Source organism: Pseudonocardia thermophila (assembly GCF_900142365.1).
Lineage (GTDB): Bacteria > Actinomycetota > Actinomycetes > Mycobacteriales > Pseudonocardiaceae > Pseudonocardia > Pseudonocardia thermophila.
Window position 1 is genome coordinate 1 of record NZ_FRAP01000014.1, and the last position, 56,521, is coordinate 56,521.

At 73.5% G+C, this 56,521-nt stretch carries 54 protein-coding genes, 2 tRNA genes and 1 other RNA gene (1 of these 57 cut by a window edge); 23 read left to right on the forward strand and 34 right to left on the reverse strand.

What is annotated here, in order from left to right:
- Positions 1–160: 160 nt before the first annotated feature.
- The 4 genes from BUE41_RS17940 (at position 161) to BUE41_RS17955 (ending at position 2,402) form a co-directional block, all read left to right on the forward strand.
- On the forward strand, positions 161–634 hold the full coding sequence (locus BUE41_RS17940) for a MauE/DoxX family redox-associated membrane protein (RefSeq protein WP_073458292.1): 474 nt from the start codon (positions 161–163) through the stop codon (positions 632–634).
- A complete protein-coding gene (locus BUE41_RS17945; RefSeq protein WP_073458293.1) occupies positions 631–1,371 on the forward strand; it encodes a DsbA family protein in 741 nt (246 codons plus the stop codon). The genes BUE41_RS17940 and BUE41_RS17945 overlap by 4 nt, the downstream gene beginning before the upstream one ends.
- Before the next feature lie 85 nt (positions 1,372–1,456).
- Positions 1,457–1,529 (forward strand) — tRNA-Ala (locus BUE41_RS17950).
- Between the two features lie 141 nt (positions 1,530–1,670).
- Positions 1,671–2,402, forward strand: coding sequence for a VIT1/CCC1 transporter family protein (locus tag BUE41_RS17955; RefSeq protein WP_073458294.1), 732 nt, complete (start codon positions 1,671–1,673; stop codon positions 2,400–2,402).
- Here BUE41_RS17955 and BUE41_RS17960 read toward each other — a convergent pair.
- The 4 genes from BUE41_RS17960 to BUE41_RS17975 form a co-directional block, all read right to left on the reverse strand.
- Positions 2,360–3,604, reverse strand: a complete 1,245-nt coding sequence (locus BUE41_RS17960; protein WP_073458295.1) for an MFS transporter — start codon at positions 3,602–3,604, stop codon at positions 2,360–2,362. The two genes, BUE41_RS17955 and BUE41_RS17960, sit on opposite strands and share 43 nt — an antisense overlap.
- 49 nt (positions 3,605–3,653) lie before the next feature.
- Positions 3,654–4,064, reverse strand: coding sequence for a nucleoside-diphosphate kinase (gene ndk, locus BUE41_RS17965; RefSeq protein WP_073458296.1), 411 nt, complete (start codon positions 4,062–4,064; stop codon positions 3,654–3,656).
- Between the two features lie 224 nt (positions 4,065–4,288).
- Positions 4,289–4,660: a transfer-messenger RNA gene (ssrA, locus tag BUE41_RS17970) on the reverse strand.
- A gap of 34 nt (positions 4,661–4,694) precedes the next feature.
- The gene (locus BUE41_RS17975; protein ID WP_073458297.1) at positions 4,695–5,600 is read right to left on the reverse strand and encodes a LysR family transcriptional regulator; all 906 of its coding nucleotides are present in this window, start codon (positions 5,598–5,600) and stop codon (positions 4,695–4,697) included.
- 70 nt (positions 5,601–5,670) lie between these two features.
- On the opposite strand from BUE41_RS17975, the gene BUE41_RS17980 reads away from it, so the two are divergent.
- Complete coding sequence (locus BUE41_RS17980; RefSeq protein WP_073458298.1) at positions 5,671–6,957, forward strand: FAD-binding oxidoreductase; 1,287 nt, start codon at positions 5,671–5,673, stop codon at positions 6,955–6,957.
- 1 nt (position 6,958) lies between these two features.
- Here the strand turns inward: BUE41_RS17980 and BUE41_RS17985 are convergent, their stop codons facing one another.
- The 7 genes from BUE41_RS17985 to BUE41_RS18015 form a co-directional block, all read right to left on the reverse strand.
- Positions 6,959–7,864 carry an amidohydrolase family protein gene (locus BUE41_RS17985; protein WP_073458299.1) on the reverse strand — a complete coding sequence of 302 codons (906 nt, stop codon included), beginning with the start codon at positions 7,862–7,864 and terminating at the stop codon, positions 6,959–6,961.
- A complete protein-coding gene (smpB, locus tag BUE41_RS17990; RefSeq protein ID WP_073458300.1) occupies positions 7,861–8,352 on the reverse strand; it encodes an SsrA-binding protein SmpB in 492 nt (163 codons plus the stop codon). The genes BUE41_RS17985 and smpB overlap by 4 nt, the downstream gene beginning before the upstream one ends.
- A gap of 50 nt (positions 8,353–8,402) precedes the next feature.
- A complete protein-coding gene (gene ftsX / locus BUE41_RS17995; protein ID WP_073458301.1) occupies positions 8,403–9,305 on the reverse strand; it encodes a permease-like cell division protein FtsX in 903 nt (300 codons plus the stop codon).
- The gene (ftsE, locus tag BUE41_RS18000; RefSeq protein ID WP_073458302.1) at positions 9,305–9,994 is read right to left on the reverse strand and encodes a cell division ATP-binding protein FtsE; all 690 of its coding nucleotides are present in this window, start codon (positions 9,992–9,994) and stop codon (positions 9,305–9,307) included. Before ftsE ends, ftsX begins: the two co-directional genes overlap by 1 nt.
- A 51-nt stretch (positions 9,995–10,045) precedes the next feature.
- Complete coding sequence (prfB, locus tag BUE41_RS18005; RefSeq protein WP_073458303.1) at positions 10,046–11,164, reverse strand: peptide chain release factor 2; 1,119 nt, start codon at positions 11,162–11,164, stop codon at positions 10,046–10,048.
- Positions 11,165–11,175: 11 nt separating this feature from the next.
- Complete coding sequence (locus BUE41_RS18010) at positions 11,176–11,700, reverse strand: PadR family transcriptional regulator (RefSeq protein WP_143172225.1); 525 nt, start codon at positions 11,698–11,700, stop codon at positions 11,176–11,178.
- A gap of 107 nt (positions 11,701–11,807) precedes the next feature.
- Positions 11,808–12,332 (reverse strand): DUF2087 domain-containing protein, encoded by a 525-nt coding sequence (locus BUE41_RS18015; protein WP_073458304.1) that lies wholly within the window; start codon positions 12,330–12,332, stop codon positions 11,808–11,810.
- A gap of 316 nt (positions 12,333–12,648) precedes the next feature.
- Here BUE41_RS18015 and BUE41_RS18020 point away from each other — a divergent pair, with 316 nt between their 5' ends.
- Positions 12,649–12,888: a ribbon-helix-helix domain-containing protein gene (locus BUE41_RS18020; protein ID WP_073458305.1), complete on the forward strand. Its 240-nt coding sequence runs from the start codon at positions 12,649–12,651 to the stop codon at positions 12,886–12,888.
- A gap of 12 nt (positions 12,889–12,900) precedes the next feature.
- Complete coding sequence (locus BUE41_RS18025) at positions 12,901–13,293, forward strand: hypothetical protein (protein ID WP_073458306.1); 393 nt, start codon at positions 12,901–12,903, stop codon at positions 13,291–13,293.
- A 6-nt stretch (positions 13,294–13,299) separates the two neighbouring features.
- Here the strand turns inward: BUE41_RS18025 and BUE41_RS18030 are convergent, their stop codons facing one another.
- The 3 genes from BUE41_RS18030 to soxR all read right to left on the reverse strand — a co-directional run bounded on the left by BUE41_RS18030 (position 13,300) and on the right by soxR (position 15,377).
- A complete protein-coding gene (locus BUE41_RS18030) occupies positions 13,300–14,037 on the reverse strand; it encodes a tyrosine-protein phosphatase (protein ID WP_084755311.1) in 738 nt (245 codons plus the stop codon).
- 27 nt (positions 14,038–14,064) lie between these two features.
- Positions 14,065–14,775, reverse strand: a complete 711-nt coding sequence (locus BUE41_RS18035; protein ID WP_143172226.1) for a hypothetical protein — start codon at positions 14,773–14,775, stop codon at positions 14,065–14,067.
- 113 nt (positions 14,776–14,888) lie between these two features.
- Entirely contained in the window at positions 14,889–15,377 is a 489-nt protein-coding gene (gene soxR, locus BUE41_RS18040) for a redox-sensitive transcriptional activator SoxR (protein WP_234997383.1), read from the reverse strand.
- 743 nt (positions 15,378–16,120) lie between these two features.
- Between soxR and BUE41_RS18045 the strand changes: the two genes are divergently transcribed.
- The gene (locus tag BUE41_RS18045; RefSeq protein ID WP_143172227.1) at positions 16,121–16,969 is read left to right on the forward strand and encodes a transglycosylase SLT domain-containing protein; all 849 of its coding nucleotides are present in this window, start codon (positions 16,121–16,123) and stop codon (positions 16,967–16,969) included.
- A gap of 214 nt (positions 16,970–17,183) precedes the next feature.
- Positions 17,184–19,067, forward strand: a complete 1,884-nt coding sequence (locus BUE41_RS18050; RefSeq protein ID WP_234997384.1) for an acyltransferase family protein — start codon at positions 17,184–17,186, stop codon at positions 19,065–19,067.
- Positions 19,068–19,369: 302 nt separating this feature from the next.
- Here the strand turns inward: BUE41_RS18050 and BUE41_RS18055 are convergent, their stop codons facing one another.
- From BUE41_RS18055 to BUE41_RS18065, 3 genes are read right to left on the reverse strand one after another with little or no spacing between them, the layout of a single operon-like run.
- Positions 19,370–20,335 (reverse strand): NAD(P)-dependent alcohol dehydrogenase, encoded by a 966-nt coding sequence (locus tag BUE41_RS18055; protein WP_073458311.1) that lies wholly within the window; start codon positions 20,333–20,335, stop codon positions 19,370–19,372.
- Complete coding sequence (locus tag BUE41_RS18060) at positions 20,332–20,559, reverse strand: helix-turn-helix transcriptional regulator (RefSeq protein WP_073458312.1); 228 nt, start codon at positions 20,557–20,559, stop codon at positions 20,332–20,334. The genes BUE41_RS18055 and BUE41_RS18060 overlap by 4 nt, the downstream gene beginning before the upstream one ends.
- Positions 20,559–20,978, reverse strand: a complete 420-nt coding sequence (locus BUE41_RS18065; protein ID WP_234997385.1) for a hypothetical protein — start codon at positions 20,976–20,978, stop codon at positions 20,559–20,561. The genes BUE41_RS18060 and BUE41_RS18065 overlap by 1 nt, the downstream gene beginning before the upstream one ends.
- A 309-nt stretch (positions 20,979–21,287) precedes the next feature.
- On the opposite strand from BUE41_RS18065, the gene BUE41_RS18070 reads away from it, so the two are divergent.
- Entirely contained in the window at positions 21,288–22,307 is a 1,020-nt protein-coding gene (locus BUE41_RS18070; protein ID WP_073458314.1) for an LLM class flavin-dependent oxidoreductase, read from the forward strand.
- Between the two features lie 95 nt (positions 22,308–22,402).
- Here BUE41_RS18070 and BUE41_RS18075 read toward each other — a convergent pair.
- A tRNA-Met gene (locus BUE41_RS18075) sits at positions 22,403–22,479 on the reverse strand.
- Positions 22,480–22,539: 60 nt separating this feature from the next.
- On the reverse strand, positions 22,540–25,515 hold the full coding sequence (locus BUE41_RS18080; protein ID WP_073458438.1) for a UPF0182 family protein: 2,976 nt from the start codon (positions 25,513–25,515) through the stop codon (positions 22,540–22,542).
- 243 nt (positions 25,516–25,758) lie between these two features.
- On the opposite strand from BUE41_RS18080, the gene BUE41_RS18085 reads away from it, so the two are divergent.
- Positions 25,759–26,787 carry a YlbL family protein gene (locus BUE41_RS18085; protein WP_200803996.1) on the forward strand — a complete coding sequence of 343 codons (1,029 nt, stop codon included), beginning with the start codon at positions 25,759–25,761 and terminating at the stop codon, positions 26,785–26,787.
- A 66-nt stretch (positions 26,788–26,853) separates the two neighbouring features.
- The gene (locus tag BUE41_RS18090) at positions 26,854–28,230 is read left to right on the forward strand and encodes a zinc-dependent metalloprotease (RefSeq protein ID WP_073458316.1); all 1,377 of its coding nucleotides are present in this window, start codon (positions 26,854–26,856) and stop codon (positions 28,228–28,230) included.
- Positions 28,231–28,613: 383 nt separating this feature from the next.
- Here BUE41_RS18090 and BUE41_RS18095 read toward each other — a convergent pair whose 3' ends face one another.
- The gene (locus BUE41_RS18095; RefSeq protein ID WP_073458317.1) at positions 28,614–29,222 is read right to left on the reverse strand and encodes a M48 metallopeptidase family protein; all 609 of its coding nucleotides are present in this window, start codon (positions 29,220–29,222) and stop codon (positions 28,614–28,616) included.
- A gap of 92 nt (positions 29,223–29,314) precedes the next feature.
- On the opposite strand from BUE41_RS18095, the gene BUE41_RS18100 reads away from it, so the two are divergent.
- Positions 29,315–30,325: a TOMM precursor leader peptide-binding protein gene (locus BUE41_RS18100; protein ID WP_143172228.1), complete on the forward strand. Its 1,011-nt coding sequence runs from the start codon at positions 29,315–29,317 to the stop codon at positions 30,323–30,325.
- A complete protein-coding gene (locus tag BUE41_RS18105) occupies positions 30,322–31,650 on the forward strand; it encodes an ABC1 kinase family protein (RefSeq protein ID WP_073458319.1) in 1,329 nt (442 codons plus the stop codon). The genes BUE41_RS18100 and BUE41_RS18105 overlap by 4 nt, the downstream gene beginning before the upstream one ends.
- Positions 31,651–31,734: 84 nt before the next feature.
- On the opposite strand, the gene BUE41_RS29765 is transcribed toward BUE41_RS18105, so the two are convergent.
- The 4 genes from BUE41_RS29765 to BUE41_RS18120 form a co-directional block, all read right to left on the reverse strand.
- Positions 31,735–31,911 (reverse strand): hypothetical protein, encoded by a 177-nt coding sequence (locus BUE41_RS29765; protein ID WP_234997387.1) that lies wholly within the window; start codon positions 31,909–31,911, stop codon positions 31,735–31,737.
- A 135-nt stretch (positions 31,912–32,046) separates the two neighbouring features.
- Entirely contained in the window at positions 32,047–32,412 is a 366-nt protein-coding gene (locus BUE41_RS18110) for a WhiB family transcriptional regulator (RefSeq protein ID WP_407691678.1), read from the reverse strand.
- A gap of 102 nt (positions 32,413–32,514) precedes the next feature.
- Complete coding sequence (locus tag BUE41_RS18115) at positions 32,515–32,697, reverse strand: hypothetical protein (RefSeq protein ID WP_143172229.1); 183 nt, start codon at positions 32,695–32,697, stop codon at positions 32,515–32,517.
- Positions 32,698–32,854: 157 nt separating this feature from the next.
- A complete protein-coding gene (locus BUE41_RS18120; protein ID WP_084755314.1) occupies positions 32,855–34,936 on the reverse strand; it encodes an ATP-dependent DNA helicase UvrD2 in 2,082 nt (693 codons plus the stop codon).
- Between BUE41_RS18120 and BUE41_RS18125 the strand changes: the two genes are divergently transcribed.
- Positions 34,935–35,174: a mycoredoxin gene (locus BUE41_RS18125; protein ID WP_073458440.1), complete on the forward strand. Its 240-nt coding sequence runs from the start codon at positions 34,935–34,937 to the stop codon at positions 35,172–35,174. The genes BUE41_RS18120 and BUE41_RS18125 overlap by 2 nt on opposite strands.
- Before the next feature lie 5 nt (positions 35,175–35,179).
- Here BUE41_RS18125 and nudC read toward each other — a convergent pair whose 3' ends face one another.
- Genes nudC through BUE41_RS18140 form a run of 3 tightly spaced genes read right to left on the reverse strand, consistent with a single transcriptional unit; the run spans position 35,180 to position 38,810 of the window.
- On the reverse strand, positions 35,180–36,166 hold the full coding sequence (gene nudC / locus BUE41_RS18130; protein ID WP_073458322.1) for an NAD(+) diphosphatase: 987 nt from the start codon (positions 36,164–36,166) through the stop codon (positions 35,180–35,182).
- A complete protein-coding gene (locus BUE41_RS18135) occupies positions 36,166–37,530 on the reverse strand; it encodes a M16 family metallopeptidase (RefSeq protein WP_073458323.1) in 1,365 nt (454 codons plus the stop codon). Before BUE41_RS18135 ends, nudC begins: the two co-directional genes overlap by 1 nt.
- Positions 37,527–38,810 carry a M16 family metallopeptidase gene (locus BUE41_RS18140; protein WP_073458441.1) on the reverse strand — a complete coding sequence of 428 codons (1,284 nt, stop codon included), beginning with the start codon at positions 38,808–38,810 and terminating at the stop codon, positions 37,527–37,529. Before BUE41_RS18140 ends, BUE41_RS18135 begins: the two co-directional genes overlap by 4 nt.
- 110 nt (positions 38,811–38,920) lie before the next feature.
- On the opposite strand from BUE41_RS18140, the gene BUE41_RS18145 reads away from it, so the two are divergent.
- Together BUE41_RS18145 and BUE41_RS18150 are read left to right on the forward strand one after the other, a co-directional pair.
- Positions 38,921–40,276, forward strand: coding sequence for an MFS transporter (locus tag BUE41_RS18145; RefSeq protein ID WP_073458324.1), 1,356 nt, complete (start codon positions 38,921–38,923; stop codon positions 40,274–40,276).
- Between the two features lie 11 nt (positions 40,277–40,287).
- Positions 40,288–41,088 (forward strand): alpha/beta hydrolase, encoded by an 801-nt coding sequence (locus tag BUE41_RS18150; protein WP_073458442.1) that lies wholly within the window; start codon positions 40,288–40,290, stop codon positions 41,086–41,088.
- A 32-nt stretch (positions 41,089–41,120) separates the two neighbouring features.
- Here the strand turns inward: BUE41_RS18150 and BUE41_RS18155 are convergent, their stop codons facing one another.
- From BUE41_RS18155 to BUE41_RS18170, 4 genes are all read right to left on the reverse strand, one after another.
- Positions 41,121–42,374: an aldehyde dehydrogenase family protein gene (locus tag BUE41_RS18155; protein WP_073458325.1), complete on the reverse strand. Its 1,254-nt coding sequence runs from the start codon at positions 42,372–42,374 to the stop codon at positions 41,121–41,123.
- Positions 42,371–43,891, reverse strand: coding sequence for a class F sortase (locus BUE41_RS18160; RefSeq protein ID WP_073458326.1), 1,521 nt, complete (start codon positions 43,889–43,891; stop codon positions 42,371–42,373). The genes BUE41_RS18155 and BUE41_RS18160 overlap by 4 nt, the downstream gene beginning before the upstream one ends.
- 208 nt (positions 43,892–44,099) lie before the next feature.
- On the reverse strand, positions 44,100–44,948 hold the full coding sequence (locus BUE41_RS18165; RefSeq protein ID WP_073458443.1) for an exodeoxyribonuclease III: 849 nt from the start codon (positions 44,946–44,948) through the stop codon (positions 44,100–44,102).
- A 10-nt stretch (positions 44,949–44,958) separates the two neighbouring features.
- Positions 44,959–45,939, reverse strand: coding sequence for a hypothetical protein (locus BUE41_RS18170; RefSeq protein WP_073458327.1), 981 nt, complete (start codon positions 45,937–45,939; stop codon positions 44,959–44,961).
- Between the two features lie 112 nt (positions 45,940–46,051).
- Between BUE41_RS18170 and xylA the strand changes: the two genes are divergently transcribed.
- The 3 genes from xylA to BUE41_RS18185 are packed head-to-tail and all read left to right on the forward strand — an operon-like array spanning position 46,052 to position 49,682.
- Complete coding sequence (gene xylA, locus BUE41_RS18175) at positions 46,052–47,212, forward strand: xylose isomerase (RefSeq protein ID WP_073458328.1); 1,161 nt, start codon at positions 46,052–46,054, stop codon at positions 47,210–47,212.
- An 8-nt stretch (positions 47,213–47,220) separates the two neighbouring features.
- Positions 47,221–48,639 (forward strand): xylulokinase, encoded by a 1,419-nt coding sequence (gene xylB, locus BUE41_RS18180; RefSeq protein WP_073458444.1) that lies wholly within the window; start codon positions 47,221–47,223, stop codon positions 48,637–48,639.
- Complete coding sequence (locus BUE41_RS18185) at positions 48,636–49,682, forward strand: ROK family transcriptional regulator (RefSeq protein WP_200803997.1); 1,047 nt, start codon at positions 48,636–48,638, stop codon at positions 49,680–49,682. Before xylB ends, BUE41_RS18185 begins: the two co-directional genes overlap by 4 nt.
- A gap of 112 nt (positions 49,683–49,794) precedes the next feature.
- On the opposite strand, the gene BUE41_RS18190 is transcribed toward BUE41_RS18185, so the two are convergent.
- Positions 49,795–50,538 (reverse strand): hypothetical protein, encoded by a 744-nt coding sequence (locus BUE41_RS18190; RefSeq protein WP_073458329.1) that lies wholly within the window; start codon positions 50,536–50,538, stop codon positions 49,795–49,797.
- A gap of 101 nt (positions 50,539–50,639) precedes the next feature.
- Here BUE41_RS18190 and BUE41_RS18195 point away from each other — a divergent pair, with 101 nt between their 5' ends.
- Both BUE41_RS18195 and BUE41_RS18200 read left to right on the forward strand, forming a co-directional pair.
- Positions 50,640–51,305, forward strand: coding sequence for a response regulator transcription factor (locus tag BUE41_RS18195; RefSeq protein WP_073458330.1), 666 nt, complete (start codon positions 50,640–50,642; stop codon positions 51,303–51,305).
- Between the two features lie 16 nt (positions 51,306–51,321).
- Positions 51,322–52,641, forward strand: a complete 1,320-nt coding sequence (locus tag BUE41_RS18200; protein WP_073458446.1) for a HAMP domain-containing sensor histidine kinase — start codon at positions 51,322–51,324, stop codon at positions 52,639–52,641.
- On the opposite strand, the gene BUE41_RS18205 is transcribed toward BUE41_RS18200, so the two are convergent.
- Complete coding sequence (locus BUE41_RS18205) at positions 52,602–53,603, reverse strand: potassium channel family protein (protein WP_084755317.1); 1,002 nt, start codon at positions 53,601–53,603, stop codon at positions 52,602–52,604. The two genes, BUE41_RS18200 and BUE41_RS18205, sit on opposite strands and share 40 nt — an antisense overlap.
- A gap of 150 nt (positions 53,604–53,753) precedes the next feature.
- Here BUE41_RS18205 and BUE41_RS18210 point away from each other — a divergent pair, with 150 nt between their 5' ends.
- Positions 53,754–54,302 carry a DUF1697 domain-containing protein gene (locus BUE41_RS18210; RefSeq protein ID WP_073458332.1) on the forward strand — a complete coding sequence of 183 codons (549 nt, stop codon included), beginning with the start codon at positions 53,754–53,756 and terminating at the stop codon, positions 54,300–54,302.
- Here the strand turns inward: BUE41_RS18210 and BUE41_RS18215 are convergent, their stop codons facing one another.
- Positions 54,303–56,521: the 3' portion of an ATP-dependent helicase gene (locus tag BUE41_RS18215; protein ID WP_073458333.1), read on the reverse strand. 1,078 nt of this gene lie beyond the right edge of the window; 2,219 of the gene's 3,297 nt are visible here — the last part of the coding sequence; the start codon falls outside the window, past its right edge — the gene reads right to left on this strand; the stop codon is at positions 54,303–54,305.

Sequence of the window (56,521 nt, forward strand, 5' to 3'; positions counted from 1 at the left end):
TGTCTCCCCGGTGCCACGAACATCCCGCGAACCGGCCGCCACCACCGTCGGGCACACGGCCGGTGCGGTGGACGATCCCGCTGTCGATCGATCGGGGGACACCGACGTGGCGCGGCCGGGGCGCGGACCACCGCCGCCCGACCGTCGATACGCTGGCCGGGTGCGCGGCAGGGTTCTCGACGTGCTGGGCACGCTCGCCCGCTTCGGGCTCGCCGCGGTGTGGCTCGTCTCAGGCGCGATCAAGGCGGCCGACGCGGGGCAGACCTACGTCGCCGTCCGCGCCTACGACGTGCTGCCGCTGTCGCTGGTGGGTCCGGTCGCGGCCGTGCTGCCGTGGCTCGAGCTGGCGCTGGGCCTGCTGCTCCTGGCCGGGTTGGGGGTGCGGCTGGCCGCGATCGTCTCGGCCGCCCTGCTGGTCGCGTTCATGGCCGGGATCGTCCAGGCGTGGGCGCGCGGGCTGGCGATCGACTGCGGCTGCTTCGGCGGTGGCGGCCCGGTCGACCCGGACGCCACCGCCTACGGTGCGGAACTGCTCCGTGACACCGGGTTCTTGGTGCTCGCGGGTTGGCTGATCGCGCGGCCCCGGACGGTGGTCGCGCTGGACGGGATCCTCTCGGGAAGGACGGTGACGTGAGCGGCGCGTCGCGCAGCGAGAAGAAGCGCAAGCAGGCGGAGCGGGAGGCCAGGCTGGCCGCGGCCGGTATCCAGGTGCCGAAGCGCAACCCGATGCCGATGATCGCGGCCGGCGTCGTGCTGGCGCTGGTCGTCCTGGCCGCCGGGGGCTGGTACTGGTACACGAACCGGACGGTCACCCCGAACTACACCGCGACCGCCGCCGGCGCCGTCGTCACCGCGGGCACCGGCCCGGTCGTGATCGACGTCTACGAGGACTACCTCTGCCCCGGCTGCTTGGCGCTGGAGAAGCGGGACGGCAACAAGATCACCGAAGCGCTCAACGACGGCAGGCTCACCGTCCGCTACCACCCGCTGGGCCTGCTCGACGACCGGTCGCGCCCGGCCGGCTACTCGACCCGCGCCGCCGACGCCGCGATCTGCGCCGCTCAGGCCGGCATCTTCCCCGCTTACCACCAGAAGCTGTTCGGCGAGCAGCCCGCCGAGGGCAGCGCCGGCCTCACCGACGACCAGCTCGTCGCGTTCGGCACCGAGCTCGGTGCCGGCCCCGACTTCGCCGCGTGCGTGCGCGGCGGCACCCACGACGCCGAGATCAAGAAGGCGACCGACGCCGCCGAGGCCGACCCCGGCCTGAAGAACGAGGCCGGCATGTTCGGCACTCCGACCGTCGCGGTCGACGGCAAGCGCATCGACATCAACAGGTCCAGCTGGCTGGACGATCTGTTGGCCGGCCGCTGATCCGCGGCGCGGGGGTCCCTGCGCGGCAAGAGGGACCCCCGTGCGAGGCCGGGAACGGATTCGTGTAACGTTCATGTCGTCGCAAGGGGCTGTGGCGCAGCTGGTAGCGCACTTGACTGGCAGTCAAGGGGTCACGGGTTCGAGTCCCGTCAGCTCCACCCTTTCTCTTCCCTCGTCCTCTGAGGTTTACCGACCGGGCGATCCCACTCGCCGTCGGCGCAGGTCAGGAATGCCTGGGATGAACTGAGGACAGGCTTTCCAAGATCGAATTCCAGCGCTGATCGGCCTACCCTGCTCCCATGACTGAAGCGCCCGGAGCCGCCGAGTTCGCCGAGCACACGGGAGATCACCACCACGCCGACGTCTCCGGCGGCTGGCTGCGAGCCGCCGTCTTCGGTGCGATGGACGGCCTGGTCACGAACATCGGTCTGGTCGCCGGTGTGGGCGGTGGCGGCGCCGACCGTCACATCATCATCCTCACCGGGATGGCCGGCCTGGTGGCCGGGGCGTTCTCCATGGCGCTCGGCGAGTTCGCGTCGGTGGACACGCAGAACGAGGCCGTCGAGCACGAGGTGGCGGTGGAGCGGGACGAGATCCGCCGGCACCCTGAAGCCGAGCAGGCCGAGCTGGCCAGGATGTACGAGCGAATGGGGCTGTCGCCGGAGACGGCCGCAGCGGTCGCGCGGGACGTCCACAGGAACCCCGATCTCGCGGTGCGCATGCACATCACCCAGGAGCTGGGGGTCGATCCCGAGGACAACCCGTCGCCGTGGGTCGCGGCGATCTCGTCGTTCCTGTGCTTCTCCGTCGGCGGGCTGATCCCGCTGATCCCGTTCCTGTTCGGCGCATCGGCGCTGTGGACGGGGCTTCTGGTCGGCGCGATCGGCCTGTTCGGGCTGGGTGCCCTGACGTCCCGGTTCACGCAGCGCTCGTGGCTGTTCGCCGGGACGCGGCAGCTGCTGTTCGGCGCGCTGGCGGCGGGCGCGACCTACCTGGTCGGCTTGCTGATCGGAGTCGGCGTGTCCGGGTGACCCGGCTCGCCCGCGGTGATCGTCGGCAGGGTCTCGGGTGCGCGCAGCCACACGAGCAGCGCCAGCAGCAGCATGACGCCGGTCAGCGCGAACGCCGCGGGGTAGCCGGCCTGCTCGGCGAGCAGCCCGGCCGCGAGCGGGCCGGCGATCGCACCGAGGTCACCGGCCATCTGGAAGCCGGCGAGCACCGTGCCGCCGCGCCGGCCGCCGAGCACGTCGGCGACGACGGCGTTCAGCGGCGGGTTCATGATGCCCGCGCCCAGACCGGAGACGACGCTCACCGCGAGGAACCACAGCGGGTCGGTGACCAGCCCGATCGTGCCCGTGCCGAGCGCGGTGACGGCCAGGCCGGCGAGCACCGGCGGGCGGCGGCCCCAGTGGTCGGCCGTCCGGCCGGAGAGCACCATCGTCGCCGCGCTGCCCACGGCGAACGCGGCCAGCGCGATCCCGCTCCACGACGCCTGCTGCGCGAGGACCTCCACGACGAAGAGCGGGACGAGCGACATCCGCACGCCGAACACCGCCCATCCGTGCGCGAACGTGCTCATCAGCGCGGCGCGGTAGGCCCGGTGGCGCAGCGCGTCGACGAACCGGGCGGGCGGCGCTGCAGCCCCGGCTGCGTCGGTGTCGTCGGCGGCGCGGCCGCGCAGCAGCGGCCCGCAGATGAGGATCACCAGCGTCAACGACCCCGCGTAGACCCAGAACGGGACCCGCAGGTCGAGATCGGCCAGGCCACCACCCAGCACCGGGCCGGTGATGTTGCCGAGCAGGAAGCCCGTCGCCCACCAGCCGGACGCGCGGCCGCGCAGGCTCGGCGGGGACATCCGCACCAGCAGCGACAAGGAGGAGACGGTGAACATCGTCGACCCGATGCCGCCGACGACCCGCAGGGTGATGAGCTGCCAGTACTGCGCGGCGAACGGCATGGCCGCGTTCGTGATCGCCACCACGGCGACGCCCACCAGGAACCCCGGCAGCTCGCCGAACCGGGCGATCACCCGCCCCGCCGCGGGCGCGAACACCAGCCGGGACAGCGCGAACACGCTGACCACGAACGACGCGGCGGTGATCCCCACGTCGAACGTGCGGACGAAGACCGGCAGGATCGGCGCCACCATCCCGTAGCCGACCGCTACGAGGAACGCTCCTCCGACGAGGACCCAGATGGCTGCGGGGAGGCGTTCGCGGGACTGCTCGGGCACCCGACGACACTACGTCGGGGGTACCGCCCTCCTGCCGGTCAGGTAGCCGTCAGAGGTTGGGGAACCAGAGCTTGATCTCGCGGGCCGCACTCTCCGGCGAGTCGGAGCCGTGGACCAGGTTGAACTGCGTCTCGAGCCCGAAGTCGCCGCGAATGCTGCCGGGCGCGGCCTTCTCCACGGGGTCGGTACCGCCGGCGATCTGCCGCCACGCCGCGATCGCGCGCGGCCCCTCGACGACCGCGGCCACCACCGGGCCCGAGGTGATGAACTCGATCAGCGAGTTGAAGAACGGCTTGCCGTCGTGCTCCGCGTAGTGCTGCGCAGCCAGCTCCTGGCTGACCATGCGCAGATCCATCGCCACGATCTTGAGGCCCTTGCGCTCGATCCGGGAGATCACCTCGCCGATCAGGCCGCGCTCGACGCCGTCGGGCTTGACGAGGACCAGGGTGCGTTCAGTCACGCGGCACAGGGTATCGGTGGCTCGGTCACGGAGCGTGCGGGCCGCGGAGCGGTTTGGCCCCGGGCCAGCAGGGGCAACGAACGGCCCTTTCGTCCACTCTGAGTGGACGAAAGGGCCGTTCGTTGCGTCCCAGGCCTGGTGAACCCGCGCTGCAGAGCCACCTGGACGCGATCTACCCCGAACACACGAAGACCCCTGACCGACACCGGTCAGGGGCCTTCGTGTGGTGGAGGTGCCGGGAATCGAACCCGGGTCCTCCCTCGCTTCGCAAGGGCTTCTCCGTGCGCAGTCCGCTCTGCCTCTGCTCGGATCCCCCGGTCCCGCGGACTGGCCGGGGTGACGATCCCAGTCGCTGTTTGGTGTCCCCTACGGTCCCGCGACCGGACCGGAGGGTGAGTCCCCTAGCTGATGCCGGACACCGGGGCGGGGACGCCCCCGGGCCGACAGACTTCTAGCTCGCTCAGGCGGCGAGGGCGAAGTCAGTGCGCTTATCAGCGGCACTTATTTTTTTGCGACGCATGGTTAACGAGGTCATCGTCGCCTTCCTCGGCACGCTTCCCCTTGCTCTGCTTCAGGAGTCGAAACCGTTCACCCCCTTCGGGCGCCCGGAGGTACCGGACGTCATCGAGTCTAACGCTCGGACAGCAGCGGATCATCCCGGTTCCGCAGTCCCGATCGGAGGTGGGCGAGCAGTGCGCGGGCGGCGGGTGCGACGGACCGGGACGCGGGCCAGGCGAGGTCGACCCGGCCGTGCAGCGGTGGGCGCAGGGCGAGTGCGACCAGGCCGTCGACGGACGGGACGACCGACTCCGGCACGAGTGCCACCCCGAGCCCGCGCACGGCCAGCTCACCCAGGGCGGCCGGGGTGCCCGCCTCGTAGGCGATCCGCGGGGTGACGCCGGCCGCCGCCAGCGCGGCGTCGACGCCCGCCCGTAGCCCGCTGCCCACAGGCATGGCGATGAGCGGGCGGCCGGCCAGCTCGGCGAGCGTCACCTCGCCGCGGTCGGCGAGCGGATCGTGCGGCCCGACAGCTGCGACGACGACCTCGTCGCTCAGCGTCTCGGTGGCGATCCCGGCGGGCGGATCACCGACGATGCCGACGATCGCGAGATCGGTGCGGCCACCGAGGAGCGCGTCGAGCAGCTCCGCACCGCGCCCCTCGGACACCGACACCTCCACGCCGGGGTGGGCGCGGGCGAACGCGGCCAGCAGGTCGGCCAGGTCCGGGGAGAGCCCGTTGCCGATGACGCCGAGCCGGACCCGGCCCTGCAGCAGTCCGCGATGCGCCGCGACGGTGTCGCGGATGCGGGCGACGGCGGCCACCGCTGCCCGCGCCTCGGCGAGCACCGCCTCCCCGACGGCGGTCGGCCGCACCCCGGCCGCCGACCGGTCGAGCAGCACCTCGCCCAGCTCGCGCTCCAGCTTGCGGATCTGCGCGCTCACCGCCGGCTGGGACACGTGCAGGCTCGCAGCGGCGCGCGTGAAGCTGCCTTCGTCGGCGACGGCGACGAGGTACTCGAGCTGGTGCAGCTCCATAAGCACCGATTATGCCGAGTAGAGAGACCATGTCTTGGACTTCTAGCAGCGCAGGCCTGAGCGTTGAGGCATGACCACCTCGACCCTGCAGACCCTCCGCCCCGGCGATCCCGGCTACGACGCCGCCCGGCTCGGCTTCCAGAGGCGGCGCAGCCACCGGCCCGCCGTCGTCGCGCTCGCCCACTCGGCCGACGACGTCACCGCGGCGATCCTGCTGGCCCGCCGCTCCGGCCGCCGCGTCGCCGTGCAGGCTACCGGCCACGGGACCGCCGCCGTCGACGACGAGGCACTGCTGATCACGACCGGCGCGCTGGCCGAGGTGCACATCGATCCCGACGCCCGGATCGCCCGCATCGGCGCCGGCGCTCGCTGGGGTGCGGTGATCACCGCCGCCGCGCGGTACGGGCTCGCGCCGCTCTCGGGCAGCTCCCCCGGCGTCGGCGTCGCGGGGTACCTGGTGCACGGCGGCATCCCGCTGCTCGGCCGCCGCCACGGTTACGCGGCCGAGCACGTCCGCGCCGTCGAGCTGGTCACCGCGGACGGCGAGCAGCACCGGATCACCGGTGGCGACCTGTTCTGGGCGGTCCGCGGCGGAGGCGGCTCGTTCGGCGTCGTGACCGCGGTCGAGATCGGGCTGATCCCGCTGACCACCGTCTACGGCGGCGCGCTCGACCTACCGGCCACCCCGCAGACGCTGCGTGGCTGGCGGGACTGGGCCGAGGACGCGCCGGAGCAGGCGTCGACCTCGGTCGCCGTGGCCCCGTTCCCCGACCCGGCCCAGCCGGTGCTGTCCGTGCGGATCGCCTACGAGGGCCGCCCCGACGACGGGGAACGCCTGGTCGCGCCGCTGCGCGCGCTCGCCGAGCCGATCCGCGACGAGCTGCGCGAGCTGGCCTGGACCGAGAGCCACACGATCCACGACGATCCACCCGGCCCGGTGGCGAGCCGCACCACGACCGTCGCGCTGCGGGCGCTGCCCGACTCCGTCCTCGACGCCGCCATCCCGGCGATCACCGCGGGCGTGCCGCGGATCGTGGAGTTCCGCCGCCTGGGCGGGGCGTTCACCCGGCGGCGAGCGGACGCGCCCCTGCGCCGCGACGCCGAGTGGTCCGCAGGGACGATCTCGATCATGGCGCCGGGCGTCGACGACGCGGTGGTGGACGAGCTGGACGCCCGGTTCCGCGCCACCGCCGCACCGCACACCGTGGGCCGGTTGGGGGCACTGCTGCTCGGCGAGGGTGCCGATCCCGCCGCGGTGGCCGACGCCCACCACCCGGCGGACCTGGCGCGGCTGCGGCGGATCCGCGACGAGGCCGATCCGGAGCGCGTGCTCGCGCCGGCCGCTCCCCTGCCGTGATTCAGCCGAGGTCGAGCAGCGCCTTCGGGTTGTCGTGCAGGACGGCCCGCAGCCACGGCGCCCCCAGCCGCTCGTCGCGCTCGGCCCAACCGGCGACGGCCGCGACCTGCTCCGCGTACTGGTAGGGGATGTTCGGGTAGTCGGAGCCGAACACGATGCGGTCGGGGACGTCGGCGATCCGGGCCGGCCAGTCCGCGGGCAGCGGCGCGAACTCCTCGGAGAACGCGGTGCCGACCATGGTCGTGTCCAGGTACACCCGCGGGAAGCGGCGCACGAGATCGAGCGCCGCCTCGAACTCCGGCATGCCCGCGTGCGCGAGCACCACCGGCAGCTGCGGATGCTCGGCGAGCACCTCGGCGAACACGTCCAGCCCGGTGTGCGGGCCGGGGATCGGGCCGTGCCCGCAGTGCACCATCGCGGGCACCCGGGCCTCGGCGAGCAGCCCCCACGCGGGCCGCAGCAGCTCGTCGCGCGGATCGAACGCGCCGACCTGCACGTGCACCTTCACCAGCCGCGCCCCGGCCTCGACAGCGGCGCACAGGTAGTCGGTGACGTCGGGTTCCGGGAAGAGCGTGGCCGTGGGGACGGCGGGCGGGGTGCGCGCGGCGAATTCGGTGACCCACTCGGTCAGCCAGCGGGCCATGTCCGGCTTGTGCGGGTACACCAGCGGCGCGTAGCCGATCACGCCGAGCTTGGCCAGCACCGCGATCCGCTCGTCCTCGGGCAGCCGGTACGTGATCGGCCAGGCCCGGCCGTAGTGGACGGAGGCCGCGTCGAAGTACGCCCAGACCTTGCGCAGCACGCGTTCGGGCAGGAAGTGGGTGTGGACGTCGACGATCCCCGGCACGTCGAGGTCGGCCAGGAAGCGGGGCAGGTCGGCGTCGGACGTGGGTGGTCGCGGGATCACCGGTGCAGGTCCCTCACCCGTCTCTTGGCGGCGCGGCTGAACGCGCGTTCCATCTCGCGCTGTGCGTCCCGCTTGGCGATGTCGGTGCGCTTGTCGTAGCTCTTCTTGCCTCGGGCCAGCGCCAGCTCGCACTTGACGCGGCCGTCGTTGAAGTACAGCGACAGGGGCACGAGGGTGAGGCTCTGCTCACGCACCTTGCCGATCAGCTTCTCGATCTCCTCGCGGTGCAGCAGGAGCTTGCGGACGCGGCGCGGCTCGTGGTTGGTCCAGGTGCCGAGGTGGTACTCGGGGATGTTCAGCCCGCGCAGCCACACCTCGCCGTCGTCGATGGTCGCGTAGGCGTCGGCGAGCGACGCGCGGCCCTCCCGGAGGCTCTTGACCTCGGTGCCCATGAGCACGATGCCCGCCTCGTAGGTGTCGAGGATCGTGTAGTCGTGCCGCGCCCGCCGGTTCTGCGCGATCACCTTGCGACCCTTCTCCTTCACCACCGGGCCAGCCTACGCCCGGCGGGGAAGCCGGTTTCCCGGCCTTCGGACCATCAGAGCCGGACGTACGCCCGCAGCGTGACGTAGCCGGTGACGGCGGCGACGCCGGCGCCGATCATGACGAGGATCGGCGAGACCCACAGGACGTCGGAGACCTGGACCGCGGGCACGACGTTGTCGGCGACGATGCCCGACAGCAGCGAGTCGATGAACAAGAACTTGCCCACGAGCAGGCCGATGGAGGCGAGGATGGCCCCGATCACGCCGGTCACGACGGCCTCGATCAGGAACGGCAGCTGCGTGTACCAGCGGGTGGCACCGACGAGGCGCATCACGCCGACCTCGTGGCGGCGGGTGTAGGCCGAGACCTGCACGGTGTTGGAGATCAGCAGCAGCGCGGCGATCGCCTGCACGAGCGCGAGCGCGAACGTCACGTTGCGCACGCCGCCGAGGAAGTCGAACAGCTTCGCGACGATCTCCCGCTGGTCGATCACCGTGCGCACGCCGACCTGGCCCTGCATCGCCTGCTTGACGGCATCGCCGCCGGCGTCCTGGTCGGCCAGCTTCACCCGCAGCGCCGCCGGTAGCGACTGCGGCCGCAGCAGGTCGGCCAGCGCCTGCCCGGCGAACAGCCGCTTGTAGTTCTCGTAGGCCTGCTGCTGGTTCTCGAACGTCACCGACGCGACCAGCGGCGAGTTCTCCAGCGTCTGCTTCAGCCCGGCGCAGATCGGCTGCGAGCAGTCGGCGTCGGCGGAGGAGACGTCCTGGGTGAGGGTCACCCGGACCTCGACGCGGCTGGAGTACAGCTCCTCGGTGCGGTCGATCGTGCGCACCGCGAGCAGCCCGGTGCCGACCAGGCCCAGCGAGATCGCGGTGGTCAGGATCATCGCGATCGTCATGGTGACGTTGCGCCGCAGCCCGGTGAGGACCTCGCGGACGACGAAGTCGACGCGCATCAGCGCCCCACGCCGTAGACGCCGCGGGCCTCGTCGCGCACGACCTGGCCGGTGTCGAGCTCCACGACGCGCCGGCGCATCGAGTCGACGATCGAGTGGTCGTGCGTGGCCATGAGCACCGTGGTGCCGGTGCGGTTGATCCGTTCCAGCAGCAGCATGATGTCCTGGCTGGTGTCGGGGTCGAGGTTTCCGGTGGGCTCGTCGGCGAGCAGCACGAGCGGCCGGTTGACGAACGCCCGCGCGATCGCCACGCGCTGCTGCTCACCGCCGGACAGCTCGTTGGGCATGCGGTCGGCCTTGCCGGCGAGCCCGACCAGGTCGAGCACCTCCGGCACGACCTTGCGGATCGTCGACATCGGCTTGCCGATGACCTCGAGGGCGAACGCCACGTTCTCGCCGACCGACTTGTTCGGCAGCAGCCGGAAGTCCTGGAACACGCAGCCGATCCGCTGCCGCAGCTTCGGCACCCGCCGGCGCGGCAGCTTCGCCACGTTCAGGTCGGCGACGTAGATGTTGCCCTTCGTCGGCACGTCCTCACGCAGCAGCAGCCGCAGGAACGTCGACTTCCCGGACCCGGACGGGCCGATCAGGAAGACGAACTCGCCCTTCTCGATGTTCACCGAGACCCTGTCCAGCGCCGGGCGCGTGGACGTCTTGTAGATCTTGGTGACCCGTTCCAGGCGTATCACGGACGGGAACGGTACCGGCGGGGTGATGCCTCTCCGTGACCAGGGCCCCGATCAGGCGGCCTGCTGCTGCTTGCGGCGCCAGCGGATGCCGGCCTCGATGAACCCGTCGATGTTGCCGTCGAGCACCGCGGTCGGGTTGTTGACCTCGTACTCGGTGCGCAGGTCCTTCACCATCTGGTACGGGTGCAGCACGTAGGAGCGCATCTGGTTGCCCCACGAGGCGGAGCCACTGTCCTTCAGCGCGTCCATCTCGGCCCGCTGCTCCGCCTGCCGCAGCGCCAGCAGCTTGGCCTGCAGCACCAGCATCGCCGAGGCCTTGTTCTGGATCTGCGACCGCTCGTTCTGGCAGGACACCACGATCCCGGTGGGGAGGTGGGTGATCCGCACCGCGGAGTCGGTGGTGTTGACGCCCTGCCCACCGGGGCCGGACGAGCGGTAGACGTCGACCCGGATGTCCTTCTCGTCGATCTCGACGTGGTCGTCCTGCTCGACGACCGGCAGGACCTCGACGTCGGCGAACGAGGTCTGTCGGCGGCCCTGGTTGTCGAACGGCGAGATCCGCACCAGCCGGTGGGTGCCCTGCTCCACCGACAGCGTCCCGTACGCGTACGGGGCCTTGACCTGGAAGGTGGCGGACTTGATGCCCGCCTCCTCCGCGTAGGAGGTGTCGTAGACCTCGGTCGGGTAGCCGTGCTGCTCGGCCCAGCGCAGGTACATCCGAAGCAGCATCTCGGCGAAGTCCGCGGCGTCGACGCCGCCCGCGCCGGCCCGGATCGTCACCATGGCCTCGCGCTGGTCGTACTCGCCCGACAGCAGCGTGCGGACCTCCAGCGCGGAGATGTCGGCGCGCAGCTTGGCCCGCTCGGCGTCGGCGTCGGCGAGCGCGGCGTCCGCGTCGGCGCCGGACTCCTCCTCCGCGAGCTCGTAGAGGACGGGCAGGTCCTCCAGCCGACGGCGCAGCTCCTCGATGCGGCGCAGCTCGCCCTGGGCGTGCGAGAGCCGGCTCGTGATCTTCTGCGCGGCCGCCGGATCGTTCCACAGGTCGGGCTGACCGGCCTGGTCCTCCAGGTCGGCGATCTCCGCCCGCAGCCGCGGCAGATCGGCGACCGCCTCGATGCTCTCCAGGGTGGTGGCGAGCTCTTTCAGGTCGGCGGCGACGTCGGGGTTCACAACGTTCCAGGTTACGCGGACGGCCCCCAGGCGTCCGACACGGCGTCCAGGAGCTTCAGCACGGCCCGGGTGTGCGCGACGGTGAACTCGGCCACGGCCCGGCGGACCGGGTCGGCGGCGGCCTTCACCGCGGCGCGTTCGGCGGCGAGCCGCTCCTTGTAGGCCGCGCGGGCGTTGCGGACGAGCTCCTCGCGCTCCTCCGGGGGCAGGATCTCGGCGTGCAGCAGCCGCAGCACGAGCGGGCTGCGCAAGGCGTCGGGGCCGCTGCTGGCGGTGAGCCAGGCGCGGAACGCCCGCCGCCCGGCTGCGGTGATGGCGTACTTGCGCGACGCGCGGGCCCCCGGCTCCCCGGGTTTGGTCAGCCCGGCTTCCGCGAGCGCCGGCAGTTCGCGGTAGATCTGGCTGCGGGTCACGGAGAAGAACGACCCGAACTGCTCCCCCGCGGCGGCGACCAGCTCGCCGCCGGTGCGCGGGCCGTCGTGCAGCAGTCCGAGCAAGGCGGCGGCGGTGGCGTTCACGGGCGGTGCGGCAGCCATGTCCACAACGGTGCCAGTAAGCGGCGCTGCTCGCAGGTCGAGCGACGTCGCACACACATCCGATCGGTCAGTCCGATGATCAGTCGTCGGTCGGGTGCAGGTGGCGGTCACGCGTCTGCGAGGACGTCGACCCACCCGCCCGTGCGCCAGTACTGCCCGTCGCCGCGGGTCAGCAGGCCGTGGTCGACGAGATGACGGCGGAGCGTGACGTGGTCGGTCGCGCCGCCCTCCGTCCACACCCGCAGCACGGCGTCCACCTCGCGCTCGGAGAAGCGCCGGCCCGGCTCGAAGCTCTGCACCACCCGCTCCAGCACCAGCCGGCGCTTGCTCTCCTGAGCGGGCAGGCCCACGAGGCGGCCGCCGCGGACGAACCGGTCCACGACGTCGGCGGAGACCGGCTCGTCGGGCGCGGCGGCCATCGCGGCCTCGGTGAACAGCCCTTCCCGCACGACCAGGTGCTCGTCGACGAGGCCACCCGCCTGCAACCGGGCGATCGCCATGACCGTCTCCCGCGCGGACAGCCCGGTCAGGTCCGCGACCGCGCCCGGCGTCTTGGCCCCCAGCACGAGCGCGGCGAACACGCGGAGCCGGACGGGCTCGGCGAGCAGGCCGACGAGTGCGACGGCGTCCATAGCTCGTGGACCGTACCGCCGGAGAAGCATCGGCGCCGCGGCCTCTCGAAGCCGGACTCACGGGGACCCGGAGTCCGTACTCGCGGTAGGTGACCGCACGTCGGTCGGACACCGCCGGACGGCGAGCACAGCGGGTCGCGGCCGTCGGTGAGTTGCAGGGGGTGAGTTGCGGGGTGGGGTGCGGGGCGAGGCGCGCAGCGGCCCTCGGAGGAACGGCATGGGGCCCGCGAGCACCGGGGAGCAAACAGACGATTCCTGGGCCGCGATCACGACGAAGGAGCGGCCGCGATCCACACGGTGGCGGTATCGTCGCGCCATGCGCACAGAGCGAGTGACGATCAGCCTCCCGGCCGATCTGCTGGCTGCCGCCCGCGAGGCGGTCGCGCACGGTGCCGCGCCGAGCTTGTCCGCGTTCATCGCCGACGCGCTCGCGGCGCGCAGCCTGCGGGAACGCTCGCTCGCCACCCTGGCGACCCTGTACGGGGGGCCGCCGCCGCGCGACCAGCTCGAGGAGGCCCGTCGCTCGCTGCGGCTCCTGCCGCCCGCCACCGTCTGACCAGGGGCCGGGATGATCGGGGGGCGCGTCCTCGACGCAACCGCTCTCGCCGCCTTCGCCACCGGACGCCCGGTCTACATGCGGGCACTGGTGTGGGCCGCGGTGGAGGCCAACATCGTCCTCGCGGTGCCCAGCGCAGCGCTCGGCCGGGCCTGGGCGCTCGTCGGGCCCGAGCACCACGCGGCGCTGCGGGTCCTGCTGGACCTGCCCAACACGGTGATCGACGAGCTGTCCCCCGCGACGGCGCACGAGTCGGGGCTGCTGCTCGCCGCCGCCGGGCAGGACGACATCGCGGTCGGGCAGGTCGCCGCGAGCGCGCGGCGCCGGGGCTGGCCGGCCGTCACCGGGGACCCCGGGGCGCTGCGCAAGATCGACACGACCGTCGCGATCGAAGAGCTGCCCTGAGCCGGTTCACGCCGGTTCGGTGAGCCGCTGCCGCAGCCGTTCCAGCTCGTCCGCGGTCAGGCCGTGGGCGCGCAGCCAGCCGACCGCGCCGTCGTGGGTCTCGTCGAGCCAGCCGAGCAGCTTCTCCATGTTCTCTGCCCGCGGCCGGTGCCGGTCGAGCGTGGCGGGATCGGGCATCGGCACACCCGCAGCCGTCGTCCAGCGCTTGAACATCGCTTCGATGTGCAGGGCGGACAGCGCGTAGTCGGCGACCACGGCGTCGCGCTCGACCCCGACCGCGTCCAGCACGAGGGCCACGACGGTGCCGGTGCGGTCCTTGCCGGCCGCGCAGTGCACGAGCGCCGGCCCGGCGTCGGGGGCGGCGAGGGTGCGGACGGCCGTGACGACGTTCTGCGGGTGGTCGGCCAGGTAGCCGCGGTACATGTCGAGGATGGTGATCTCGACCCCTTCGGGGAGCGCGTCGCGGCTGGACCCGATGAGGGTCAGCTCGAGCCGCTCGACGCCGTCGTGGACGAACCGGCCGTGCTGCTCGATCTCCTCCGGCGTGCGCAGGTCGATCACGGTGCGCAGACCGAAGTCCTCGACCAGGAACTCGACGTCCCGCGGGGTGAGGAACTGCGGGCCCGGGTTGGCGGTGCGCAGCAGCACGCCGTGGCGGGTGCGGCCCCCGTCGCGCAGGGGAAGTCCGCCGATGTCGCGGGCGTTGTCGAGACCTTCCAGGGGGAGCAGCCGGTCGTCGATCACGCTCCCACGCTAACCCGTGGACGCCGGTCAGGTGGCCTGCAACCGAGCGACGCCGGTGCGAGCCAGCACCAGCGCGTCCACGCGGGTGAGCGAGCTGCCGTCCGGGGTGAGGAAGACGAAGTTCACCAGCTGGTCCCCGGTCAGCACGCTGACGAGCAGCGCACGGAACCCGGAGCCGGTGAGCGTCCACGCGGTGGCTCGATCGCCCTGCACCCGGTCGCGCACGTCCTCCGGCTCCGAGATCGTCACCGGGGTGCCGGAGAGGGAGCCCTTCGTGCAGTCGAGCCCTTCGGCGTAGGCGTCGTAGGCGGCGCGGGCGGTGGTCCGGTCGCCGAAGACGGACAGCGTCTCCTGCACCCGCTCCCCGCTCCTGCTGCCGAGCAGGGCGACCCCGACGCGCTGGGCGTCGGGAAACCGGGCGATCACGCTGTGGCCGCCGCACACCGCGGGCACGCTCGGGTTCGGGAGCGGCTGCTCCGGTGCGACGCGCCAGCCGGGTCCGACCTCGCTGGGCCGCAGCAGCGCCGCCCTCAGCAGCGCCATCCGGTCCTCCGGTGCGGCCGGGGCGGACGTCGACGGGCGCTCCGGCGGCAGGGTCGCGGTCGCCGCGGCCGGATCGGGCTGGGCAGGGGCAGCCACGGGCGTGCCGGCGGTGGTCGGGCCGACCACCGCGAACGCCACCCCGACGATGAGCAGGACACCGACCACACCGGCGAGAGCTGCACGGAGGGTGGGCACGGGAGGCAAGGGTAGGCGGGTCGGTGGAACAGCCCGCCGGCCGCCCACCCCTGTCGGTCACCCGCCGTACGCCAGGTTCCACCGTTCGGGTGTCGGAGACTCGACGAACAGCCTCAGCGCGCGTCCACGGGCCGGCGCAGCAGGGCAGGCAGGAACCGGGCACCAGCGCCCATCGTGGCCGCCCGGTCCCCCGGGTTCGAGATCCGGCACCGCTGCAGCGAGAGGCACCCGCACCCGATGCACGAGTCCAGCCCGTCGCGCAGGGCGACGAGCGCCTCGATCTGCTCGTCCAGCCGCTTCCGCCAGGCCCTGGACAGCCGGGTCCAGTCCGCCTTGGTGGGGGTGCGACCGTTCGGCAGCGAGTCCAGCGCCTCCCGGATCTCGTCCAACCCCACGCCGATCGTGCGCGCGGCCCGGATGAACGCGAGCCTGCGCAGCACGGACCGTTCGTAACGCCGCTGCCCGCCCGCGGTGCGGGTCGGGTGCAGCAGCCCCTCGCGTTCGTAGAAGCGCAGCGCCGATGCCGGGAACCCGCTGCGCTCGACGACCTCGCCGATCGTGAGCAGGTCGTGCGCGTCCATCGACCCCCCGGAACCTGACATGAACCCCACTTCAACTATGACCGTATCGGCCGGACCCCCGGACCGCCATCCGGCTCGCCGATCCCCACCGGCGCCGGCCGCGGCTTCGTCCTCGCACCCAGCGGACTCGTCGCCCGCACCGCCACCGTCGTCGCCGGCCCGCGCTCGCACAGCCACGGCCGGGCTGCCGGAGCGGCCGGCGCCGCCCTCATCGCCCCGCGCCGACCGGGCTCGCGACGCCCCTGCTGCGGACCGCCGCGGCGAACGCCTCCCACACCGCACCGGCCGCCGTCGCGCACCGAGACGCCCCGCGCGGGCCCCCCGTTCGCCTCCGGGGCGCGCACCGAGCTGCACGCCGCCGACGTGCGGGATGGCGGCGCTGATCCCCTGCCTCCCCCTGCCGGGGGAACGCCACGACGACCGGCCCTCCAGGCGCGCCCAACGGCACCCTGATCGTGACCCCGCACACCCCCGCCCACCTGCCGATACCCCGTTCAGAGCAATGCGAACAGACATCCGGGGGCCAGATGCAGGGCTGTACGGGGCCTCGGCGCGATGGATGCGGCCGAGAGACGAGCGGTGCGTGAGGTGCGCCGACAGGCGCGCTGCGTGCTTGTGACCGGACCGAGACCTCCCCTACTGTCCTCGGCAGCGTTACGAACCGATCACGCGCGCATCGAGCCGGACTCCCCACCCGGCTCCCGGACCCCCGACCGGAACGCGCGCCTGCCCGGTTCGCTCCCCAGCGCTGAAAGGGCAGGTACGTGGCAGGACACCGCTCCCCTCGTGGTGAACGCGCGGCGTGGTACGCCCAGATGCTGGCCGAGGCCCCGGTCCGGGAAGGTTCCCGCCGAGCCCGGCACCAGGCCGCCCACCGACCCCCGCCGTCCGGGCCGTCGCTGCGCACGACCGTCATGGCCGGAGCCGCCGCGGTCGGCGCCGTGACCACCGGAACGTTCACCGCGATCGTCCCGTCGAACTCGCAGAACCTGGCCAGCAGCGCGTCCGCGGAGGAGTCCCTCACCGCGACGCTCGCCGCCAACACCGTCTCCCTCGACGCCGAGAAGATCGAGTCCGCCGTCGCCCACTTCGCGCCGGTCGCGCTCCAGATCGACGACGACGAGGGGGGCGACGAGGGCGAGGACGGACTCGATGCGGTCGACGAGCACCTCGCCCGGCTGGGCAAGGCGGCCGACATCGCCGCCAAGATCGCCGCCGAGCACGCCGCGGCCGCGGAGCGGGCGCGGATCGACCAGATCGTCGCCAAGGGCGGTCTCGACGGGTGGATCGCCGAGGCCCTGCGTATCCTCGAGCTACCTCAGTCCCTCGCCCCGAGCGTGAAGAAGATCATCATGGCCGAGTCGGGCGGCAACCCGAGAGCGATCAACAACTGGGACGCCAACGCGCGCCGCGGCACCCCGTCCCAGGGCTTGATGCAGACGATCCCCAGCACCTTCAAGAAGTACGTCCACCCGAGCCTCGCCGACCGCCCGATCACCGACCCGGTCGCCAACATCACCGCGGGGGTGCGCTACATGATCGCCACGTACGGCATGGACACCCTCAAGGCCGGCGGCCGGAAGAACAGCGCTGGGCAGTACATCGGGTACTGAGTCGACCCGTTCCGGGACACCGGGCACTGAGGAACACGGCTGCGGGGTCACCCCGCAGCCAGGGGATCGTCGCTCCGCTGGTGCGCGGGAATCGCGCACCACCCGAGCTCGTCACCGCCTGCGCGTCCCGCCGGCCCCGCCGCCGCGCGCCGGCTACCGCCCCGAGATCCAGGGACTGCGCGCACTCGCCGTCCTGCTGGTCGTCGTCTACCACGTGTGGCTCGGCCGCGTCTCCGGCGGCGTCGACGTCTTCTTCGTCATCACCGGGTTCCTGCTGACCGGGCAGCTGGCCCGCGCCGCCGACCCGGGCACCGGCGTCGTGCTGCGCCGCTGGCGGCGCACCTTCGTGCGGCTGATGCCGGCCGCGATCGTCGTGCTCGTCGCCACGATGATCGCCGGGGCGGCGATCTTGCCGGAGAGCCGCTGGCCGCAGACCGTGCGGGAGATCGTCACCTCCGCGGTGCTCGTCGAGAACTGGCAGCTCGCGGCCGACGCGGTCGACTACGCCGCCCGGTCCAACGCCGTCAGCGTGGTGCAGCACTTCTGGTCGCTGTCGATCCAGGCCCAGTTCTCGCTCCTGTGGCCGCTGGCCGTGGCCGTGCTGGCGCTGATGGCCAGGAACGCCGCAACCCGCCACACGTACCTCACCGTGGCGCTGCTGGGCCTCCTCGCGGCCTCGCTGACGTACTCCGTGGCACTGACGGCCGAGGACCAGCCGCTCGCCTACTTCCACACGATGACCCGGCTGTGGGAGTTCGCCCTCGGCGGGTTGCTCGCGCTGTGGATCGACCGCATCCGGCTCGCTCCGTGGCTGCGGGTCACCGCCGGCTGGGTCGGCGTCGTAGCGCTCGTCGCGTGCGGGATCGTGCTGCAGGTCGCTGCGGTGTTCCCCGGCTACGCGGCCCTGTGGCCGACGCTGTGCGCGGTGCTGGTGCTCGTCGCGGGCCACACCCGGCTGCCGTGGGCCGCGGACCGACTGCTGGCCTCCCGCCCGGCCCAGTACCTCGGCGATCTGTCGTACGGGCTGTACCTGTGGCACTGGCCGGTCCTGGTGCTGCACCTGGGCGGGGGCGGCATCGAGGGCGTCGGGCTGGTCGAAGGGCTCACGATCATCGGCGTCTCACTCGTGCTGGCGGCCCTGACGCACCGGTTCGTCGAACGACCGGTCTTCGGCCGCGGCGACGCGCGGGCCACTCGCTGGTGCGCGACCGGACTCATCGTCGTCCTCGGGCTGGCGCTGTGCTGGAAGCTCGCGGCCGTCGCCCGGAACGACGCCGAGGGCGTCATGGGCGACCGCGAGCACCCCGGCGCAGCGGCGCTCGGCGGGCCGGCCGTGCCGGAGGCCGACCTGCTCCCACCGCTGATCGACGTGTACGAGGACTTCGTGCGGATCGACGAGTGGGCCTGCGTCCCCGTCGACGGGTTCGACTCCCCGCACTGCACCCAGCCGGTCGACTTCGAACCGGCGAAGCGGGTCCTCGTCGTCGGCGACTCGCACGCCCAGCAGCTCGCGGGCGTGCTGGAGCCGATCGCCGCGGTGCACCGCTGGCAGCTGTCGGTCGCCGTGCGCGGCGCGTGCCCGTTCTCGACGGCGTCGGACACCGACCCGGACAACGAGACGTGCCTGCCGTGGCACGACGCCACGCTGGAGATCATCGACCGGACCCGCCCCGATGTGGTCGTGACGATCGGCACCCGGGACGTGCGCGCAGGGCTCACCGAGTCGACACCGGCGGGGTTCGTCGACGCCTGGCGGCAGGTGGTCGAGCGCGGCATCCCAGTGGTTGCGGTGCGTGACAACCCGCGGTTCGACTACTCCATCCCGGACTGCGTCGCGATCAACGGCCGGAACTCCCCGGAGTGCGGTGCGGACCGGGAGTCGGTCTACGCCCCGGACCCGCCGTGGACCGCCCTGGCGGACGTGCCGGCGGAGGTCCGCTTCGTCGACATCGCCGACGCGCTCTGCGACCAGCAGCGATGCCCGGCCGAGGTGGGCAACGTGCTCGTGTACCTCGACGACAACCACATCTCGGCCGCCTACGCGACCACCATGGCGAGCCCGCTGGAGGCCGCGTTCGTCGCCGCGATCGACCCGTGACCCGGGACACGATGATCACGTTTCGTGAACGTTTCGCGCGGTTGCCACACAGTGGGGTGGATGCGCGTAGATCGGTGACACCCTCGCCCTGACCGATCGTTGAACGGGATGCGTGCCACCGATCTCGCAAGGGGGTCGGTGTCGCGGTTCGTCGGTCGGGGCCTACTCGGCCGGTGGGCTGCGATCGAGGTCCGGTCGGGTTCGCCCTTCCTTGAGTGCACGCGCGGGATGCGTCTCGATCGGACCTCATACCTTGACCGCGCCCGGGCGGCTCCCGGGCACCGAGGGACGATGGAGGCCAGCTAGCTCGCGTCGACGGTGATCACGACCTTGCCGCGGGCGTGCCCTGCCATGAGGTGCGCGACCGCTCGAGCAGTGGCGGCGAGCGCGAACTCGCGGTCCAGGACGGGCCGCAGCGCGCCGCCGGCGAGCAGGTCCGCCAGGGTGCGCACGGACTCCGCCGAGACCAGCGAGAGCAGCCCGCGCAGCGTTTGGCCGACGAACGGGTTGATCAACATCGCGTAGAGCGCCCGGCGCTCGGGCCCGATCCATCGGCTATCGCTCTCCCCGCCCACGACGACGAGCGTGCCGCGAGGGGCGAGCGCGCGGCGCAGCGTGCCGATCGAGCGGTTCCCGGCCAGCTCGACGAGCAGATCGGCGGCGCCGTCGGGCAGATCGGAGCGGGTGCGGTCGATGACCGCGTCGGCGCCGTTGGCGAGGACGCGCTCGAGGTTGCGCGGCCCGCAGACGCCGGTGACGTGCCCGCCCGCGGCCTTCGCCAGCTGCACCACGAACGTCCCCACCCCGCCGCCGGCTCCGGTGACCACCACCCGCGAACCCGGCTGCACCCGGTCGCGCAGCGCGTCCAGCGCCGTAGCCCCGGACGTGGGCACAGCCGCCGCCGCCGCGAACGACGCGGTCGCGGGCTTGGGCGCCAGCAGCTCCGCCGACGCGACCGCGTACTCCGCGAACGCACCCCTGGCCACCCCGAACACGGCGTCGCCCACCCGGAACGCGCTCACCCCGGCACCGACGCGCTCCACGACGCCGGCCATGTCCGTGCCGCGGACGCGCTGCCGCGGACCGCGCATCCCCATGACGGGCCTGCCGAGCAGCGGTAGCCCGGTGGTCATGTGCACGTCCCCCGCGTGCACGCTGGCCGCGCGCACCTTGACGAGCACCTCACCCGCCCTCGGCACGGGAACCTCGACGTCGGCGAGGCGGAGCGCGTCGGCGGTGCCGTAGGCGTCCTGGACGATGGCTTTCACGGGGCCTCTCCCTCGTAGCTGAAGACGTCGTCGATCCGCACGCCGAACACGGCGGCGATCTGGAAGGCCAGTTCGAGGGAGGGCGAGTAGCGGCCCTGCTCGATGGCGATGACGGTCTGGCGGGTCACCCCGATGCGGGCGGCGAGCTGGGCCTGCGTCATCTCGCCGTGCTCGAAGCGCAGAGCTCGGATGCGGTTGGTGACCCGGGTCGGCTTCGGTGCCATCACAGGCCCCGGTGGTAGGCGCCCAACCGGGCCAGCGAACCGAGCACCGCGGAGAGCACGAACGCGAGGTAGACCGCGTTCGCGATCCAGAAGTGCGGCGCCTCGACGAGAGCGAGCACCAGCGCCGCCAGCCCGCCGAGCACGATGAACGCGCTGCCGACCTGGTCGCCGAGCCGGGCGATCTCCGCGTCGCGCACATCGGCCACCGCGTCCTCGGGCGGGGTCAGGGCCGCAGCGGCGATGTTCCCGACGATCGTGGCGACGATCGCGCCCCCGACGGTCCACAGGAGCGGCGCCGCGTACGGGACGGCCGTGATCGGCCCAGGGCCTGCGTCGGTCAGCACGAGGACCACGTAGACCACGTAGGCCGCCGCGGCCACGACCGCGGTGACCCAGGCCCGCTTCTGCTCCACCGTCACCGCGCCAACGTAAAGCAGAGCCGACATGATGTCAAAGATTCTTTACTCGATCGACGTGGAGGTACAGACACGAGCCGTCCCGGTCCTACTCGCAGGGTGCGCACGCGCGCAACGAACGGCACTTTCGTCCACCCTGGGTGGACGAAAGTGCCGTTCGTTGCCTTCCTGCACCGCGGACCCGCCCGCCCCGCTCCGCCTCAGCAGCCTCGCTGCCGGTCTCGTGGCGCTGCGCGCCGGTCACCCACCGGACGGTGCATGGCGTGGCGGACGCCTCGGAATGCGGCCCGGTGCCGTCCCGTTCACACCTGCGTGAAGAAAATCGGCTTCCTCTCCTTCGGGCACTGGTCCGACACGCCGTACTCGCAGGTGCGCACAGCCTCGGACGCGCTCCTGCAGTCGGTCGAGCTGGCCGTGGCCGCGGAGGAGATCGGCGCCGACGGTGCGTACTTCCGGGTGCACCACTTCGCCCGTCAGCTCGCGTCCCCGTTCCCGCTGCTCGCCGCGGCCGCAGCTCGAACCAGCCGGATCGAGCTGGGCACCGCGGTGATCGACATGCGCTACGAGAACCCCCTCTACATGGCCGAGGACGCCGGAGCGGCCGACCTGATCTCCGGCGGACGGCTGCAGCTGGGGATCAGTCGGGGATCGCCCGAGCAGGTCATCGACGGCTACCGCTACTTCGGCTACGCGCCCGCGGAGGGCCAGAGCGACGCCGACATGGCCCGCGAGCACGCCCGAGTGTTCCTGGAGGTGCTCACGGGCGAGGGGTTCGCGCAGCCGAACCCGCGCCCGATGTTCCCCAACCCGCCCGGCCTGCTGCGCATCGAGCCGCACTCGCCCGGGCTGCGTGACCGGATCTGGTGGGGTGCGGGTACCCGGGCGACCGCCGAGTGGGCGGCCGAGCAGGGCATGAACCTGATGAGCTCCACTCTGCTCACCGAGGACACCGGAGTGCCGTTCCACCAGCTGCAGGCCGAGCAGATCCAGCGGTTCCGCGACGCCTGGGCGGCGGCAGGTCACGAGCGCGAGCCGCGCGTCTCGGTCAGCCGCAGCATCTTCCCGATCGTCAGCGACCTCGACCGCCAGCTGTTCTGGCACGAGCGCGCCAGCACCGACCAGGTCGGCTACCTCGACGGCGGCAACGCCCGGTTCGGCAGGACCTACGCCGGTGAGCCGGACAAGCTCATCGCCGAGCTCGCCGAGGACGAAGCCATCGCGGCGGCCGACACCCTGCTGCTCACGGTGCCCAACCAGCTCGGGGTCGAGTACAACGCGCACGTGATCGAGAGCGTGCTGAAGTACGTGGCGCCGGAGCTCGGCTGGCGCTGACGGGTTGAGCCCCGACGCGGCACGGACCTCCGGCTCGCGCCACCGCACACATGAGATCGGGCCCCAGGGAGATCTCCCGGGGGCCCGATTCGCGGTGGTAGCGGGGGTAGGATTCGAACCTACGACCTCTGGGTTATGAGCCCAGCGAGCTACCGAGCTGCTCCACCCCGCGTTGTGCCACCTACTCTACACCTCCCCGAAACCTGTCTGCAGCGGGGGGGTGGTTATGTGCTCAGCCACCCGTTTCGCCTGGTGCTGGGACCGCGGACGAGCCGGTCGCCCGCTGGAACCTCGCCACGGCGGCATCCATCGCCTGCAGGGCCGCAGCCTGGCCGGCGAAGTCGTTGTTCCGCTGCGCGGCCTTGAACTGCTCGTAGGCCCTGGCGAACTCGGTCGCCGCAGCCGCCGCCTCGGGCGAGAGCGGCCCGGACGGCGCCGACGGGGCCGGAGCCGCGCCCTGGTTCGGCGGCTGCTGCGGCGCCGGCGGGGCCGGCTGCTGACCGGCCGCGGGTGGGGCTGTGCCGCTGCCGGCGATCGCTGCGTCGAGCGCGTCCTTCACGCTGGGGCTGAACCCGACGCGCCCGTTGTAGTACACGAGTACCCGGGCCAGCTGCGCGTACGTGGTGCCGCTACCCGCGCGTTCCAGGAACAGCGGTTCCACGTAGACCAGCCCACCCGCCACCGGCAACGTGAGCAGGTTGCCGAAGTCGATCGCGGTGTTCTGGTTGCGCAGCACCGTCAGCTGGCTCGAGACCGTGCCGTTGTTGTTGAACGCGTCGTGCACCTGCCGCGGCCCGAAGATGCGACCGTCCGGCGGCAGCTGCAGCACCGTGAACTTGCCGTACTCCTCCGGGTCGGAGTTCACCGACACGTAGGCGGCCATGTTGTCGCGGCCGCGGAACGTCAGCACGCTGGTGAGCTGGAACGACGCCTCCGTGGCCCCGGTGGCCCCTGGCGGGCCGGCCAGCACGTAGTACGGCGGCTGGGCGTTCGCCCCCGGGATCGGGGTCGTCGGGGTCACCGTCGGGTCGGACGGGACGTCCCAGAAGGACACACCGCCGTAGAAGTCACCCGTGCTCTCCACGTGGTAGCGGGTGAGCAGCTCGCGCTGGACCTTGAACTGGTCCTCCGGGTAGCGGAAGTGCTCGCTCAGGTTCTGCGAGATCTCCGACTTCGGCTTGACCGTGCCCGGGAACGCCTTCATCCACGTCTTGAGCACCGGGTCCTGGTCGTCGAACTCGTAGAGGGTGACCGTGCCGTCGTAAGCGTCGACGGTGGCCTTCACCGAGTTGCGCAGGTAGCTGATGCGCTGGTCGGGCTGCACCGACCGCTGCAGCATCTGCTGGGCGTCCGCGGTCGACTCCCCCAGCTCCACGCTCTGCGCGTACGGGTAGTTCGACAGCGTCGTGTAGCCGTCGACGATCCAGGTGATCCGGCCGTCCACCACCGCCGGGTACGGGTCGGAGTCGGTGGTCAGCCACGGCGCGACCTTCTTCACGCGTTCACGCGGGTCACGCACGTAGAGGATCTTCGAGTTCTCGTTGATCGAGTTGTTGAACAGGATGTTGCGCTCGCTGTAGTGCAGCGCGAACACCAGCCGGTTGAACAGGTTGCCGATCGGCACCCCACCCTTGCCGGCGTACGACGAGCGCGGTGCGCCGTCGGCGTCGTACTCGAGCGGCTTGCCGCCGTCGCTGCCGCCGACGATCGAGTAGCCCTCGATCAGCTCGCCGTAGTAGGTGCGGGTCTCCTCGACCCGCAGGCTCTCCGGGATGTTCGGGTTGTCCTTGTTGGCCAGGTCGATCGCGGTCAGGTTGGGCAGACCGCCGTTGGTGCTGTTGTCCGACAGCACCTGGCCGACCTGGTTGGCCGGCGCGACGACGATGCCGTCACCGTGCGTGTAGACGAGCCTGCGGTTGATCCAGTCCGCCTGCGGCCCGGTGAGCTCGGAGGTCTTCAGCTCGCGCAGTGCGACGATGTAGTCCTGCAGCTTGCCGTTGACCTCGTAGCGGTCGATGTCCAGCTTGTCCGGGTAGCCGTAGAACTTGCGGTTCTGCTGCTGCAGCTGCGTGAACGTGGCCGACAGCTTCGCCGGGTCGAGCAGCCGGACGTTGCTGAGCGTGGCCTCGTCCTGACGCACGACCTGGTCGGGCACCTTCGGCACCGCGTCGTAGGGCACCTTGGTGACCCTGTCGTCGCCGATGCCGAACGCGGCCTTCGTCGCGTCGATGTTGCGCTGGATCGACACCGACTCGCGCTCCTGCGCGTTCGGGGTGACCACGAATTGCTCCAGCACGGCGGGCCAGGCGGCGCCGATGAGGATGCTCGACAGCACCAGCAGCACCGTCGCGATCGCGGGCAGCTGCAGGTTGCTGCGGAACACCGCGGCGAAGAACGCCAGCGCGCAGATGATCGAGATGATCAGCAGGATCAGCTTCGCCGGCATCACCGCGTTGAGGTCGGTGTAGGTGGCGCCGTAGAAGATGCCCGCCTTGCGGTCGGAGGAGAGCAGCTCGTAGCGGTCCAGCCCGTAGGCGACCGCCTTGAGCAGCACGAAGATCCCGGCGGTGATCGCGAGCTGGGTACGGGCCGCGGTGCTGATCTGGGCCGAGCGGCCGGTCAGCCGGATGCCGCCGAACAGGTAGTGGGTGACCAGTGCGATGAAGAACCCGATCGCGACGGCGGCGAACAGCCAGTTGAGCAGGTAGCGGTAGAACGGCAGGTCGAACGCGTAGAACCCGACGTCGAGGCCGAACTCCGGGTCGGTGATCCCGAACGGCGTGGAGTTGAGGAACTGCAGGACGGTCTTCCAGTCCCCCAGCGCCACCATCGCTCCGGCGATGCCGGTGACCCCACCGAGCACCAGCCGGAACACGGGCAGGCTCTCCTGGATGCGGCTGCGCACGCGCACCAGCGGGTCGTCCGGCCGCCCGACCGGCACGAACACCGGCCGCGACCGGTAGGCCAGCCAGAACGACAGCAACGACGCACCGGCCATCAGCAACCCACCGGCCAGCGCGGTCACGAACTGGGTGAACAGCACCGTGGTGAAGACACCGCGGTACCCGACCTCACCGAACCACAACCAGTCGATGTAGTTGTTGATGAGGAAGTTGCCGACGAACGTGAGCAGGATGAGCACGCCCGCGACGACGAGCAGGATCTTCGTTCGGCGGGTCAACGTCGGTGGTCCCACCGGGGGCCGCATGGCCACAGGGCACGCTCCAGTCTCGGACGGGTCACGCGCCGCCACCTACCTGCGCGGCGCCTTCCGATCGGCCCAACTCTACGGCCGCGGCGCCGAGTTCCCGTCCGGGCCCGACGCCGAGGAGGTGGAGAAGGCCGTGCCGCAGAAACGGACAACTCGCCCGCATGGTTCCTCGCGCCGCAACCGAGGGCGCCGATCCGCCGCCCACCAGGGGCGTCTCCGGCCGCGCAGTAGGGTGCGCTGGTGAGTCGCAGTAGGTGGGCAGCCACCTTCAGCACCCTGCTGATGGCCGTCCTGGTGTTGACGGCGTGGCTGGTCCCGGTCCCGTTCGTGTCGATCGGCCGCGGCCCGACGTACGACGTCCTCGGTCAGGTCGACGGCAAGGACGTCGTGACCGTGAAGAACCTGCCGACCTACCCCACCTCCGGTCACCTCAACATGACGACGGTCAGCGTGACCGACGGGCTCAGCGCCGTCGACGCGCTGGCCAGGTGGCTGTCGCCGGACTACATGGTGCTGCCGCGCAGCATCCCGTTCCCGCCCGGCGAGACCCTCGAGCAGATCAACCAGCGCAACCAGCAGGACTTCGCCGACAGCCAGGCCAGCGCGGAGGGCGCCGCGTTCGCCTACTTGGGGCTGCCGACGGTGGCGGTCGTCGAGGGCTTCGCCGAGGGCGAGTCCGCTGCCCGGGGGATCCTGGAGACCGGGGACACGATCCTGGCCGTCGCCGGGGTACCGGTCAGCACCCCGCAGCAGATCATGGACGCGCTGGCGCCCACGCGGCCCGGGCAGGAGATCACAGTGACGGTCCGCCGCGGCGACGACCCGCAGCCGAAGGACCTCACCGTGCGCCTCGGCGGCCGCGCGGACACCCAGCAGGGCGTGCTCGGCATCTACCCGGGCGCCCGGCCGGTCGACCGCGAGGAGGTCTCGATCTCCCTCGGCGACGTCGGCGGTCCGTCGGCGGGGCTGATGTTCACGCTGGCGATCATCGACAAGCTGACCCCCGGCGAGATGACGAACGGCCGGTTCATCGCCGGCACCGGCACGATCACGTCCACCGGGCAGGTCGGACGGATCGAGGGCATCCGCTACAAGATGCTCGCGGCGCGCGAGGCCGGGGCGACGGCGTTCCTGGTCCCGGCCGACAACTGCGAAGCCGCGCGCGCGAACGCGCCAGAGGGCCTGCAGCTGGCGAAGGTGTCAACGTTGCATGAGGCGGTCGCGGCGGTGGAGGAGCTCGGCCGCGGCGGTGATCCGCCGACCTGCTGACCGCTGACCGATCCAGTCCACCATCGGCGAACACGACCTGGGGCGATCCCGCGTACCGTGGGGGACGTGAGCAACCTCCCCTTCGGATTCGGACCTGCGGACCGTGATCCCGACGACAAGGGCGACGAGGAGCGCGGCGACAGCGGCGCCCCGCAGGGCCCGTTCGGCTTCGGGCTGCCGGGAGGTGTCGGCGGTGTGGGCGGCTTCCCGGGCGGGGCGGGCGGTTTCGACATGTCCCAGCTCGGGCAGATGCTCACCCAGCTCGGGCAGATGCTGAGCCAGAGCAAGCCCGGCAGCGGCCCGGTCAACTACGACCTCGCCGCGCAGCTGGCCCGTCAGCAGCTCGCCGCCACCACGTCGTCGTTGACGGGATCGCAGCGCGCCGCCGTCGTCGACGCGGTGAAGCTCGCGGAGCTGTGGCTCGACGAGGCCACCGAGTTCCCGGCCGGCGCCACGACCGCGCAGGGCTGGTCGGCGTCCGAGTGGGTGGACGCGAGCATGCCGACGTGGAAGCGGCTGTGCGACCCGGTCGCGCAGCGCATGGCGGGCGCGTGGGTGGAGGCGCTGCCCGAGGAGGTCAAGGCCGCGGCCGGGCCGATGGTCGCGATGCTCGGCCAGATGGGCGGGCTCGCGTTCGGTTCCCAGCTCGGGCAGGGCCTGGCCAAGCTCGCCGCCGAGGTGCTCACGTCGACCGACATCGGGTTCCCCGTCGGCCAGGGCCGAGTCGCGGCGCTGCTGCCGGAGAACATCGAGCGGTTCACCAAGGACCTCGACCGCCCCGCCAGCGAGGTGCTGATCTTCCTCGCGGCCCGGGAGGCCGCGCACCACCGGCTGTTCGCGCACGTACCGTGGCTGTCCGAGCGGCTGGTCGGGGCCGTCGAGGAGTACGCGCGCGGCATCAAGGTCGACACGGCGCGGTTCGAGGAGCTGGCCCGCGGGATCGACCCGAGCAACCCTGCCGCCATCGAGGAGGCCATGCAGGGCGGGCTGTTCGAGCCGCAGACCACGCCGGAGCAGAAGGCCGCGCTCGCACGGCTGGAGACGCTGCTGGCACTCATCGAGGGCTGGGTCGACACAGTCGTCGCGGCCGCCGTCGGTGGGCGGCTGCCGGGGGCCGAGGCGCTGCGCGAGACCCTGCGCCGCCGCCGCGCCACCGGTGGGCCCGCCGAGCAGACGTTCGCCACCGTCGTGGGACTGGAGCTGCGTCCGCGCAAGCTGCGTGCCGCCGCGGAGCTGTGGCGGCTGCTGGGCGAACAGCGGGGCATCCACGGCCGTGAAGCGCTCTGGGCGCACCCGGACCTGATCCCGACCGCGGACGACCTCGACGACCCGGCGGCCTTCGTCGCCCGCTCCGACGCGGCCGACCCGATCGCGGAGCTGGAGAAGCTCGCGGGTGAGCCGGCGCCGCAGGACCCCGAGGACCCGGAGAACAAGAACTCCTGACGGGCCGGGCTGCTGGCGCGGGTGCCCCGGCGCGGAGTCGCTCCGCGCGGTGAGGCCCCCGAGCCCGGCTCTGCTGACGGAGAGTCGTCGTCGTTTCCATGACGGCGGAACGGGGGCCTCGAGACAACGAGGCGCAGGAGCCGCGCAGCGTCACGTCGTCCGTGCCTCGCTGTCCCCGGCCGCCCGGCGCGCTGCGCCGCGGAGCGACACGCCGCGCTCCACGGGCAACTCGCCCTACCTCCCGGGGCAGCTCGCGCTACCCCGCGGGACAACTCGGCGTGCTCCGCGGGGCAACTCGCGTCACGACCTCACGACTCGCCGGCACGAGAACCGCGACTCGCCGTCGCGAGACCGCGGCTCGCGAGCTCGGGGGCGGCGGGCCCTCAGGCGGGGGCGGCCTCGGCTGCTGGCTCGATCTCGGCCGCCGCCGCACCCGGCTCGGCCTCTGCCTCTGCGTCGCCGTCCGTGCCGACGAAGCCGAGGCCGGCAGCGGCCGACAGGCCCTCCAGGTACCCCATGGCCCGCTCGGTGCGCGGGTAGCGGTGCACCCACGCCCAGAACGCGGCGTCGTGCCCCGGCTCCAGCAGGTGCGCCAGCTCGTGGACGAGGACGTAGTCCACGACCCAGCCGGGCACGTCGCGCAGCCGCTCGCTGATGCGGATCGTGCCGTCATCGGGGGTGCAGGACGCCCAGCGGGTGCGCATCGGCGGCACCCAGCGGACCGACACCGGCACCGCCTTGCCGTCGAGGTAGCGCTCGGAGAGCTCGGTGCAGCGCTGCAGCAGCGCGTCGTCGCTCTTGCGGGCGGGGGATCTGCGCTTGGCCTCGCTGCGCTCGATCCGGCGGACCATCTCGTCCACCCAGCGATGTTCCTCGGACTCGCTCATCCAACCCGGGATGAACACGACCACCGTGTCACCCTCGCGTCGGGCACTGACCATTCGCTTGCGGCGATCACTGCGTCGGACCTCGACGACCGCGGGGTGCGCCATCGGCCCAGCGTAGCCCCTCGGACGCCCGTCGGCCGGCACCCGCGTCCGTGAAAACCCCCACGGACACGGTCGCGGTGCGCGACCATGCCGGCGTGAACCGTGATCAGCTGCCCGCCACGGTCATGCTCCCGCGCTGGCGATCGGTGTTCGACATCGATGCCTCCACCCGGATGATCGGACTGGATCCGCAGGCCGCGCTGGTGGTCGGTGATCTTGCGCCACCGCTCGCGGAGCTGGTCGACGAGCTGCGCAGCCCGGTCGCGCCCGAGGACTTCGCCGCGCGTGCCGCCGCGCGGGGCGTCCCCGCGGAAACGGCCTACACGCTGCTGCACGCGCTCCGGGACGCCGGCGAACTGGTCGACGGTGCGGCCGCCGCGCGCATGACCGCCCACCGCGCAGCCGCCGCGGTGCTCGTGCGGGGCACCGGTCCGCTCACGGTCGGCGTCGTGATCGGGCTCTGCGCGGCCGGCATCGGAGCCGTGCACGTGGAGGCGCGCGGGACGGTCGCCGGTGCCGATCTCGGCACCGGACTGGGTGATGCCGATCACGGTCGCCCGCGCCTGGAGGCGATCGCGGACGCGGCCGCGCGGACCGTTCCAGAGGCCCGAGTCAGCCGTCCGCCGCGGCTGCTCGTGCCCGATCTGGTGGTGCTCGCCGACGAGTACCCGGACCCGGTCGTCTGCGCCGACCTGGTCGTCGGCGGGATCGCGCACCTGCCCGTCCGGCTGCGGGACGGGGTGGGCGTCGTCGGGCCGCTCGTGCTGCCCGGCCGCACGGCCTGCTTGGAGTGCCTTGAGCTGCAGCGGAGCGCCTGCGAACCGAGCTGGCCGCGGGTCGCGGCGCAGCTGGCCGGACGCCGCGGCACGGCCGATCCCGCGAGCGTCCCGGCCACCGTCGGGCTGTCCGTGGCGCAGGCCGTCGCCGCCGTCGACGGCACCGCCGGAAGCACCCCGCCGCCGGGCGCGCTGGAGGCGAGCCTGGAGATCGACGCCGCGGCCGGGACGATCGTGCGCCGTCCGTGGCAACCGGTGCCCGGGTGCCGGTGCGGCGCCGCTGATCTCCCGCGCACGGATGGCCGATCTCGGGCCACAATCGAGGGGTGACCGACATCCCGAGGCGCACCGCGGTGCGCACCGCGAAGCTCGCCCGGCTCCCGCTGGGCGCGGCCGGGCGTGCCGCCGCAGGGTGGGGGCGCCGCCTCGTCGGCGGTGAGCGCGACGAGATCTCGGCCCAGATCATGCAGCGCAGCGCCGAGGAGCTGTTCGCGGTGCTCGGCGAGCTCAAGGGCGGGGCGATGAAGTTCGGCCAGGCCCTATCGGTGTTCGAGGCCGCGGTGCCCGAGGAGTTCGCGAAGCCGTTCCGGGAGTCGTTGGTCAAGCTGCAGACCTCGGCGCCGCCGATGCGGTTCTCCGAGGTGTCGCGGGTGCTGGCCGAGCAGTTCGGCCGCGGTTGGGTGACCCGGTTCGTCGAGTTCGACGAGACCCCGGCCGCGTCGGCGTCGATCGGCCAGGTGCACCGCGCGGTCTGGAAGGGCCGGGGCGGTGCACCGGACCGCGTCGTCGCGGTGAAGGTGCAGTACCCGGGCGCGGACGAGGCGCTGCGCTCGGACCTGCGGCAGCTGTCGCGGATGAGCAGGCTGCTGCAGCCGCTGGCCCCTGGCCTGGAGATCAAGCCGCTGATCGCGGAGCTGCGCCAGCGGATGGAGGAGGAGCTCGACTACCGCGACGAAGCCGACAACCAGCGCGCGTTCGCCGCGGCCTACGACGGCGACGAACAGGTGCGGATCCCGAAGGTCGTGGCGTCGGCGCCCAAGGCGATCGTCACCGAATGGGTGTCGGGGCGGAAGCTGTCCGACGTCATCGCCGATGGCACGCAGGAAGAGCGGAACACGGCCGCGGCGCTGCTGGCGGAGTTCCACTACTCGGCGCCGGCCCGGGTGGGGCTGCTGCACGCCGACCCGCATCCCGGCAACTTCCAGATGGCCGACGACGGGCGCCTGCTGGTCGTCGACTTCGGTGCCGTCGCCCGGCTGCCCGACGGGCTCCCCCGCGCGCTGGCCGACATGACCAAGCTCGCGCTGGAGGACCGCCCGCAGGAGCTGATCACGCTCATGCGGCAGGAAGGGTTCGTGCTGCCGCAGACCCCGGTGACCGGCGAGGAGGCGCTGGCTTTCCTGGCGCCGTTCACCGAGCCGCTGCGCACCGAGGTCTTCCGGTTCAACCGGCGCTGGCTGCAGTCGCAGGCCGAGCGCATCGGCGACCTGCGCAGTCCGCAGTTCCACACCGGGCGCGAGTTCAACCTGCCGCCGCAGCACCTGCTGGTCCACCGGGTGACGCTGGGGACGCTCGGCGTGCTCTGCCAGCTGGACGCCGACGTGGCCCTGCGCGCCATCGTGCAGCGGTGGCAGCCCTGGATCTTCGAGGACTGAGCACTCGCAGGAGAGCCGCTTCCCCGCCACGGCGGGGCGGGGAAGCGGCTCTCCTGCAACCACCTGCAGGCTGAGCGGACGCCGTCAGTAGGCGTTGCTCGGCCTGCGCGCGGCCGCCGCGGCCTCGTGCCGCGCCGCGGTCGCCGCGCGCGCGTGCTCGGCACGCCGGGCCGCGAAGCGGGCGAGCCACTCCCACCGGCGACCGGCGGTCAGCTCGCGGGCGAGCGCCCACTCCGCAGCGGCCCGTTGGGCCTCGTGCATTCGCGTTCTCGATAGAGCTTCGTGGATCAACATGGCGTTTCCTCCGGCGCCGGGGTCGAGCGTGGGTCGGGTTCGGGCTACGGCGGCGAGCTGCGGGGTCATTCGGCACTCCAGTGGTTCGGGATCCAGGACGGATCAGGCGGACATCGCGGCGGCGTAGGCGGCGTCGCGGGCCAGGTCGGCCTTGGAGGGCCGGCCGCGCGGACGCTTGCGCGGGATCACGACCCCGCGGTCGAAGATCTCGCCGCCCCACACGCCCCACGGCTCACCGCGGGACAGGGCTCCGGCCAGGCACTCGGCCTTGATCGGACACCCGGCGCAGAGCGCCTTCGCCCGCTCCAGATCCTGGGGGGACTCGGCGAACCACAGGTCGGCGTCACCGGAGCGGCAGGGCAGCTCCAGCCCGTGGTCCGGGGCACTGTCCAGCAAGGTGCCCAGGCCACCGCCGGCCGAACCGGGGGTGATCGTTCCGCCGTCCAACGGAACGGATCGCACTAGCACGTCTACCTCCGACGTCGTGGTGATCAGGGAGGACCAAACAAAAAGGCCGCGGATCCCTCGTGGGGTCCGCGGCCTCGGATCTCTCGGAGCCGGCGCCGGCGTCTAGGGACGCCAGCGATGCTCCGCTGCGGACACACCTGTGCTGTTGTGATCGACGGCGACGCCGTCCGCGAAGATCACGGACGGGAGCAGCTGCTTCAGCCCACGCTCGGTCGCCCAGGCGCTACCCATGGGCGTGCGGAGGCGCGCCGCGGCCGATGCGAAGACCAGGTCGATCGAGATCATCGGGCGCACCTCCTCCAGGAGCTCGAACACAACAGACGACGGGCGGAGCGCTCGTCGTGGCACCCACCGTAGGGTGGGGTCCCACCCGCGCACAAGCGATTTAAGGGAAACTTCTCAGATCAACGAAATTCCAGGTGAACCGCCTGGTCGCGCCGCCTCACTCGTCCGCGACGAGCGCCAGCACGTCCTCCCCGTACCGGTCGACCTTGCGGGCGCCGATGCCCGGGATCGCCACCAACGAGGCGCGGTCGGTCGGCCGCTGCTCGGCGATCGCGGTGAGCGTCTGGTCGGTGAGCACCACGAACGCCGGCACCCGCTGCTGCTTGGCCACCTCGCTGCGCCAGTGCCGCAGCCGCTCCAAGAGGTCCAGGTCGACGTCGGACGGGCAGTCGGCGCAGCGCCGCAGCAGCGCGGCCGCGCTGCCGACCAGCGGCGCCCCGCACACCCGGCAGCGCGGCTTCGCGCGGCCGCGGCCGGTGTCCTCGACGACCCGCGATGCCGGGTGGTGCTCTGGGATCAGCGCGTGCAGGAAGCGGCTGCGCCGCCTGCGCCGTCCGCCGTCGGGTCGGCGCGACAACGCCCACGACATGTGCAGCACCCGCCGCGCCCGGGTGACGCCGACGTAGAGCAGCCGCCGCTCCTCCTCGATCGCGGCCTCGTCGCCGTCGGCGTGCTGGATGGGCAGGGTGCCCTCGGTGAGCCCGACGAGGAAGACGACGTCCCACTCCAGGCCTTTGGCCGCGTGCATCGAGGCCAGCGTGACCCCCTGCACGGTGGGCGGGTGCGCCGCGTCGGCGCGGACCTGCAGCTCGTCGGCGAGGCGGCGCAGATCCGCCTGCGGCTCGACGGCGACGAGCTCCTCGGCCAGCTCGACGAGCGCCAGGAGCGACTCCCACACCGCCCGCTGCGCCGCACCGCCGGGCGGCTCCGGGGTGAGCCCGATCGGCGCGAGCACCGCGCGCACGGCGTCCACCAGCGGTCCCGGCACGTCCGCGGTGCGGATCGCGGCCATGGCCCGGCGGACCTCAGGGCGCTGGAAGAACCGCTCACCGCCGCGCACCTGGTAAGGCACGCCCGCCTCGGTGAGGGCCTGCTCGTACACCTCGCTCTGGGCGTTCGTGCGGAACAGCACCGCGATCTCGCTGGCGGGGGTGCCGTCGGCGATGAGCCGGCGGATCTTCGCCGCGGTGGCCGCCGCCTCAGCCGGCTCGTCGTCCCACTCGGCGAACGTCGGGTCCGGGCCCGGCGGCAGCTGCCCGACGAGCGCGGTGCGGGCGCCGGCGGGGCGGTTGCGGGCGCCGGAGATGAGCGTGTTCGCCACCGCGACGACCTGCGGCGTGGACCGGTGGTCGCGGCGCAGCCGCACCACCACGGCCTCGGGGAAGCGGCGCGGGAACTCCAGGAGGTACTTCGCGGTGGCACCGGCGAACGTGTAGATCGTCTGGTTCGGGTCGCCGACGACGGTGAGGTCGTCGCGCTCACCCAGCCAGGCGTCGAGCACGCGCTGCTGCAGCGGGGTGACGTCCTGGTACTCGTCGACGACGAAGCAGCGGTACTGGTCGCGGAACTCCTGCGCGACGGCCGGATCGTCCTCCAGGATCGCGGCGACGTGCAGCAGCAGGTCGTCGAAGTCGAGGACCCGGACGCGCTTCTTCAGCTCCTCGTAGCCGGCGTAGACCTCGGCGACCTGCTCGACCGGCAGCGGCGTGGAGCGACCGGCCGCCGCCTTCGGGTACGCGTCGGGCGCGACCAGGCTGGCCTTCGCCCATTCGATCTCCCCCGCCAGGTCGCGGAGGGTCTCGGTCTCGGTGTTCACCCGCAGCCGGCTGGCCACCTGCTGGACGGCGCGCAGCTTGCCCTCGATCAACCGCCACGGCTCCCCGCCGATCACCCGCGGCCAGAAGTAGCGCAGCTGCCGCATCGCCGCGGCGTGGAACGTGCGCGCCTGCACCCCGCCGATGCCCAGCCCGCGCAGCCGGGTGCGCATCTCCCCCGCCGCCCGGGCGGTGAAGGTCACGGCCAGCACCTGACCGGGCGCGACGTGCCCGGTGGAGATCAGGTGGGCGATGCGGCGGGTGATCGTGCGGGTCTTGCCGGTTCCGGCGCCCGCGAGCACGCACACGGGCCCCCGGGGAGCGGTGACGGCGGCCAGCTGTTCCTCGTCCAGACCGTCGAGCGTCACAACCGCAGTCTCGCATCCGGGGATGACATCACCGCGGACCGCTGTTGATGTGGGCATGGCGCAGTTGACGATGTACTCGACGACCTGGTGCGGCTACTGCCGGCGGCTGAAGCTGCAGCTGGACCGCGCCGGCATCGCCTACGAGGAGATCGACATCGAGCGCGATCCCGAGGCCGCGAAGTTCGTCGAGAGCGTCAACGGCGGCAACCAGACCGTGCCCACGGTGCGGTTCCCCGACGGCACCGCGCTGACGAACCCGCCGTTCGCGGCGGTGGTGGAGAAGCTCGCGGCCTGACGGGTTCAGGCCGCGGCCCACGACTCCAGCATCGCCCGGGCGATGCTGACCTTGCCCGGCAGCAGCAGCTTCGATCCTCCCCCGCCCCAATCCCCGGCGGCCAGCGCCTCCTGCAGCTCCGCGCGAGTGACCCACATGGCCTCTTCGATCTCGCCCTCGGCGGGGCGCAGCGGCGTCGTGGAGTCGGCGACGGCCTGGAAGGCGACCATGAGGCTGCGCGGGAACGGCCAGGCCTGGCTGCCGAGGTAGGTCACGTCCCGGACCTCGACGCCGACCTCCTCGCGCACCTCCCGCAGCACGCACGCCTCCAGCGACTCCCCGGCCTCGACGAACCCGGCGAGCACGGAGAAGCGGCCAGCCGGCCACACCGGCTGGCGGGCGAGCAGCACCCGCGCGTCGGGGCCGGTGCCGCCGTCGTGCACCAGCACGATCATGGACGGGTCGGTGCGCGGGTACTCCTCGTGCCCGTGCGCCTCGCACACCCGGTGCCAGCCGGCGAACTCGACGCGCATCGGCGAGCCGTCGCGCGGGCAGTACGTGGCCGTGTCGTGCCAGTTGAGCAGCGCGCACGCGGTGACGAACAACCCGGCGCCCAGCGGGTCGAGCACGGCACCCGCCATGCGCAGATCGGCCCACTCCGCGGGATCGTCGCCGGCGAGCAGATCGGGGCCGCCGCGCATGCCCCAGTAGGCGACGCCCTCGTACTCGCCGAGCAGCACCGCACCCTCGGCGGGCGTGCTGCCCGTGGTGGGGCGGGTCCGCAGCCGTGCAGTTGCGCCCTGGCCCACGTCCCAACTACCCGCGTCGCCCGCGGCGAAGCCCGCCGCCGGCTCGTCCGACCACACGACGGGGGTGCGGCCCTTGTCGTCGACGACGACCAGCCGCGCGGTCGGCCAGCCCGCTTCCTGCCGCGCCTTGTCGGCGCGTATGGCGTCGTCACGGACCGCGAGGTTGCGCGAGAGCACCGGTGTGACGGTCAGGCGGAACGTCATCAGCTGACGCCACCCAGCGCGCGCACCCGCGTGCCGATGACCTCGGCGTCCCCGACGACGACCCCCGTGAACGCGGTGGGTGTGAAGAACCGCAGCGCGATCTCGGCCACCTCGTCGACGGTGACGGCGGACAGCCGCGCCGGCCGCTCCCGCAACCAGTCGACGCCCAGCCCGTCGGCGGCGAGGCCGGTGAGGGTGCCGGCGAGACCGCCCTGGTTGTCCAGCGAGATCGCCAGCGACCCGATCGCGTACGCCCGCGCCGACTCCAGCTCGGCGGCCGTCGGCGGGACGGCGACCATGCGAGCCAGCTCGTAGCGGGTCTCCAGCAGCGCCGCTGCGGTCACGTCACTGGCGACGTCGGTCTCGACCGACAGCACCGCACCGCCGGGCACCTGCTCGATGCCGGAGTGCGCGCCGTAGGTGTAGCCCTTGTCCTCGCGCACGTTCTCCATCCAGCGCGACGAGAAGTAGCCACCGAACACCAGGTTGGCCAACTGCAGCGTGCTGTAGTCGGGATCGTGGCGGGTCAGCGCGGGCGCCGAGAGCCGCAGCTGCGACTGCACCGACCCGGGCCGGTGCACCAGCTCCAGGTCGTCCGGCTTCGGCGCGGGCGGTGGGGTGAGCTCCCGGGCGGTGCGCTCCGAGCTCCAGCCGCCCAGCGCCCGCTCGACCTCGGCGATCGCGGTGTCCGGGTCGATGTCGCCGACGAGGGTCAGGATCGAGCCCCGTGGCACCGTGGACACCGCGTGCAGCGCCCGCACCTGCTCGGCGGTGACCGTCTCGACCTCGGCCGGGCGGGGCATCTCGCGGGTGATCGGGTGGTCGCCGAACCGCTTTCGCTGCAGCGCCTCGCGGGCGATGGTGCGCGGTTGCGCGAGCGCCACCGCCAGCCGCTCGATCAACCGGGTGCGCTCACGCGCCACCTCGTCGTCGGCGAACGTGGCCGAGGTGAGCACGTCGGCGAGCACATCGAGCAGGGTGGTCAGCCCGGACGCGAGGGCGGAGCCGGTGACGGCGAGCCGCTCGGGGTCGACCGAGACGTTCAGCTCCCCGCCGACCGTGGCCAGCTCGTCGTCGATCGCGACGCGGTCCTTCGTGGCGGTACCGGTGAGCAGCGTCGACGAGAGCACCTCCGCGACGGCGGTGTCCTCCGGCGAGCGCGCCGCGTACGGGACGCGCAGCCGCAGCTCCACCATCGGCACCGAAGCGCGGCGGGCGGCGAGCACCCGCAGCCCGGTCGACAGCACGTGCTCGACCACGTCGGGCAGCGGCACCTCGCGGGTCGGGCCCAGCGGCGGCAGCGGCCGCGGGCCGAGTGCGGTGCGCCCGATCTCCTCTGCGCTGCGATGCGCGACGACGCTCACGCCTGCTCCCCCTTGGGCTCGACGAACAGGACCCCGCGCCCGGAGGAGCGCAGCTTCGCCGCCGCGGCGGCCACCTGGTCCGGGGTGATCGCGGCCAGCCGGGCCGGCAGCTCCACGGCCAGCTCGGCCCGCCCGAACAGCAGCTCTCGAGCGCCCAGGCCCAGCATGCGGTAGACCTCCCGGTCGGTCTCCTGGTACAGCGCGGCCGACCAGCGCGCCACCTGCCGCGCCAGCTCGTCCTCCGACGGGCCGGCAGCGGCGAGCTTGTCCAGCTCCTCGTCGACGGCCGCGAGGACCCGCTCGGGATCGACCTCGGCCGGGTGGATCGCGGTGATCGTGAACGTGTCGGGATCGCGCGCGTCGAGGGAGCCCATCAAGCCCGCGCTCGCCGACACGTCGGTGACCAGCCCGTCGCCGTGCACGAGGCGGCGCTGCAGCCGCGCGGCCTCGCCCTCGCCGAGCACCGAGCCGAGCAGCGCGTGCCCGAGGTAGGCGTCGAGATCGGTGCCGGGGTCGGGCAGCCGGTAGCCGATCGCCAGCGCGGGCAGCGGCGCGTGCGCGTCGGTGACGGAGCGGCGGCGCTCGTTCTCCGGCAGCGGCTCGAAGAACGACGGACGCGGTGGTGTCGGACGGGCCGGGATGTCGCCGAAGTGCTTCTCGACCAGCCGCAGCGTCTCGTCGACGTCGAGGTAGCCGGCCACGGTGACCTGCGCGTTGCCCGGCGCGTAGTAGGTGTCGAAGAAGGCCGCGGCGTCGTCGAGGCTCGCCTGCTCCAGCTCGGAGAAGTCGCCGTAGCCGTTGTGCGCGTTGGGGAACGTGTCGTAGAGGACCGGCGGCAGCAAGATCCACGGGAACCCGCCGTACGGCCGGTTCAGCACGTTGAGCCGGATCTCCTCCTTGACGACGTCGACCTGGTTGCGCAGGTTCTCCTCGGTGAGCCGGGGCGCGCGCAGCCGGTCGGCCTCCAAGAACAGCGCCCGCTCCAGCGCCGCCGCCGGCAGCACCTCGAAGTAGTCGGTGTAGTCCTGGTGCGTCGAGCCGTTGAAGATCCCACCGGAGCCCTGGACGTGGCGGAAGTGCGCCAGCTTCTCCAGGCTCTCGCTGCCCTGGAACATGAGGTGCTCGAACAGGTGCGCGAAACCGGTGCGGCCCTCCGGCTCCGAGCGGAAGCCGACGTCGACGTGCACTGCCACCGCGACCACCGGGGTGTTCGGGTCGGGGGCGATCAGCACACGCAGACCGTTGGGGAGGGTGGCCCGGTGGAGTTCCACGGTGGGCAGTTCAACAGGCACGCAGCGAATCTAGCCTCCCCGGCCGGTGCGTTGCTCGGTGGTCGATCGGGGAATTCCGGCTTGACCTCCACCCGGGTTCACCCGCCAGAGTCGTCCGGGTGACCGCCACCGTTCCCGTCCGCGCCGAGCTGTTCTCCGCCGAGCGCCGCGCGACCACGATCGGCATCGTCATGCTGATCAGCATCATCGCGTTCGAAGCGATGGGCGTGGGCACCGCGATGCCGGCGGTGGTCGCCGATCTGGGCGCCCTGTCCCAGTACGGGTGGCCGTTCGTGGCGTTCATGGCCGCGGCCGTGTTCGGCACGGTGCTGGTCGGGCGGTGGTGCGACCGCGCCGGGCCGCGGGGTGCGCTGCTGGCGACGCCGCTGGTGTTCATGATCGGGCTGCTGCTGGCCGGCACCGCCGGCGCGTTCGCGCAGCTGCTCGCCGGGCGGGCGCTGCAGGGGCTGGGCGCGGGCGGCCTCGGGGTCGCGGTCTACGTGCTCATCGCCGTCGTGTACCCGGAGCGGGCCCGGCCCGCGGTGTTCGCGCTGACGTCGTCGGCGTGGGTGCTGCCGACGCTGATCGGGCCGCCGGTCTCCGGGGCGGTGACCGAGGCGCTGTCCTGGCACTGGGTGTTCCTCGGGCTGGTCCCGCTCGTGCTGGTGGCGACGCTGCTGGTGGTGCCGGCGGTGCGGCGGCTCGGCCCGCCGGACGCCGCGGACCTCCATCCGGCGCGGCCGTGGCTGGTGCCGGCCGCGTTCGGCGCCGCCGTCGGGGTCGCGGCGCTGAGCTGGGCGGGCGAGAACGTGTCCGGCACGGCCGCGGTGGTCGCGGCCGTGGCGCTCGTCGTGCTGGTGCCGGCCCTGTCCCGGCTGCTGCCCGGCGGTGTGGTGCGGGCCCGGCGCGGGGTCGCGTCCGTCGTGCTGAGCCGCGGGATGATGGCCGCCACGTTCTTCACCGCCAGCTCGTTCCTGCCGCTGATGCTCAACGGCACCCACGGCTGGCCGCTGACGCTGGCGGGGCTTCCGCTGATCTCCGGCGCGCTGGCCTGGTCGGCGGCGTCGGCGTGGCAGGGCCGGCACCCGGATCTCTCCAGGACGGTGCTGCTGCGCATCGGCTTCGGCCTGGTCGCGACGGGAGTGGCCGGGCTGCTGGTGGTCGCGCCGGCGTGGGGTGCGGCGTGGGTGGCTGTCCCCGCGTGGACGATCGCCGGAGCCGGGATGGGCATCGGGTTCTCGGCGCTGTCGTACCTGGTGCTGCAGCAGTCCGCGGCCGGGGACGTCGGCTTCAACACCTCAGCCGCGCAGATCGCCGACCAGCTCGGCACCGCGCTGATGATCGGCATCGGCGGGGCGCTCTTGAGCGTGCTGGGCACCCCGCCGGTGGCGCTGCCGGTGCTGCTCGCCGTGCTCGTGCTGCTGGCGCTGGCCGGGACGGTGGTGGCGCGGCGGACGGCCGTCCCCGCGGCGTGATCGGCAGGCGGATGCTCGTCGGAGCCGGCGTCGTCGCGGTCGCGGCGCTCTGCCTGGCCGGGCTGTGGGCCGGGCAGCGCGCGCTGATCTACCACCCGCAGACCGGCGGGCCGGTGCCGCCCGCTGCCGACGTCCTGCCCGGGGCACGGGACGTGACGCTGCGGACCGCCGACGGGCTCGAGCTCGGCGCGTGGTTCGTGCCGGGCCGCGGGCCGGGCGCCGACGGCACCGTCGTGCTGGTCGCCAACGGCAACGCCGGCGACCGGTCGGTGCGCGCCCCGCTCGCTGCGGCGCTCGCGGCCCGGGGTCTGTCGGTGCTGCTGTTCGACTACCGCGGCTACGGCGGCAACCCCGGCACGCCCACCGAGGACGGGCTCGCCCTCGACGTGCGGGCCGCGCGCACATGGCTCGTCGACGAGCTCGGCGCGCAGCGGATCGTCTACTACGGCGAGAGCCTCGGCGCGGCCGTCGTCACCGAGCTGGCCACCGAGCACCCACCGGTCGGACTGCTGCTGCGGTCGCCGTTCACCGAGCTCGCCGACGTCGGTCGGCTGCACTACCCGTTCCTGCCCGTGCGGTTGCTGCTGCGCGAGCGCTACCCCGTCGCCGAAGGGCTGCGGCGGATCAGCGTGCCCACGACCGTCGTGTACGGGTCAGCCGACCGGATGGTCCCGCCGGAGCTGAGCCGGGCCGCGGCAGCCGCCGCGGCCGGGCCCGTCCGGCTCGTCGAGGTGACCGGGGCCGACCACAACGACCCGGTCCTGCTCACCGGGCGCGAGCTGATCGACGCGGTCGTGGCCGTGGCGCGCTGATGCCACAGGTGCTCTGCGACGAGAACGGGTGGTCAGGCCGGGGGCAGCACCACGAACTGGCGCAGCGACAGGTCCGGGTAGGTCACCGGGCCGCGCGGGCCGGGCGTGTGGTCGACGTTGATGCCGGTCTCGGGCAGGCCGAGCAGCTTGTAGCCGTCCAGCAGCCGGGTGGTGGCGTTCCAGAAGACGCCCGTGCCGGTGTAGGCGTCGATGAACGCGGTCGCTGCGGTCTCGTCGGTGGCGCAGATCGCCGCCGCCAGACCTGAGGTCTCCCGCCCGGCGAGCTGCGCAGCCTCGACCGGTCCGTCGACGGACGCCACGGTGACGTGGCCCTCGTTGCCCGCGTCGAGCGCCCACTCGTGCCCGAGCGGGTGCCCGTGCGGGGGCAGGCTCGGAGTGAGGCCGCGGTCGACGAGCGCCTTCTCCGCGATCGGCCACAGCCGGTCGTAGGCGGGGCGGTCGATCAGCAGCAGGTTGAGCCGGTTGCACACGCCCAGCCGGTCGGTGCTCTCCACGATCAGCCGGGTCACATCGGCCTCGTCGGCGCTGGAGTCCAGGTAGAGCACGCCGCCGCCGTCGGCGTGGGCGAGCACGCGGGTACCGGCCTGGGCACCGAGCGCGGACAGCCGCCGGGTGACCTCGCCGCTGCCGCGTACGACGACCAGCGGCACCAGGTCGGGCAGGCCCACCAGCGCGTCGGCGCCGGCGTGCCCCGGCACGGGCACCAGCTGCACGGCGCCGGCCGGAACACCGTTGGCGGCGAGCGCGGGGGCGATGATCTCCTCGACGAGCGCCCGCGCGCTGCCCAGCGCGGCCGCGCCGGTCCGCAGGACGGCGGCCGAGCGTGCCTTGAGCACCTGCGACGCGACGTCGACGGTGACGTTCGGGCGGGCCTCGAAGATCGCCCCGATCACCCCTACCGGGATCCGCCGCTCGAACACCCGCTCCCCCGTCGCGAGCGTGCGGACCTCCCGCTGCGTGGGCGGCTCCGGCGTCGCGGCGAGCACCTCCAGCTGGGTGCCGATGTCGGCGAGCCGCTCCGGGGTCAGGCGCAGCCGGTCGAGCAGGCCCGGCGCCATCCCGTTCGCCTCGGCGGCGACGACGTCCTCGGCGTTGGCAGCGAGCACGCGTTCGGCGCGCTCGCGGATCAGCTGCGCCATCGTGCGCAGCGCGGCGTCGATGGCGGGCCCACCCGCGGCACGCACTCCCGGTGCGGCCGCGGCGGCCCGCTCGGCCGCCGCGCGCACGGCGGCGGCGGTCTCGGTGGGGTCCTCCGTTGCGGTCACCCGGCAACAGTAGCCAGCGGCCGCGCGACCACCACCACGTTGTCCGCGTAGCTGCGGTGCACCGGGTCGAACTCCCCGGCGGAGGTCAGCAGGACCAGCCGGTGCGCTCCGCCGGTGACGAACACGTCGTGCGCCGGCAGCACCGGTCCGTGCTCCTGGCGGCTCTCGACGACGAACGCGAGCGACTGGCCCTCCAGGTCGCGGATCTGCACGGTCTCGCCGGGCTGCAGCTCGCGCAGCACGCCCGCCGGGGGCTCGCCGGGTTCGGCGCGGGCGACGAGCACGGTCGTGCCGTCGCTCTGCCCGGGCAGCGCGCTCGGGGTCCACCAGCCGACGTTCACCAGCGGATCGGGCACCTCGACCCGCCCGTCCTCCTCGGCGCGGACCGACACGACCGGCAGCTCTACGCCGCGCACGGCCACCGCGGCGGGAGCCGACCAGGACCGCGGCGGCGGAGGCGGGACCGGGCTCGGGGTCACCGCGGCCGTGGGGACGGCGACCACGAGACCGGGCTCGGCCAGCGGGACGAACGGGTAGTCCGGGCCAAGTCCGGCCGCGATGCAGACGAGGCCGAGCGCGCTGCCGGCGAACCGGTGGCCGATCCGCCGGGGCGGGGGTGCGGCCAGTTCGGGGATCGACGACCCGGGCTTCTGCTTCGCCGGCGCGGGAGCGACCGCGGCGGGCTCCGGCTTCGCGGGGTCGGCGGGTTCCGGCGCGGGTCTCGGCGCGGGTTTCGGCGCAGGTACGGGTGCCGCTGCGGGCCAGCGGGCCGTGGGGCGGGCCTGCTGCTGTGTCATCTGCTGCGTCCTCCGCGGTGGCGCCGGGGCGGGACGCGGCGCAGCCGATCCGGCCTTCTCCTGCGGCGCGGGCCGGGGACGTGCGGCCGGGCGCGGTCGAGCCGGTGCCGGTGTTGTCGGGGCCGGGCGCGCGGGTGCAGCCGTGGCAGGAGGGCCGCTCTCCTGCCGGGTCGTGGCGGGAGAGCGGCTCTCCTGCCATCCCCCGGTAGCGGCTGGTGGCAGGACGGGCAGGTCGCGGGTCTCCGCGGCTCGGTCCGGCGCGGGCGCGAGGACGGGCATCGGTCCGGTCGGAGCCGCGCGGACCGCGGCCGGCACCGGGACGGGCCGCGCCGACGACCGGGCCGGCGCGTTCGCCGCGGGCTTCGTCGCCGCCGCGGTCGCGGTCTTCGGTGCGGTCGTCGGCGCGGTCGTCGACGCGGCGTTCGTCGCCTGTTCGGCGGCCCGCCGAGCCGATGGTTCCGGCACCGGCTCCGTCGCTCGGGTCGCCGGCAGCGGCCCGGACCGCGGGGACGACCGCGGTGCGGGTGCGAACGGGCGGGCCAGCGACGGCCCCGCCGCCGGGGTCCCGGTGGCCAGCGCCGCGGCCATGAGATCGACCACCGACGCCGGGTCCGAGCCCCGCGGGTCGGACAGCACGGCGAGCAGCTCGGCGACGGCCGCAGCGGTCGGGGTGCGCGGCCGGACGACGGGCAGTTCGCCGGTGACCGCCCAGCGCGGCACCCCCGGACCTGCGTCCGGGGCCTTCTCCGGCGCGCTCAGCGCGACCCCGATCGTCGCAGGGCGACGCGCCGGACGGACCGGGTCAGCACACCCATCTGCCACTCCCGTTCGACCACGCTGCGTAGACGGATCGCGCGGATGCGGCACTCCGCACCCGCAGCGGGCGGGATCATATCCCCTGAACGGGGGAGTGGTGCGCGCAGACCAGTTACCGGCGCGGCGGCAGCTTCTTCGGCGTCGACGGGGGCGGAACGACCGGTCCGATGTCCCCGTCCAGGGCCTCGTCGAGATCGACGATCACCGGGGCGTGGTCGCTGGGTCCGGATCCCTTGCGGGCCTTGCGGTCGACCCACGCGGCGGCGACGCGCCCGGCCGGGTCGGCGCCGGCGAGGACGAGGTCGATGCGCATGCCGAGGTCCTGGTGGAAGCGTCCGGCGCGGTAGTCCCAGTAGGTGAAGATCCGGTCGTGGTCGGGCCACTTGGCGCGCACGACGTCGATGAGCCCCAGCCCGACGAGCTCGGCGAGCGCGGCCCGTTCCGGCGGGGTCACGTGGGTGGACTCGGTGAACACGGCCGGGTCCCACACGTCGACGTCGGTCGGGGCGATGTTCATGTCGCCCGCGATCACCGTGGTGGCCGGGTCGGTGACGGAGTCGCGCAGTGCGGCGAGCCACTCCAGCTTGTACGCGTAGTGGGGATCGTCCGGGGTGCGCCCGTTGGGCACGTACACCGAGGTGACCCGCAGCCCACCGCAGGTCGCGGTGACCGCGCGGGCCTCCAGCACGTCGCCGAACGTGGGCGCGCCGGGCAGCTGCCGCTCGACGTCGTCGAGCCCGACCCGGGACAGGATCGCCACCCCGTTCCACCGGCCCTCACCGACGTGCGCGAACTCGTAGCCGCGTTCAGCGAGGGGCACGGCGAGGGCGTCGGCGAACGCCTCGTCGGAGAGCTTGGTCTCCTGCAGGCACACGATGTCGGGGTTGCGCTCGTCCAGCCACGGGAGCAGGCGCGGCAGCCGGACGAGCGCCGAGTTGACGTTCCAGGTCGCGAGGCGCACGACTGGCACGCTACGGGTCGCGCCGCAGCGGACGGCGGGTGGGCCGCAGCCACAGGACCGCGCCGAGCAGCAGGCCGACGAGGGTGGCCGCGAGGAGCACCCACGTGCCGGCACCCAGCGTCGTGGCGATGCCGATGTCGGCCGTCGACTGGGCCTCGACGAGCGCGAGCCAGCCCGTCCACGTGGCCCCGAGCACCCCGGCGAGCCCGGCGGCGCCCAGGGTGAGCAGCGGCGCGGCCCGCTCGGCGCCGTGCATGTCGAGCACGAGCAGCGACCCGAGCAGCAGCACCGCCGCCGCGATCACCAGCGGGACGCCGACGAGCGGCACGGCCTGGCCGGCCCCGGCCGGCCCGCTCGCCACGACGAACCCCCAGCCGGTGGCGTACCCGATCGAGTGCGGCGGACCCGCGACCGTCGTGACGGTGATCGCCAGCAGGCTCGCCGCGACGGCGAGCCCGGCCGCGAGCACCCCGGCGAGCGCGGCGAGCGGGCGGGAGCCGCCGGGCGGCCCGTCGGGGCGCCCGAACGCGCGGACGGCGAGCGCGGCGGCGCCGAGCGCGAGGACGGCGGCCCCGCCGAGCACCCACGCGCCGATCCCGGCCGTGTCGACGATCCGCAGGTCCGGGAAGGTCGCGCGCAGCTGCTGCGCGTTGTGCGCGGCGGCGGCCGACGCGAGCCGGACCGTCACGACGAGCCCGGCGAGCAACCCCGCCCCCGCGCTCACGGCGGCGAGTGCAGGCCGGCGGGCGCGCCGCACCAGCTGCACCGTGGCCGCGGCCAGCACGGCGGCGGCGATCGTGAAGGCGATCCCGGTGGCGGCCCCACCGGTCCAGGCGTTCGTCCAGCGCTGCCCGTCGCCGGACGTGTCGAGCGGCAGCACGCTGCCGACGACCGTGGCCACCGTCGCCGCACCGGCGAGGACGGCGGCCGTCGCGCGAGTGGGGCGCGTGGTCGCAGCCCCGTGCGTCGAGCCGGAAACCGTGTTCGTCATCGTTCCCGTCGACGGATCCGCCCCGTCTGAACCGTTCCCCCCTGCATGTGGCGCACGCTACCGTGGAGCAATTAGTACGAACATCGAACAAACCTCGGACGAAGGAGTCGCGATGGCCACGGCACCCACTCCCGACGATCGGTTCAGCTTCGGCCTCTGGACGGTCGGCTGGCCCGCCCGCGACCCGTTCGGCGAGGCGACCCGGCCACCGCTCGACCCGGTCGAGGCGGTGCACCGGCTCGCTGATCTCGGCGCCTACGGCATCACGTTCCACGACGACGACCTACTGCCCCCGGGCATCGACCGAGCCGCCGTGCTCGCCCGGTTCCGCGCCGCGCTGGACGCGACCGGGCTCGTCGTGCCGATGATGACGACGAACCTGTTCACCCATCCGGTGTTCAAGGACGGCGCGTTCACCTCGAACGACCGCGGGGTGCGCCGCTACGCGATCCGCAAGACCGTCCGGAACCTGGACCTCGCCGCCGAGCTGGGCGCGTCGACCTACGTGTTCTGGGGCGGCCGGGAGGGCGCGGAGGTCGACTCCGGCAAGGACATCGCCGCCGCGCTGGACCGCTACCGCGAGGCCATCGACACGCTCGCCGCGTACGTCAAGGAGCAGGGCTACCGCATCCGGTTCGCGCTCGAGCCCAAGCCGAACGAGCCGCGCGGGGACATCCTGCTGCCGACCGTCGGGCACGCGCTCGCGTTCATCGCGACCCTGGAGCACGGCGACATCGTGGGCGTGAACCCCGAGGTCGGCCACGAGCAGATGGCCGGGCTGAACTACACCGCCGGGATCGCGCAGGCGCTGTGGGCGGGTAAGCTCTTCCACGTCGACCTGAACGGGCAGCGCGGCATCAAGTACGACCAGGACCTGGTGTTCGGCCACGGCGACCTGCTCTCCGCGTTCGCCACCGTCGACCTGCTGGAGAACGGCGGCTACGACGGGCCGCGGCACTTCGACTACAAACCGCTGCGCACCGAGGACATCGACGGGGTGTGGGCGTCGGCCGCGGCGAACATGCGCACGTACCTGCTGCTCAAGGAGCGGGTGGCGGCGTTCCGGGCCGATCCCGAGGTGGCCGAGGCGATGGCCGTGGCCGGGGTGGGCGAGCTGGCCCGGCCCACGCTGGGCCCCGGCGAGACGCTCGCGGACCTGCTCGCCGACCGCTCGACGTTCGAGGACTACGACCCGGACGAGGCGGGCGAGCGCGGCTACGGCTACGTGCGGCTCAACCAGCTCGCGGTGGAGCACCTCATGGGGGCGCGGTGACGGAGCTCGTGACCGCACCATCGGCCCGGCCGCTCGTGGCGGGCGTCGACTCGTCGACGCAGTCCTGCACGGTCGTGGTGCGCAATGCCGAGACCGGCGCTCTGGTGCGCTGCGGGCGGGCGCCGCACCCGCCGGGCACGGAGGTGGACCCGGCGGCCTGGTGGGCCGCGCTGCAGTCCGCGATCGCGGCCGCGGGCGGGCTCGCCGACGTGGCCGCGATCGCCGTCGCCGCCCAGCAGCACGGCATGGTGTGCCTCGACGCCGACGGCGAGGTGGTGCGCCCGGCGCTGCTGTGGAACGACACCCGCTCGGCGGAGGAGACCGCCCAGCTGGTCGAGGAGTACGGCGCCCAGGCCTGGGCCGAGGCGACCGGCAGCCTGCCGGTGCCGTCGTTCACGGTGACGAAGCTGCGCTGGCTGGCCGTGCACGAGCCGGAGAACGCGGCCCGCACGGCGGCGGTCTGCCTGCCGCACGACTGGCTGACCTGGAAGCTGCGCGGCACCGGCTCGCTCGACGACCTGGTGACCGACCGCGGCGACGCGTCCGGCACCGGCTACTTCTCCCCCACCACGGGCGCGTACCTGCCGGAGCTGCTGAGGCTGGGGCTCGGCCGCTCGGACGTCGTGCTGCCGCGAGTGCTCGCACCGGGCGAGGCCGCGGGCACCACGCCGTCCGGCGTCGTGCTGGGCCCGGGCACCGGCGACAACGCGGGCGCCGCGCTCGGGCTCGGCGCCGGTCCGGGTGATGTGGTGGTGTCGCTGGGCACCTCGGGCGTCGTGTCGGCGGTGAGCACCGTGGCGACCGCGGACCCGACCGGGATCATCGCCGGGTTCGCGTCGGCGACCGGGGAGTACCTGCCGCTGGTGTGCACGCTGAACGCCGCCCGGGTGCTCGACGCGGCGTGCGCGCTGCTCGGCGTCGACCACGCCGAGCTGGCCCGGCTGGCGCTGGCCGCCCCGGCGGGCGCGGACGGGCTGGTGCTCGTGCCGTACCTCGAGGGCGAACGGACGCCGAACCGGCCCGACGCGACCGGGGCGCTGCACGGCCTCACGCTGGCCACGTCGACACCGCAGCACCTGGCGCGGGCGTACGTCGAGGGGCTGCTGAGCGGGCTGGCCGATGCGCTCGACGCGCTGGTGGCCGCGGACGTGCCGGTGGAGCGGGTCTTCCTGGTGGGTGGCGGCGCCCGGTCGGACGCGGTCGCCGCGATCGCCCCGGCGGTGTTCGGCACCCCGGTGCTGCGGCCGACGCCCGGCGAGTACGTGGCCGACGGCGCCGCGAAGCAGGCCGCGTGGGTGCTCACCGGCGCCGACGGCCCGCCGGAGTGGCCGGCCGCGGACACCGAGCTGTTCACCGCGGAGCCCACCCCGGCTGTGCGGGAGCGGTACGCGGCGGTCCGCGACCTGACCGCGCGCCGGCTGCGGTGATCGCCCCGGCAGGGCACCGCACGGTCCGCCGGCACAACCTGGCGCTCGTGCTGGGCTGCGTCGCGGAGGCGGAGCCGCTGTCCCGGGCGCGGGTGGCGGAGCGGACCGGGCTCACCCGCGGCACTGTGTCGTCGCTGGTGGACGAGCTGATCACGGCCGGGCTGGTGACCGAGCTGGCGGCTGAACGCGGCGGGCCCGGCCGGCCCGCCGCGCCGCTGCAGCTCAACCGCAACGGGCCGGCGGGGCTGGGACTGGAGCTGGGTGTGGACCGGCTGGGGGCGTGCGTCGTCGACCTGACCGGAGCGGTGCGCGCGCAGCGGATCGTGCCGTCGGAGCACGTCGACGCCGACCCGGAGGGCGTGCTCGACGCGCTGGCCGAGCTGGCCGCGGCGGTGCGGGCGGAGGCGGCGCTGCCGATCGCGGGTGCCCACCTGGCCGTGCCCGGCATCGTCGGGGAGAGCGCGATCGTGCGGCTGCCCAACCTGTCGCGGTGGGCCGGGGTGGACGCGGCCGGTGGGCTGGCCGCGCGGCTGGGTTGCGCGACGGGGATCGCGAACGAGGCCGACCTCGCCGCGCTCGCCGAGCTGTGGTTCGGCCGGACGCCGGCGGACTTCCTCTACGCCTCGATCGGGATCGGCATCGGCGCGGGTGTGGTCATCGGCGGCGAACTGTTTCGCGGGCCGGGCGGACGGGCGGGCGAGCTCGGGCACATGGTCGTCGAGCCGGGCGGGCCGCCGTGCCGGTGCGGAGGTCGCGGCTGCCTGGAGCGGCTGGTCGATCTGCGCGACCTCGACCGGTCGGCGCGGGCCCTGGGCGCCGCGCTGACCGGCGCGGTCGCGCTGCTCGACGTGCGCACGATCGTGCTGGGCGGGCTCGACCCGGCCGTGGCCGAACCGCTGCGGGCCGCGGTCGCCGCGGAGCTGGCGGAGCTCGATCCCCCGGTCACGGTCACGGTGAGCGACCCGGGTGCGGGCGGTGCGCTGCGCGGGGCGGCCGCGACGGTCGTGCGAGCGGTGATCAGGAGCCCGGACGGGGGTCGCTGACCTGGCGCGTCGGGGGTGGCTGGATGATCTTGCAGGAAATCACTTTCCTGCCGCTTCCTGGCGAGGAAGTGGCGTTCCTGCACCTCGCCCACCTGCCACCCCCACGGAGCACTCAGGCCCTGGGCAGAACCGTGATCGTCGTCGCGGTGATGGTGGTGCCGGACGCGGCGCCGCTGATCGCGACGACGTCCCCGACGGCCGGCTTCGGGCTCACCGAGCCCGTGTTGACGGTGGCGACGAGCCCGTTCGCCGTCGTGACGGTCGCGGTGTCGCCGTTCACCGCGGTCACCGTGCCGACGAACCGGGTCTGCGGCACCCAGATCGAGACCGCGGTGGCGGAGTCGCCGCTGCCGTCGACGACGACCACGACCCGCTGGCCGGGCTTCACGTCGGACACCGAGCGTCCGCCGGGGCCGGCGACCCGGGTGCGGTCGTCGGTGCGCAGGGTGCGTGGCGCAGCACCGTCGGGCGTGACGACGAGCGTGCCGTCCCCGACGGAGTCGACGGTGCCCAGCACCAGCGGCCCGCGGGTGCCGAAGGAGATCCCCGGACCGCGGCCCGGGCCGCGGTCGAGCTCGCGGTCGGGGCCGGACCAGCGGTCGGGCCGGCCGGGCGGGGTGTCGACCCACGGCGGCCCGTCCCAGGGTTCGCGGGCGTCGAGGTGGATCACGCCGGGAGCGTCGGTGTGCGCGGGCCGGGAGAACAGCAGCGCGCCGGCGACCCCGCCGACGACGAACAGGGCCAGCCCGCCGAGCGCGAGCAGCACGAGCGAGCGGGTGGGCCGCCGGCGCCGCTTCGGAGGCGGCGGCGGGTGCTCGGCGGGAGCGGGGGTGGTGGGCGGCTCCGTAGTGCTCATGCCCTCCAATCTCGGAGCGGTTCCTGAACGGACCCTGAAGGCGCAGGGACTCTTCAGCTGATCTTCAGCTTCGGCCGCGAAAGCGCGCCGACAATGGCGGCATGGACGCGCGGGTGCTGGTGGTGGAGGACGCGGAGGCGATCCGCACCGCCGTCGTCGCCGGCCTCAGCGCGGCCGGCTACGGGGCCGCCGGGCGCCCGGACGGGCGCACCCTCGAGGACGACCTGGTGGCGTTCCGGCCCGATCTCGTCGTGCTCGACGTGATGCTGCCCGGCCGGGACGGGTTCGCGCTGCTCGACGTGGTGCGCCGCACCAGCGGCGCGGGCGTGGTGATGCTGACGGCGCGGGACGCCGTCGACGACCGGTTGCGCGGCCTGCACGGCGGCGCCGACGACTACGTGGTCAAGCCGTTCGTGCTCGCCGAGCTGGTGGCGCGGGTGACCGCGGTGCTGCGGCGCATGGGCCGCACCCCGTCGACCGTCGAGATCGGGGACCTGCTGATCGACGCGGCCGCCGGCGAGGTGCGCCGCCGCGGCGCACCGGTCGAGCTGACCGCGACCGAGCTGAAGCTGCTGGAGTACCTGGCGGCGCAGCGCGGCCGGGTGGTGAGCAAGGGCCAGATCCTCACCGGCGTGTGGGGCTACACCGACTACGACCCGAACCTGGTGGAGGTGCACGTGTCGGCGCTGCGCCGCAAGCTGGGCGAGCCGCGGCTGCTGCACACCGTGCGCGGCCTCGGGTACGTGCTGCGGGCCGACCAGACGTGATGAGGTGCCTGCCGTGATGTCGTTGCGGGCCCGGGTCACGGTGTCGTCGATGGTCGTGCTGGCCGCGGTGCTGGTGGCGGTCACGGTGCTCACCGAGGTCGTGTTCGTGGCGCAGAGCAACGCCGATCTGCGCGCCGCCGTGTCCGCGCGGGCGGCGCTGGCCGCGGAGCTGGCCGGGCAGGGAGTGGGCGACGCCGAGATCGCCCGGCAGGTGTCCGCCCCGGGGATCCGGGTGATCCTGCTGGAGCCCGGTGACCGCGCCCCGCTGCGGCCGCCGGAGCCGCGCCGGCGCGGACCGGCCGACCAGATCATCGACCAGCCGCTGCCGGACGGATCGCGGCTGCTGCTCATCGGCGAGGCCGGGCCGGTCTCCTCCGCGCAGGAGCGGCTGCGCCGCATCCTCGTGCTGCTGGCGCTAGCAGCGCTGGCCGTCGCCGGATTCGTGACGCTGTGGACGACGAAGCTGGCGCTCAGGCCGCTCGACACGATGACCGCCCTCGCCCGGTCCATCGCGCGCGGCGACCGCGGCCGCCGGCTGGCGCCCGTGCGCACCGACACCGAGCTGGGCCGCACCGCCGCCGCGTTCGACGACATGCTCGACGCGCTGGAGCGCTCGGAGGCCGCCGCCGTCGCGTCGGAGGCGCGCACCCGGCAGTTCGTCGCCGACGCGGCGCACGAGCTGCGCACCCCGCTCGCCGGGATGCACGCCGTCGTCGAGGCGGTGATGGATCCAGCGCTGCCCGCCGACCAGCGCGAACAGCTGCACCTGCTGCTGCTGCGGGAGAGCCGGCGCGCCGGCCGGCTCGTGGAGGACCTGCTCGCGCTCGCCCGCATCGACGCCGGCATCGAGCTGCAGCGGGAACCCGTGGACCTGCTGGAGCTGGCCCGGGCCGAGATCGACCGGGCCCGGCTGCTCGACCCCGATCGCCCGATCACCCTCGACGGGTCCTCGTCGGTGGTCGACGGCGATCCGGCCCGGCTGGCGCAGGTGCTGGCGAACCTGCTGGACAACGCGCGCAAGCACACCCCGCCCCGGACCCCCGTCGCCGTGCACGTCGGGGACGGACGGTTGCGGGTGACCGATCGGGGACCGGGGATCCCCGCCGCCGATCGGGAGCGGATCTTCGACCGGCTGGTGCGGCTGGACACCGCCCGCACCGCAGGCGGTGCCGGCCTCGGACTGGCCATCGCGCGCGGCATCGCCCGCGCGCACGGCGGCGACCTGCGCTGCCTGGAGCCCGCGAGCGGGACGGGCGCGGTGTTCGAGCTGTCCCTCCCCGTGCGGGACGCAGCCGCTCAGTCGTCGTCCTCGGCGGGCGTGACCTTGCGGACGTAGAGCAGCCGGTCGCCGCGCTCCAGCGCGTCGACCCGGGGCGAGTCGACCCGGTAGAGCTGGTCGCCGCGCACCACCGCCAAGACGATGTCCGACAGGTGCCGCGGCGAGCCGCCGATCTCGGTCTCGTCGACCTCCCGCTCGCTGATCGCGAACCCGGCCTCCGGCGTGAGCAGGTCCTCGATCACCTCGACGACGGCCGGGGTCGTGGTGGCGGCGCCGAGCAGCCGACCGGCCGTCTCCGCCGAGACGATCACCGAGTTCGCGCCGGACTGGCGCAGCAGGTGGACATTCTCCGACTCCCGCACCGACGCCACGATGCGGACGTTCGGGGCCAGCTCGCGGGCGGTGAGGGTGACCAGCACGGCGGTGTCGTCGCGGTTGGTGGCCACGACGAGGGCCTTGGCCTTCTGCACGCCGGCGATGCGCAGGACGCTGGAGCGCGTCGCGTTGCCGGTGACCGTGACCAGCCCGAGCGCGGACGCGGCGTCGAGCTGGGCGCGATCGGTGTCGACGACGACGATGTCCGCGGGATCGGTCCCGTCACCGAGGAGGGTGTCGACGGCAGCCCGCCCCTTGGTGCCGTAGCCGACGACGACCGTGTGGTTGCGCACGCGTGTCCTCCAGCGCTGGATGCGGAAGCTCTGCCGGGAGCGCTCGGTGAGCAGCTCGACCGTGGTGCCGACGAAGGTGATCAGGAAGATCAGCCGGAGCGGGGTGACGAACACCGTTGTCATGAACCGGGCGGTGTCCGTGACCGGGACGATGTCGCCGTAGCCGGTCGTGGAGACCGAGACGGTCGCGTAGTAGAAGGCGTCGAGCAGGCTGATGCCGTCGTCGTTGTTGGCGTCCTTGTAGCCGTCGCCGCCGAAGTAGACGATCAGCGCGGTGGCGACCAGCGCACCTACGGCGATCGCGAACCGCCGGAGCAGCGCCTCCACCGGGGTGAGGTGCGTGTCCGGCATCCGGATCGGCCCGGCGAGCGCCGGGTCCGCGAACGGTCGGCGATCACGCCGAGCTCTCCTCACGGCGCGTGACGATAGCCCTCCTGCGACGCGGACCTGCGGGAAGGCCGCGCCGTGCGCACCCGGCCGGGGACGGGCTAGCGTCCAGCCATGGCGCGCTACGCGATCCTCGTCCGCGGCATCAACGTCGGCACGGCCAAGCGCGTGGCCATGGCCGATCTCCGCGCGGTCCTCGAAGAGAGCGGCTTCTCCGCCGTACGGACCCACCTCAACAGCGGCAACGCCGTCGGCACCGGGAACGACGGCCTCGATCCCGCCGAGGCCGGCGCCCGGGTCGAGGAGGCCCTCGCCGCGCGCACCGGGGTGAGCGCCCGGACGCTGGTGCTCACCGCCGGGCAGCTGCGCACCATCGCGGCCGGGCTGCCCTACGCGGCCGAGATGGCTGCGGTCGAGAAGGCCGGCTCGCGGATGATGGCCCACGTCCTGTTCGCCGATCCCGATCCGGCGCTGCTGGCCGAGCACGACCTCACCGCGATCGACCCGGGGAACGTGCAGCTCGGCGAGCGGGTCGTCTACCAGTGGTGCCCGAACGGCCTGCTGGAGAGCCCGGACGTGTCCGGCTGGATCACCAAGAACCTGCACGTCGAGGTCACCACCCGCAACTGGAACACGATCGCGAAGCTGGCCGACCTCCTCTGATCACCCGGTGGGCACCGACTCCAGCAGCCTGCGCAGGCCGTCGGCGTCCAGCAGATCGGCCGGGCGCAGCGTGACGTTCTGGCGGACGAAGTGGAACGCCGCCCGCACCTTCTCCAGCGGGCAGTCCGTCAGCTCCGCCCACGCCAGCCGGTACGCCGCGAGCTGCACGGCCAGCGCCGGCATGCTCGCCTCGTCCGGCAGCGCACCGGTCTTCCAGTCGACGACCGTGTACCCGCCGTCGGGATCGGCGAAGACGGCGTCCATCCGCCCGCGCACCGCCACCCCGGCCACGACGGTCTCGAACGGCACCTCGTGCTCGACCGGTCGCCGCTCCGCCCACTCCGAGCGAAGGAACGACTCCTGCAGCTCCTCCAGGGCGTCGTCGGACGCCGCGCCCTCGTCCGCGGCACCGGGCAGCTCGTCGATGTCGAGCAGCTGGGCCGCGCCGAACCGCTGCTCCAGCCACGCGTGGAACGCGGTGCCGCGGCGGGCGTGGGGGTTCGGCGGCAGCGGCAGCGGGCGGCGCAGCCGTGCGGCCAACCCCGCTGGGTCCGCGGCGAGGTCGACCAGCTGGCTCACCGACAGCTCCCGCGGCAGTTCGACGGTCGGCCGCGCGCGGGCCGCCGACCGTTCGGCCAGCAGCACCTCGACGTCGGCCAGCCAGCCCTCCGGGTCGTCCTCGAGCTCCCGGTCAGGTTCCGGCTCGCCGAGCAGGTCCAGCTGCGTGCCCGGCTCCCCGTCGGTGAAGCGGCGCTCGTCCAGCTCGCGCAGCGCGGCCCGCACGCGTTCGGCGCCCGCGTGCACGTCCGCGGACCGCTCACCCAGCGGGTCGCTCGGCCACACGCCGGACGGCGGGTCGACGGTCGCCGGGTTGACCTCGCCCTCCTCCGGCTCCGGCGCCCACTGCTCGGGCTCGTGGACTCTGGCCAGCTCCAGCAGGAACTCGGACGGCGTGCGCGGCCGGTCCCCGCTCGCGGGCCAGCGGTGGCCCGAGCACAGCAGTACCCGTTCTGCCCGGGTCAGGGCGACGTAGGCGAGGCGGCGCTCCTCGGTCCTGCGCCGTTCCTCCAGCGCGGCGTCGTGGGCGAGCAGCGCGGCCTCCATCTCCTTGCGGTCGCCGCCCTCGGGCAGCTCCAGCTGCGGCAGGTCGGCGCGGTCACCGCGCAGGGCCGTCGGCAGCTCGGTCGGGTTGGTGAGCCAGGTGCCGCTCAACCGCCGTCCGGGGAACACCCCGTCGACCAAGTGCGGCACCGCGACGACCTCCCACTCCAAACCCTTCGCGGCGTGCACGGTCAGCACCTGCACCCGGTCGGTGGCGATCTCCACCTCGCCCGGGGTGAGGCCGTCCTCGGCCCGCTCGGCGGTGTCGAGGTAGTCCAGCAGCGCCGGCAGGGTGGCCACCTCGGCGCCGGTGGCGAACTCGGCGACGACGTCGGCGAACTTGTCGAGGTGCGCCCGACCCACCGGCCCCGGCCGGGCCGCGGTCTCGACGTCGAGCAGCAGCACCCGCTCGGCGTCGGCGACCAGGTCGGTCAGCGGCGCCCCGGCCCGCGACCGCAGCCAGGCCAGCTCGCGGCCGAGCCGGGTGATGCGCGCGTACCCGGCCTCCGTGTACCGCTCGGGTGGGCCGGGATCGTCGATCGCGTCCACCAGCCCGGCCAGCTCGGCCTGCTCGCCCGGCAGCGCACCGAGCGCCAGCTCCTCAGGGGTGAGCGGGGCGCTGCGGGGCGGGAACGTCGGGGCGAGCTCGCGAGCGCGCTCCCACAGCGCGGCCAGGTCGGCGACGCCGAGCCGCCACCGCGCCCCGGTGAGCAGCCGCGCCGCGGCGGGCCCGGCGAGCGGGTCGGCGATCAGCCGCAGCGCGCACACCAGGTCACGCACCTCGGGGGTGTCGAGGAGCCCGCCCAGGCCCACGACCTCGACGGGAAGGCCGCGGGCGCGCAGGGCGCGCGCGATGTCGTCCATGTCGGCGCGTCGGCGCACCAGCACCGCCGACGTGGGCGGCGACGTGCCCTCGGCCACGGCGGTGCGCCAGTGCGCGGCGATGCCGTCGGCCAGCCACTCGATCTCGCTCGCGACGTCGGGCAGCAGCGCCACCCGCACATCGGCGTCGGGCACGTCGCGGCCGGCGCGCAGCTCGCCGACGTCGATCGCGTCGGGGGCGGCGCGCAGCGGCGCCGACACCGTGTTGGCCAGGTCGAGCACGGCCTCGGGGTTGC

Excerpts from the sequence above, each read along its gene's own strand:
- BUE41_RS18025 (WP_073458306.1), top strand. The coding sequence starts at position 12,901 with ATGATCGGGGGGCGCGTCCTCGACGCAACCGCTCTCGCCGCCTTCGCC.
- BUE41_RS17955 (WP_073458294.1), top strand. The coding sequence starts at position 1,671 with ATGACTGAAGCGCCCGGAGCCGCCGAGTTCGCCGAGCACACGGGAGAT.
- xylA (WP_073458328.1), top strand. The coding sequence starts at position 46,052 with ATGGCCACGGCACCCACTCCCGACGATCGGTTCAGCTTCGGCCTCTGG.
- BUE41_RS18095 (WP_073458317.1), bottom strand. The coding sequence starts at position 29,222 with ATGGCGCACCCCGCGGTCGTCGAGGTCCGACGCAGTGATCGCCGCAAG.
- BUE41_RS18020 (WP_073458305.1), top strand. The coding sequence starts at position 12,649 with ATGCGCACAGAGCGAGTGACGATCAGCCTCCCGGCCGATCTGCTGGCT.
- BUE41_RS18205 (WP_084755317.1), bottom strand. The coding sequence starts at position 53,603 with ATGCCGGACACGCACCTCACCCCGGTGGAGGCGCTGCTCCGGCGGTTC.
- BUE41_RS18080 (WP_073458438.1), bottom strand. The coding sequence starts at position 25,515 with ATGCGGCCCCCGGTGGGACCACCGACGTTGACCCGCCGAACGAAGATC.
- BUE41_RS18120 (WP_084755314.1), bottom strand. The coding sequence starts at position 34,936 with ATGCCCACATCAACAGCGGTCCGCGGTGATGTCATCCCCGGATGCGAG.
- nudC (WP_073458322.1), bottom strand. The coding sequence starts at position 36,166 with ATGACGTTCCGCCTGACCGTCACACCGGTGCTCTCGCGCAACCTCGCG.
- BUE41_RS18195 (WP_073458330.1), top strand. The coding sequence starts at position 50,640 with ATGGACGCGCGGGTGCTGGTGGTGGAGGACGCGGAGGCGATCCGCACC.
- BUE41_RS18060 (WP_073458312.1), bottom strand. The coding sequence starts at position 20,559 with ATGGCACCGAAGCCGACCCGGGTCACCAACCGCATCCGAGCTCTGCGC.
- BUE41_RS18210 (WP_073458332.1), top strand. The coding sequence starts at position 53,754 with ATGGCGCGCTACGCGATCCTCGTCCGCGGCATCAACGTCGGCACGGCC.
- ftsX (WP_073458301.1), bottom strand. The coding sequence starts at position 9,305 with ATGCGCGTCGACTTCGTCGTCCGCGAGGTCCTCACCGGGCTGCGGCGC.
- soxR (WP_234997383.1), bottom strand. The coding sequence starts at position 15,377 with ATGTCAGGTTCCGGGGGGTCGATGGACGCGCACGACCTGCTCACGATC.
- BUE41_RS18190 (WP_073458329.1), bottom strand. The coding sequence starts at position 50,538 with ATGAGCACTACGGAGCCGCCCACCACCCCCGCTCCCGCCGAGCACCCG.
- BUE41_RS18015 (WP_073458304.1), bottom strand. The coding sequence starts at position 12,332 with ATGGACGCCGTCGCACTCGTCGGCCTGCTCGCCGAGCCCGTCCGGCTC.
- BUE41_RS18170 (WP_073458327.1), bottom strand. The coding sequence starts at position 45,939 with ATGACGAACACGGTTTCCGGCTCGACGCACGGGGCTGCGACCACGCGC.
- BUE41_RS17975 (WP_073458297.1), bottom strand. The coding sequence starts at position 5,600 with ATGGAGCTGCACCAGCTCGAGTACCTCGTCGCCGTCGCCGACGAAGGC.
- BUE41_RS18150 (WP_073458442.1), top strand. The coding sequence starts at position 40,288 with ATGCTCGTCGGAGCCGGCGTCGTCGCGGTCGCGGCGCTCTGCCTGGCC.
- BUE41_RS18115 (WP_143172229.1), bottom strand. The coding sequence starts at position 32,697 with ATGATCTCGATCGACCTGGTCTTCGCATCGGCCGCGGCGCGCCTCCGC.
- BUE41_RS18125 (WP_073458440.1), top strand. The coding sequence starts at position 34,935 with ATGGCGCAGTTGACGATGTACTCGACGACCTGGTGCGGCTACTGCCGG.
- BUE41_RS18010 (WP_143172225.1), bottom strand. The coding sequence starts at position 11,700 with ATGGCTGCCGCACCGCCCGTGAACGCCACCGCCGCCGCCTTGCTCGGA.
- BUE41_RS29765 (WP_234997387.1), bottom strand. The coding sequence starts at position 31,911 with ATGCACGAGGCCCAACGGGCCGCTGCGGAGTGGGCGCTCGCCCGCGAG.
- BUE41_RS18200 (WP_073458446.1), top strand. The coding sequence starts at position 51,322 with ATGTCGTTGCGGGCCCGGGTCACGGTGTCGTCGATGGTCGTGCTGGCC.
- BUE41_RS17980 (WP_073458298.1), top strand. The coding sequence starts at position 5,671 with ATGACCACCTCGACCCTGCAGACCCTCCGCCCCGGCGATCCCGGCTAC.